Raw genomic sequence first — 56,863 nt, forward strand, 5'->3', positions numbered from 1 at the left:
CGTGAGCGCGGCGCCGGGCCCAACTGGAGTGATTGCATTTTAATGCAATCGAGACGGGCGGGAGGGCCCCGCCCGAAAGCTCAGTCTTCGGAGGCTGATTTTTTCGCGGTTTTCTTTGCGGGCGCCTTCTTGGCGGTGGCGTTCTTGGGCACGGCCTTCTTCTTGGCTGGCGCTTTCTTTTTGCTTGCCGTCTTTCCGGTCTTTTCGGTGATCAGGGCAACCGCCATTTCCATCGTGACGTCCTTGGCCTCGATGTCCTTGGCCAGTGTGGCATTGACCTTGCCCCATTTCACATAGGGGCCATAGCGCCCGTCCATCACGTTGACAGGTCCGCCTTCACTTGGATGCTCGCCCAGTTCCTTGAGTGGTTTGGCCGCGGCGGAAGACCGGCCCCGGCCCGGATTGGCGCGTTTTTCGGCCAGCATCTCAACCGCGCGGTTCATGCCGACCTCGAAAACGTCAAGCGTTTCCTTGAGGTTGACGTAGACGGGTTTTTCCTCGTCCGGGCGCTGATGCATGATGTAGGGGCCAAACCGACCAAGGTTTGACGACACCATGCCGCCATCCGGGTGTTGGCCGATCTCGCGCGGCAGGGTGAGCAGAGTGACCGCCTGTTCCAAAGTGACATCATTGGGGCCCCAGCCCGGCAGATAATCCTTGCCCTGTTTCGGGAGCGAGGAGCGTGGCGGTTTCTTGTTTTCCGGCGTGGCTTCGCCGCGCTGTACGTAAGGCCCGAAACGGCCGGACTTCAGGTGGATTTCGTCGCCGTCATCTTCGCCCAGGACCCGCTCGTACCCTTCGGCCCCTTCGCCGGAGATCGGCCGGGTGTAGTTGCATTCCGGGTAGTTGCCGCAGCCGACAAACCCGCCGGTGCGCGAGGTTTTCAGGTGTAGCTGACCGGCGCCGCATTTCGGGCATTGGCGCGGGTCGCCGCCGTCGTCGCGTGGCGGATAGAGCTGCGGCGCGAGCGCCTCGTCAAGCACATCGAGCACTTCGGAAATACGCAGATCCGAGGTTTCGGAAATCGCGGCTGAAAAATCGCGCCAGAAACTGTCGAGCAGTGCCTTGTAATCCTTTTCGCCGGCGCTGACATCGTCCAGTTGGTTCTCCAACGCGGCGGTAAAGTCATATTCCACGTAGCGTTTGAAGAAATTCAACAGGAAGATCGTCACGATCCGGCCCTTGTCCTCGGGGAACAGGCGGTTCTTGTCCTTGCGGACGTATTCGCGGTCCTGAATCGTGGTGATCACGCTGGCGTAGGTGGAGGGGCGGCCGATGCCCAGCTCTTCCATCCGTTTGACCAATGTGGCCTCGGTGTAGCGCGGCGGCGGCTGTGTGTGGTGCTGGAGCGCCAGGGTCGCGCCGTCGCCGGACAGCCGGGCGCCTTCGGGACCGGCCTTTTCGGCCTGCGCCGCGATGCTGGCGGCGAATTTCAGGTTTTCACCTTCCATGATTTGCGGCAGGCGGTTGTCGTCCTCGTCCACCACATCATCGCGCCCTTCCTCATAGACGCGCATGAAACCGTCAAACAGCACGACCTGGCCGGTGGCCCGCAGCACGACCTGCTTGTCGCTCGACCCGATATCGACCGTGGTCCGTTCCATCCGGGCACCGGCCATCTGGCAGGCCAGGGTGCGCTTCCAGATCAGATCATAAAGCTTGCGCTGATCCTCTTCGGAGACCTTGAGGCTCTTGGCGTCGCGGCTCATATCCGTCGGGCGGATACATTCGTGCGCTTCCTGCGCATTCTTGGCCTTGTTCTTGTAGATGCGCGGCTCGGAGGGGACGTATTCCTTGCCGTAGCGGGTCTCGATCTCTGCGCGCGCCTCCTGCACCGCCTCGGGCGCCATATCAATGCCGTCGGTCCGCATATAGGTGATCAGGCCAGCCTCATAGAGGCGCTGTGCAGTGTTCATGCACTGTCGCGCGCCCATGCCGAACTTACGGCTGGCTTCCTGTTGCAGGGTTGATGTCATGAACGGCGCCGAAGGGTTGCGCGCGGCGGGTTTCGCTTCGACCGAGAGCACCGACATCTTGCGGCTGGTGACAGCCTGCACCGCAAGCTCGGCAGAGGTGGCATTGCCCAGACTGAATTTATCGAGCTTTTCACCGCCCAGAACGGTCAGTCTTGCCTCAAAGCTCTGGCCACGCGGGGTCGCCAGATGGGCGCGGACCGACCAGTATTCCTGCGGTCTGAACGCCTCGATTTCCATCTCGCGTTCAACGATCAGGCGCAGACAGACGGATTGCACCCGCCCGGCGGAGCGGGCACCGGGGAGTTTGCGCCACAGCACCGGCGACAGGTTGAACCCGACCAGATAGTCGAGCGCGCGGCGGGCCAGATAGGCCTCGACCAGCGGCATGTCGACCTGACGCGGGTTGCGCATCGCCTCGGTCACGGCATCTTTGGTGATGGCGTTGAAGGTGACGCGGCTGACGGCGGTGTCCTTTTTAATCGAGCGCCGCTTGGTGAGCGCCTCTTGCAGGTGCCAGCTGATTGCCTCGCCTTCGCGATCGGGGTCGGTCGCGAGAATGAGAGCGTTGTCGTTCTTCAGGGCCTCGGCGATGGCGCGCACATGTTTCTTGCTGTCATTGCCGACCTCCCAGGTCATGGCAAAATCATCGTCCGGTTCCACCGATCCATTCTTGGCTGGCAGGTCCCGAACATGGCCATAGGATGCCAGAACAGTGTAGTCGGAGCCCAGATATTTGTTGATCGTTTTTGCTTTGGCCGGAGATTCAACGACGACGACTGGCATTAATATGGGCACCTTTTTATACGGGTTCAATCGGCTCTATGGCCGGGCAAAATGTGTCGCGCAAGGGGAGAATGTCAATCCATGCGAAGAAATCCGCGCTGAAAACGCCAGGCTGGCGGGGGCCTGCGTCCCTGTAAAAATTAGCGTTTTTTGATGATCACCCCGCCCGGACCACGGTCAATCGCGCCCGACAGTTCCAGATCCATCAGCACCGTCCGGACCTTGCGGGCCGGGCTGTCGAGGTCTTCGATCAGCTGCATTTCGGGGGTCGGCGCGGCGGCCAGCCGGTCGAGAATGATCTGATGGAGGGCTGCGGTCTGGCGCAGGTTTCGCCGCTCTGGTGGCGGCTCCGGGCGCTCCTGCTGTCGGGGGCGCGGCGGCGCTGGCGCCGACATCGGGGGCAGGGCGTCGATGACATCTTTGGCGTTGCGGACCAGAACCGCACCATCCCGGATCAAGAGATTCCCGCCACTGGCCCGCGCATCAAAGGGGTGACCGGGCACAGCCAGCACATCCCGTCCCAGGTCGAGGGCGTCGCGGGCGGTGATGAGGCTGCCGGATTTCACGGCGGCCTCTACCACCACGGTGGCCAGCCCAATTCCGGCGATAATGCGATTGCGGGGCGGAAAATGACGCGCTTGCGGCTGCAATCCCATTGGCTGTTCGGACAGCCGCAGGCCCTGGGCGGCAATCGCATGGGCAAGCTTGGTGTTTTCGGTGGGATAGATGACATCGACACCGCCACCCTGGACGGCGATGGTGCCACTGTGCAAGGCCCCCTCATGACTGGAGGCGTCGATCCCACGCGCCAGCCCGGAGACCACGACATAGCCGGAGTCGCCGAGATCCCGGGCAAGCGCATAGGCCATGCGCCGCCCCAGCGAGGAGGCGTTGCGGGCACCAACGATGGAGACCGCAGGGCGGGATAGCAGGGACGTATCCCCAATCGCCCAAAGCGCCGGGGGAGGATTGTGAAGCGAAGTCAGGAGCTCCGGGTAATCGGGATCCCCAAAACACAAAAGCCGCGCATTGGCGGCTTTTGCAGTTGTGAGCTCGGCGTCCAAAGCATCTTTTGAGTATGTTTCATACCCTTTTACGCCTGCAGTGGCTGCCACTTCGGGCAGCATGTCCAGCACGTTCTGCGCTGTCCCATATTCGGCGAGTAGCCGAAAGAAGGTCACTGTCCCGATTCCACGGGAGCGCAACAGGCGAAGCCAGGAATACCTTTGATCTTCCGTGGTGGGTGGGAGTGGGGGGTGAGTGGAAGAATATGCTTCTCCGGTCATGCCCTCGCCTCGCCTTGTTGCAAATATAGGTTTACGGCTTCAGGGGTTAACAGGTGGTGAAGATCGAAACAGTTTATAGCGATTTTTCACTACTTTTTACCTACCCTTTGATTTCACTTATAAAAAATAGAAATCAGACCGCTTGGCGACTGTCGAAACGCCGTCGCCAAGCGTCGTTTCGTGGTAAATATGCGGGCCGATATCTGGGAACTTTCGGCGGAATCGTCATCTTCGTTAAGCAGACGTAAGCCGCGCGTTAAAGTCTTGGATTGGGGCGCACGCCCTCCCGACTCGCTGGACCAGCGGGGAGGGCGTGCACGATTCGAACGTGTCAGGTGGCGGAGCCGCCGACGGTCAGGCCGCCCATCAGGACGCTGGGCTGGCCGACCCCCACAGGCACCCACTGCCCCTGTTTGCCGCAATTCCCCATCCCAGGGTCGAGCGCCATATCATTTCCAAGGCCGCGGATCTTTTGCAGCGCTGTCGCGCCATCTCCGATCAGGGTCGCGCCCTTGACCGGCGCACCGATTTTGCCGTTTTTGACCCGATAGGCCTCGGTGCAGGAAAACACGAATTTGCCATTGGTGATGTCGACCTGACCGCCGCCAAAGCCAACGGCCCAGATGCCGTCCTTGATATCTTTGACCAGATCCTCAGGCGCAGCTGTGCCGCCCAGCATATAGGTGTTGGTCATCCGGGGCATCGGCGCATGGGCAAAGCTCTGACGGCGACCGTTCCCGGTGGGGTCCACCCCCATCAGCCGCGCGTTCTGCCGATCCTGCATGAAGCCGACAAGAATGCCATCCTCGATCAGGGTGGTTTTCTGGCTCGGTGTGCCCTCATCATCGACCGTGATCGACCCCCGTCGATCCGTGATGGTGCCATCGTCCAGCACGGTGACACCGGGGGCTGCAATCCGTTGCCCCATCAGCCCGGCAAAAGCAGACGAGCCCTTGCGGTTGAAGTCCCCTTCCAGCCCGTGACCGATGGCCTCGTGCAGCAGGATACCGGGCCAGCCGGGGCCAAGTACCACGTCCATTTCGCCCGCCGGGGCGGGTTCGGCTTCCAGATTGACCAATGCGACACGCAGTGCCTCGCGCGCCTTGGCCTGCCAGTCCTCCGCTGCGATCAGCCCGTCCAGCCCGACGCGACCGCCACCACCGGCGGTTCCGTTTTCGCGCCGTCCGTTTTCTTCGACGATGACCGAGACGTTGACGCGGGTCATCGGTCGCACATCGCGCACCCGGACTCCATCGGCGCGCAGGATCTCGACCTCCTGGATCGAGGCGGCGAGTGTGGCGGACACCTGCACGACCCGAGAATCAAGCGCACGGGCGAAAGCGTCGATCTCGCGCAGCGTGTCCACCTTGACCGGAAATCCCTGGGCAGAAATCGGATCTATGTCACTATAAAGTTTCTGGTTGGTCGCCTGCGGGGCCGGGGCCATGGTGCCGCCACCATCCCCCACCGCGAGGCGCGCGGTCTCTGACGCGCGCTTCAGTGCGGAAATCGACATGGTGGTCGAATGCGCGTATCCGGCGACCTCGCCGCGCACGGCGCGCAGGCCAAATCCTTCGGCCGCGTCATAGCTGGCTGTACGCAAACGCCCGTCATCAAAGACGAGCGCCTCCGATTTTGTACGCTCGGCGAAGATTTCGCCGTCGTCGGCACCTTGCAAGGCAGCGCGCAGAACCGGCAGCGCCTCATCCTCGGGAAGCGTGGTCTCAAAGGGGCGAAACGCGGTGGTATCCATCAAATGGGCCTCGATTTTTTTGCTCTAAGTCAAGAAAGCGACGCAATGACGCGCGCAACCCTCTTTATAACCTCTCAAGAATATGATTTTTAACGGCACCAAAGACAACGGTCGCGGTACGATTTTCTCAATCGATTCCGACGACCGGTACATGCAACGATCAAGCGATCAGGAAACGACATGAAGAATGCTTTGACGCTTTCGGGCTTTATCGCCGCTCTCACGAGCCTTCCAGCAATGGCGCAAGAAGGACTGGAGACCATTGGCAAGCCGACCGACGGCTACCTTGGGTTTCAGCCGGCCGGCTCCGAACTGGCCGAAGGGATTCACCAGCTTGATCACATGCTGCTGATCATCATCACCGTAATCTGCCTGTTTGTGGCGGGGCTGATGCTCTATGCGATTGTGCGCTTCAATCGCCGGGCCAACCCGGAAGCGGCCAGCTTTACCCACCACACGCCGGTCGAGATCGCCTGGACCGTTGTTCCGATCCTGATCCTGATTGTCATCGGCTCCTTCTCGTTGCCGGAACTGTTCCGCCAACAGGAAATCCCCGAAGCGGATATCACCATCAAGGCGACGGGCTACCAGTGGTACTGGGGTTATGAATATGTCGATCACGATTTTGCCTTTGACAGCTACCTGATCGGCCACCCGGCCACGATCACCGAGGAAGACGAAGCGGCAGGGGTCGAGGCCTTCATCAACAGTGAAGAAATGGCGGCCAAGCTGGCGGCCGCAGGGTATAACGCCGACGAGTTCCTGCTGGCGACCAACACCGCAGTTGTTGTGCCGGTCAACAAGACCATCGTGATGCAGGTGACCGGCGCCGATGTGATCCATGCCTGGGCGATGCCTGCCTTCGGGGTGAAGCAGGATGCGGTGCCGGGCCGTCTGGCGGAGCTTTGGTTCAAGCCAACCAAGGAAGGCATCTATTTCGGTCAGTGTTCCGAACTGTGCGGCAAGGACCACGCCTATATGCCGATTACGGTCAAGGTCGTCAGCGAAGAGGCCTATGAAGAATGGCTGAACGGGGCGATCGAAGAATATGCGGGGCTTCCGCAGAGCTTTCAGGTCGCTGCCAACAACTAAATCGGGCATTGCCCGCGGGCTGTCTTGCTGACAGATACGCGGCCAGACGGTCCGACCCAGGTGGGATTGACCACCAGACCCAGACCGGCCGCGCTTTGTCTGCGCGGCCGTGTACGACGAAAGAAGAGCCCAGCCCATGAGTGATGCCAGCCTCAACGCAAGCCTGATCCGCGAAGACGACGCGTCTTTTGGCGACTACTTTGCCCTGTTGAAGCCACGGGTCATGTCGCTGGTGGTGTTTACTGCATTGGTGGGCCTGCTGGCCGCACCCACAGGGGTGCATCCGGTGATTGGGTTCTGTGCGATCCTGTTCATTGCAATCGGCGGCGGTGCGTCCGGCGCGTTGAACATGTGGTGGGACGCGGATATCGACCAGGTGATGAAGCGCACGAAGTCGCGCCCGATCCCGGCCGGCAAGGTCGACAAGGGGGAGGCACTGAGCCTTGGGCTTGCCCTGTCGGGCCTGTCGGTGATCATGCTGGCGCTCGCGACCAATATCTTTGCCGGAGCCTTTTTGGCATTCACCATCTTTTTCTACGTGGTGATCTATACCATGTGGCTGAAGCGGGCGACGCCGCAGAACATCGTGATTGGTGGCGCGGCCGGGGCCTTTCCTCCGGTCATCGGCTGGATCGCCGCGACGGGAACCATGTCGATTGAACCCTGGTTGATGTTTGCGCTGACCTTCTTGTGGACGCCGCCGCACTTCTGGGCGCTGGCGCTGTTCATGCGCAATGACTATGATCTGGCCGATGTGCCGATGCTGACGGTGACACATGGTCGCCGGGCAACCCGTAAACATATCCTTGTATATACTGTCATTCTCGCCGCTTTTGCCATTGCGACCGGGTTCACGGGCGTTGGCGGGCCGATCTACCTTGCGGTGGCGGTGGTGCTGAACTCGCTGTTTCTGAAAGGCGCCGTAGAGATCTGGCGTCGTGACGAAGACATCTGTGAAGCGGATAACTTCAAGGCGGAGCGGTCTTTCTTCAAGCTGTCTTTGCTCTACCTCTTCCTCCACTTCGGCGCGATCCTCGTCGAGGCGGTGTTGAAACCTTATGGAATGGGAGGCTGGTAAAACATGAGCCTGCGTAAGGAACATGAGCTGCATACGCGGCGCAAGGGGCGCAATATGGGCGTTGGCCTGCTGTTGGCTGGGTTTGTCGTTCTGGTTCTGGCGCTGACGGTGGTCAAGCTGACGTCGTCCAATTTCACCTTTCCGAAAATGGACAGCGAGGAGCAGAACTGATGGCGCTGAACGGACCCCAGAAAACGGTGGTTCAGCTGGTGGGCGTTGTTGTGCTCATGGGCGGTCTCGCCTGGGCATCGGTGCCGTTCTACGACTGGTTCTGCCGCGTCACCGGATTTGGCGGGGTGACACAGGTGGCCACCGGCGATTCTGCGACCGTCCTTGATCAGACCATCAAGGTGCGCTTCGACGCCTCCAAAGATCGCGGTATGCCGTGGGAGTTCAAACCCGTCGAACGGATCATGGAGTTGAAAATCGGCGAGACCGGGCTGGCCTTCTACGAGGCCTACAATCCGACGGACCGACCCGTCGCCGGGCAGGCGTCTTACAACGTTGCGCCCTATTCGGCAGGTTATTACTTTGAAAAGATACAGTGTTTCTGCTTTAACGAGCAGGTGCTGCAACCTGGGGAACGGGTAATGATGCCTGTAACCTTCTTCGTGGACCCCGAAATCACTAAGGATCCAGAAGCAAAATTTGTGCATACGATCACCTTGTCGTACACATTTCACGAGATCGATCTGCCAGAGGGTCTAGCCGCCCTCGATACCGGGGAGACATCCGGGGCAGAGATAGAACTGAACTAAGGCCGCTTTGGTGAGGGACACTTAAATGGCGCATGCTAAAAATCACGACTTTCACATTCTGCCGCCGTCGATCTGGCCGCTGCTGAGCGCATTTGGCGCGTTTGTCATGCTGTTCGGCGCAGTGCGCTGGATGCACGACAGCAGCTCCTGGCTCTTTTGGGCCGGTCTGGTCGCGGTGCTCTACTCCGCCTTCTGCTGGTGGTCCGAGACCATCGCCGAAAACAAAGCGGGCGACCACACGCCGGTCGTTCTGATCGGCCTGCGATATGGGTTCATCCTGTTCGTCATGTCCGAGGTGATGTTCTTTTTCGCCTGGTTCTGGTCCTTCTTCAAACACGCCATCTATCCGATGGAAAACTACATCGGGACCGAATACGTGGCGCCGGCCATCCACGCGGTCGACCCGTTCCATCTGCCGCTGATCAATACGCTGGTGCTGTTGCTGTCCGGCTGTGCGGTGACCTGGGCGCACCATGCGCTGGTGCATGAGAATGACCGCAAGAGCCTGATCAACGGTCTTGCAATCGGTATCGTCCTCGGCGTGTTCTTCACAGTGCTCCAAGGGTATGAATATGCAGAGCTGATCCTGCATGAAGGCTGGCAGTTCGGCGGCGACGAGTTCTTCTCCAACTTCTTCATGGCGACCGGTTTCCATGGGTTCCACGTGGTCCTTGGCACCATTTTCCTGACGGTTTGTCTGATCCGCGCGATGAAGGGGGATTTCACCCCGAAACAGCACGCCGGCTTTGAAATGGCGGCCTGGTACTGGCACTTCGTCGATGTGGTTTGGCTGTTCCTCTTTGTGGCTGTCTACATCTGGGGCACCGCCAGCCTGTAAGCCGACCCTCGGTGTATGGGTTACATGATTGCGGTTTTCCTTTCCGCTTTCAGGCCGTATTTAGCAGGCGCGCGGGGTCTCCTCGTGCGCCTCTTTCGTGAGAGGCTCGTGATTGGGGGCGGTGCGGGTGCCGGAACAGGAGTGGGTATTTGATTCGACGCGTGATCTTTCTTACCCTGGTCGGGGGGGTAGGCTTCGCGACGCTGCTGGCGCTGGGGATCTGGCAGATGCAGCGGCTTGCCTGGAAACAGTCGATTCTCGACACCATCGAAAGCCGCATTGCTGCCGCGCCGGTCGCCTTGCCAAACGCACCAAGCGCGTCGGCGGACAGCTATCGCGCGGTGACGGTCGCGGGCGAGATCGAACCCAAGGAGCTACATGTGTTCTGGGTGACCGAACGGGCAGGGGCAGGGTATCGCGTGATCTCGTCCTTCGTGACCCGTTCGGGGCGGCGCATTCTGCTGGACCGCGGGTTTATCCGCAGCGCTGACAAGGCGAGCGAGCGTCCGGCGGGTCCGGCCGAGATCACCGGCAATCTCCTCTGGCCACAGGAAGGCGACTGGACCACCCCGCCCCCCGAGGTCGACAGCAATATTCTGTATACACGCGATCTGGCCTATATGGCGGATCAGCTGAACACAGAACCGCTTCTTGTTGTGGCCCGCGAGGGCACCCGTGTGCCGACGCCATTGCCCGTCACGACCGAGGGTATTCCGAATAATCACCTGCAATATGCCATCACCTGGTTCTTGCTGGCCCTGATCTGGGCCGTCATGACCGTGACCTTTCTCTTGCGTACGCGCGCCAAAACCTGACAGGATCTGACGCCATGAAATATATCTCCACTCGCGGCCAGGCGCCGGAACTTTCATTCGAAGACGCCATGCTGACCGGCCTCGCCCGGGACGGGGGGCTTTATGTGCCTGCGCACATTCCGACGCTCAGCGCCGAGGAGATCGCCGGTTTTGCAGGTAAGCCCTATGAGGAGGTCGCGTTCCATGTGATGTGGCCCTATGTCTCCGGCTCGTTTTCCGAAGAAGAGTTCAAGGGGGCGATTGCCCGTGCCTATGCCGATTTCGGCCATGCCGCGCTGGCGCCGCTGAAACAGCTGGCGGGAAATCATTTCCTGTTGGAGCTGTTCCACGGTCCGACACTGGCGTTCAAGGATTTCGCAATGCAGCTGATCGGTCAGCTGTTTCAGACCGCGCTGAAACGCCGTGGGGACAGGGTGACCATTGTCGGCGCCACTTCTGGCGATACCGGCTCCGCGGCGATTGAAGCCTTTCGCGGGCTTGATGCGGTGGATGTTTTTATCCTTTACCCCCATGGTCGCGTCTCTGAGGTGCAGCGTCGCCAGATGACGACGCCAAATGAACCAAACGTGCATGCCTTGGCGGTGGATGGCGATTTCGACGATTGTCAGGCCGCCGTCAAAGACATGTTCAACGACTTTGATTTCCGCGACTCGGTCCACCTGGCCGGGGTGAATTCGATCAACTTTGCCCGGGTGCTGGCGCAGGTGGTCTATTATTTTACCGCCGCGGTGTCGCTTGGCGCACCTCACCGCAAGGTATCCTTCACGGTACCGACCGGGAATTTCGGGGACATTTTTGCAGGCTATATCGCGCGGCAAATGGGGCTGCCGATCGAACAGCTGGTGGTCGCCACCAACCAGAATGACATCCTGCACCGCTGTCTGTCTGGCGAGGGGTATTTCAAGGGCGAAACCATGCCCTCCATCTCGCCATCAATGGATATCCAGGTTTCGTCGAACTTTGAGCGGGCATTGTTCTATGCCTACGATCAGGATGGCGCCGCCGTGGCACAGCTGATGGACGAGTTGAAACAGGGCGGCGGCTTCAACGTCTCGCAGGGGGCGATGCAGGCCCTGGCCGAGATCTATACCTCTGGCCGCGCCTCCGAAGAGGAAACCCTGGCCACGATCAAATCCGAATTGGCGGCCTCGGGAGAATTGCTGTGCCCGCATGGGGCCGTTGGTGTCAAAGTGGCCAAGGAACATTTGCACGAAAGCGTCCCGATGGTGACCCTCGCCACGGCGCATCCGGCAAAATTCCCCGCCGCCGTCGAAGATGCCTCTGGCGTGTTTCCACCTCTTCCCCCGCGCATGGCAGATCTGTATGAAAGGTCGGAACGGGTGACCCGGATCACCAACGATCTGGGTGCCATCGAAGATCACATCAGAAAGCACACCAAGCCTTGACCATCAAACAAGCCCGCCTGCCAAACGGCTTTCGCATCGTCACTGAACATATGCCGGGGTTGCAATCGGCCTCTGTCGGTATCTGGGTTTCGGCGGGCGGCCGTCACGAACGTCTGGAGCAAAACGGCGTTGCACATTTCCTTGAACATATGGCGTTCAAGGGCACAAAGAAGCGCAGTGCCTTGCAGATCGCGGAGGCGATCGAGGATGTGGGCGGCTATATCAATGCCTACACCAGTCGCGAGGTCACGGCCTATTACGCCCGGGTGCTGAAAGACGACGTTGATCTGGCGCTGGATGTAATCGGGGATATCGTCCTGAACTCCGTTTTTGATGACCGCGAGATCGAAATCGAACGTGGGGTGATCCTGCAGGAAATCGGCCAGTCCCTGGACACGCCGGACGACATCATTTTCGACTGGCTGCAGGAAGAAAGCTATCGCGATCAGGCCATTGGCCGGTCTATCCTCGGTCCGGCGGAGCGGGTCCGCGGGTTTTCGAAAGAAGACCTGCGCCGTTTCGTCGGCGAACACTACGGCCCCGGCCAGATGATCCTTTCGGCAGCCGGAGCGGTCGATCACGACCGGTTGGTGAAGGCGGCAGAGGCCCTGTTCGGAGATCTGGTGCCGCAGCAACAGAGTGTGATGGATGTCGCCCGCTTCGTGGGCGGTGAGGTGCGCCGGGACAAGACGCTGGAGCAGGCGCATGTGGCGCTGGCATTTGAAAGTCCCAGCTACCGCGCCGATGACATCTACACTGCGCAGATCTACGCGGCTGCGCTGGGGGGGGGCATGTCGTCGCGGCTGTTCCAGGAAGTGCGGGAGAAACGCGGCCTCTGCTATACGATCTTCAGCCAGGCCGGTGCCTATGAGGACACCGGGATGCTGACGATCTATGCCGGCACCTCAGGCGATCAGGTCGCTGATCTGATTGGAATCACCGTCGATGAATTGAAACGCGCCGCCGATGACATGTCCGATGCAGAGGTCGAACGCGCCCGAGCCCAGATGAAGGCCGGCATGTTGATGGGGCTTGAAAGCCCCTCCAACCGCGCCGAGCGCTTGGCCCGGCTGGTGCAGATCTGGGACGAGGTGCCGAGCCTTGAATCCACCGTCGCCCGGATCGATGCTGTAACCACCGCCGAGGTGCGCGCGATGGCAGCCCGAATTGGCCGCGATGCCCCTGCCGCCCTGGCGCTTTATGGTCCTGTCTCCGCTGCGCCGGGTCTGGAGGAGATCGCAAGAAAGCGCGCCGCCTGATGCTTTTGGCGCGCCGGACACTGAAGTTGGAAACGGAGCGATTGACGCTTCGGCCGCCTGTGCATTCAGATTTTCGGTACTGGGCTTTCCTGCGCCAAAAAAGCCGCGAGCATCTGGTGTCGTGGGAACCAGCCTGGTCGGCGGATCACCTGACACGCAAATCGTTTACCAACCGGGTGTATTGGGCGAAACGTTCCATTGCCCAAGGCACGGCGCTGCCGTTGTTCCTGATCCGGCGCGAGGACGAGCAGTTGGTCGGGGCGATCACGCTTGACAATATCCGGCGCGGACCTGCCATGGCAGGCACGATTGGCTATTGGACCGGAACCCAGTTTGCCCGCAAGGGATACATGCGGGAGGCCATCGGAACCGTCGTGCACCATGCGTTTACCCGGCTCGACCTCAGTCGGATCGAGGCGGCCTGCCTGCCGGAAAATGCGGCCTCGCGGGGGCTGCTTGAACGATCCGGGTTCAAATATGAAGGCGTGGCGCAATCCTATCTGCAGATCAACGGGCGCTGGCGCACCCATGTGCTGTACTCTGCGTTGCGCAACGATCGCCGGGGCAAGACCATGGCCGGACAAGTCTAGGGTCGCAGACGTCTGGGCCGACCCTGACAGGCGATGTCAAAAACTTATCCAAGTGGGTTTTTTTCCGTGACCTTCCGGCGGTCAGACCTAAATCAGCTTCATGCGAGTGATCTTTGGGTGTGTTTTTACGGTCATGCTGACCGTAGTGGCTGGCGCGAGCTCCGCACAGGAGCACCGCGCCAGTCACTGTATCGCCCTTGCCGAAACCGCGCCCGGACTGGAGTACCTTCACAAGGCCAGTTGGAGTGACCCGCTGCCGGACACATACTCCGTACGTCTTCACTATATCGCGCATGCCTCTTTCCTGATCCAGACGGCGGGTGGACTGAATGCTGTGACCGACTATACCGGTTTCATCGGGTCTACGCCGCTGATGCCCGATGTGGTGACGATGAACCATGCCCATAGCACCCATTGGACGGAGTTTCCCGACCCGGCGATCCCGCATGTGCTGGAGGGCTGGGGAGCGTTTGGCGAAGGTGTCAGCCACCATCTTGATCTGGGCGAAATGCTCGTTCGCAATGTTTCGACCGACATCCGGTCCGGCAATGGCGTTGAACGGTATGGCAATTCGATATTCGTCTTTGAGGTGGCAGGCCTGTGTATCGGCCATCTGGGCCATTTGCACCATATGCCCACGCCGGAACAGTTTGCGGCGCTTGGGCGGTTGGATGTCGTGATGGCGGCCGTGGATGGCGGCTCGACGCTGCCTTTGCCTGATATGGTACAGGTTCTGTCCCGTTTGCAGTCGTCTGTCGTGATACCGATGCATTGGTTCGGCGACTTTACACTGGAACGGTTTCTGACCGAGATCGGCGAGACCTTTGCCATCATCCGGGTGGACGGGCCCGAAATGACCGTCTCCCTGCGCAGCCTGCCGGACCGTCCCACCGTTTTTGTGTTGCAACCCGCTTATCTGCGGGCGGATCAATAGCAGGCTTGCCATCGGCCCCGAGATTGTCGATGCAAGGCATATGACCAGCCTCAGACCTGCCGATCCCGCCTTTCTCGATGCACTTGCCGCGCGTTTGCCGGCCGATAGCCTGCGTCCAGCCGAAGAGCGCCACCTTGAGGAACCGCGCGCCCGGTCTCGTGGGCAGGCCGCTGCGGTTGCTTTGCCCCGAAGCGTTGGGGAGGTCGCCGAAGTGGTGCGCGCGGCCCATGCAGCCCATGTCGGGGTCGTCCCCTATGGCGGCGGCACGGGCTTGGTGGGCGGCCAGGTCATGCCGGACGGTCCCGCGCCGATCCTGCTGTCACTGGAGCGTATGCGCGCCATTCGCGAGGTCTTTCCGGACGAAAATGTGCTCCTTGCCGAAGCGGGCGTGACGCTCGCCGATGTCCAGGCGGCAGCTCATGCGGCCGACCGGCTGTTTCCGCTCTCCCTCGCGTCAGAGGGAACCGCGCGGATTGGTGGCAATCTGTCGACCAATGCTGGCGGTGTGAATGTCCTTCGGTATGGCAACGCCCGCGACCTCTGCCTTGGGCTGGAGGCGGTGCTGCCGACGGGCGAGATCTGGCATGGTCTGACTCGCCTGCGCAAGGACAACACAGGCTATGATTTGCGCAACTTGTTGATCGGCGCCGAAGGCACGTTGGGCGTGATCACGGCTGCGGCGCTAAAGCTGTCACCGATCCCGCGCCACGTTGGCACGGCGCTTTTTTCGGTCGAATCTCCGGCTGCCGCGATCCAGTTGCTTGCCCTCGCGCGGGAGGCGGTTGCCGAGGGGGTCAGCGCCTTCGAGCTCATTCATCGTCAGGGTTTGGATTTCCTGGCCGAGACCCTTCCTGACCTGCGTCAACCCTTTGATGAAACGCCGGAATGGTGCGTTCTTATTGATCTCGGGCTTGGTGCGGGGCAGGCGCCAGAGGAGGTACTGACCGATCTTTTTGGCCGCGCGCTGGACGCTGGCATTTCCCGCGATGGTGTCATCGCGCAATCGGAAGCGCAGCGTCAGGCGCTTTGGTCGGTGCGAGAATTCATCCCCGAAGCCAATCGCCGTATCGGAAGCGTTTCCAGCCACGACATCTCGGTGCCAATTTCCCGCATTCCCGCCTTTATCTCGGCCGGTTGGGCGGCGATGTCCAGGCTGGATTCCAGTTTGCGGATCAATTGCTTTGGCCATCTTGGGGATGGGAACCTGCACTACAATGTGTTCCCAGCCAAAGGCCGCAAGCGGGCCGACTACGACGCTCTGCGCGGCGATGTCAAACGTATCATCCACGATCTGGTTGCGGATTACGGTGGTTCCATCAGTGCCGAACATGGCATCGGCAGGTTCAAGGTCGATGATCTGGAGCGCTATGGCGATCCGGTCAAACTGGCGGCGATGCGGGCCATTAAGCAGGCCCTTGATCCGCATGGCATCATGAACCCTGGCGCGGTTCTGGCCTCTGCGTAGAGATCGCAAAGACATCGACAGCAAAAAGGGGAGCCGTGAGGCTCCCCATGGTATTCGGGGCGGCAACAAAATGCGACGTGCGCAGATCAGTTCTGCGGCATGATCACCTTGTCGATCACGTGAATGATGCCGTTTTCCGCCTCGATATCGGCCTGGATCACATTGGCATCGTTCACCATCGCGCTGCCGTTGATGCTGACGGTGACATCAGACCCCTGAACCGTGGTCGATTTTGTCCCGTCGACCAGGTCGGAGGACATCATTTTGCCAGGCACAACGTGATAGCTGAGGATGCTGACAAGCTGCGCCTTGTTTTCCGGTTTCAACAACTCTTCCAGGGTGCCGTCAGGCAGTGCTTCGAAAGCAGCGTCGGTGGGGGCAAACACGGTGAACGGGCCGTCGCTTTTCAGCGTTTCGGCCAATTCCGCGGCGCTGACTGCGGCGACAAGCGTATCAAAATCGTCGTTTCCCGACGCGATCTCGACGATGTCCTGAGTGGCGCCGGCTGCGAAGGCGGCAGAAGTCAGGGCGAGGCCAGCAACGGCACCAAGTGCGAATTTGCGGAACATGTGAGAATCTCCTCTTAATCGAACCTTTGACACCGCGATTGCGGCATCTGAGGAGACAACGCGGCAAACGCGATTTTGGATCTGGCAAAAATGCGTCATTTGCGATTTGACAAAAAGGAAAGGCCGCCTAAGCCGGCGGCCCTTGAAATTCCCAATCACGTTTTTGCGATCAGACGTGTTCCGTCGTGATCGCGCGGAGGCCTGAACCGGGCGATCAGAGACCGTCGAACTCGCACAGGACATGCACATCCATGCCGAGATCCTCGAGATGTTTGCGCCCGCCCAGCTCCGGCAGGTCAATGATAAAGGCGCAGGAAATGATCTCCCCGCCGAGTTTCTCGATCAGCTTGATGCCCGCGCCTGCGGTGCCACCTGTGGCGAGAAGATCATCGACCAGAAGGATCTTTTCACCGGGCTGGATCGCATCCTTGTGCAACTCGACGATGGCCTCGCCATACTCCAGCTTGTATTCTTGGCTGATGGTGGCGCCGGGCAGTTTGCCCTTTTTGCGAACGGGCACAAATCCGGTGCCAAGCTGATGCGCAATCGCGCCGCCGAGGATAAAACCGCGCGCTTCAAGACCGACAACTTTGTCGATGCGTTGTCCCGCATAGGGGTGCAGCATCTGGTCGACCGCCATGCGGAAGCCGCGCGGATCGGCAAACAACGTCGTCACGTCGCGGAACATGATCCCTTCGTGCGGGAAATCGACGATGGTACGGATATAGTCTTTGACGGTTTTCGACTTGCTCATGGCATCGGGTCTCTGGCTTGGCTTCCTATGACAGCGATCGTCCGGCCCATTGGGTCCCCAAGGAGCCGGACCATCGCGGTTTGACCGAAGCACACCGATCTTGCAAGCGTCAACGTTGTTTGAAGAAGTCAAATTGGCAGCGCCGCTGCCGGTGGCCCGTTATTTCCGCAGCGCCAGATAGCTGCGATAGAGGCTGGATGGCAACCAGGCCAGATGGGGCCGCAGCCAGTCATGTCGGCGGACAGTCAGCAGATTTCGAGCAACGTGAAGGTTCATGATTGAACTCTCCTTTATGTTTACAAATACTGGCAGCAACAGATGCAGCGAAGGGCCGCATATGCAATGTATATACATTGCATATGCGAAAAACAACTCTGAAGCGAAACGAGTTCCGTGAACAAAAAGTCAAAAACCAAGACGCCCAAGAAGGACAGTCAGTTGGTTCTCCGTCTCGACAAGGCGGAGCGGGATGAGTTTGTCGCGCTTTGCAAAAAGCTCGACACCTCGGCCGCACGCGAAATCCGCCAATTCATGCGAGAGTTCGTGAAGAAGAACGACTAGCGCCGCAGCACCGGGTCAGCCCAGCACCCGGCCGGCCACTGCATCCAGTTTCGCCAGAAGCGCGGGGTCGCGTTTGTCGGGGGCCGTCATGATGGCGAACTCCAGGGCCCGGTCGCAGCCATGCGGGCAGGCTGCACGCTCGGCGCCCAGCCGTGCAGGCAGACCTTTGACCAATGCGCGCCCCTTTTCGGAGTTGCCCTGCAGGGTCGCGATGATCTCGGTGATATCAACCGCTCCATGCGCGGGGTGCCAGCTGTCAAAGTCGGTGACCATGGCGACGGATGCGTAGCAGAGCTCGGCCTCGCGGGCCAGTTTTGCCTCTGGCATGTTGGTCATGCCGATGACGTCGCAGCCCCAGACATCGCGGTACATTTTTGATTCCGCCATCGAGGAGAACTGCGGCCCCTCCATCGCGAGGTAAGTGCCGCCGCGATGGACGGTGATCCCCGCTGCTTTGGCGGCGGATTCGCAGGCATCGCCCAGACGTGGGCAGGTGGGGTGGGCCACCGATACATGGGCCACGCAGCCCGAAGAGAAAAAACTTTTTTCGCGGGCAAAGGTGCGATCGATGAATTGATCCACGATCACGAAGTCGCCGGGGGCCATGTTTTCGCGGAATGAACCGCAGGCCGAAACGGAAATCACATCTGTCACGCCGATCCGTTTCAGCGCGTCGATATTAGCGCGATAGGGGACGTCTGTCGGGCTATGCACATGGCCACGTCCGTGCCGGGGGAGAAAGGCCATTTTGACGCCATCAAAGCGCCCGGTGAGGATCTGGTCGGAGGGGGTGCCCCAGGGGCTGGTGACGCTGGACCATTGGGCGCCCTCCAGACCGTCGATATCATAGATGCCGGATCCGCCGATGACGGCAATCATTGTCTCTGTCATGTCGAACTCTCCTGCGGATGTTTGTCGATCTATGACCGAGCGGAGCGCAATTTGGCAAGCCGTGGATGCCGCCGACAGGAATATTTGCCAGCAGCGGCAGCAGGAGGGGACGTCCGGCGCGGGTCGGCGGTACAGGGCAGGCCGACTGGAGGTTTTGCGGGGGGAACAGAAGGTCAGTCCTGCTGACATATGCGTCACCGCCGCGCCGCAGATCCCCGGCACCACATGTGGCGGGCCCGCGTCCCTTGTGTCGCAGGGGGATTGGCGCTAACAGGCGCTCAGCGGATCCCCCTCAGTCGACCACAGGTGAATTGTCATGACGCGCGGCGTGCTCGGCCTTCTGGCCAAGAATATCTCTCCTCCGAACCTTTCTATCATGCAGGACGAAGGCTTCAGTGTTGGCCGTCTGCGAACCGAGCTTCTGTCTGGGTTGACAGTGGCCCTGGCCTTGGTGCCGGAAGCCGTTGCCTTTGCGTTTGTTGCCGGGGTGCATCCGCTTGTGGGTCTCTATGCGGCGTTTATCGTCGGCCTGATCACGGCGGTCTTCGGGGGGCGGCCGGGGATGATTTCCGGCGCGACCGGGGCGTTGGCCGTGGTGATGGTGGCGCTGGTGGCCGAACATGGGGTGGAGTATCTTTTTGCCACCGTGGTACTGATGGGCATTCTGCAAGTGATTGCCGGGGCAATGCATTGGGGTAAATTTATCCGATTGGTGCCACATCCGGTGATGCTGGGGTTCGTCAACGGGTTGGCCATTGTGATTTTCCTGGCCCAGCTGACGCAGTTCAAGGTGCCGGGCACAGTGGAAAACACCGGGCATGGGGCAGGCGGCGGTGCCTGGCTGTCCGGCGGACAGCTGGCCACCATGCTGGGGCTTGTGGCATTGACCATGGCGATCATCTGGGTGATGCCGCGGGTGACCAAGATCATCCCGGCGCCGCTCGCGGGGATCGGTATCACGGCTGCGATCGTGATTGCCTTTGGACTTGATGTGCCGCGGGTCGGCGATCTGGCCTCGATCGAGGGCGGGCTGCCATTGTTTCATCTGCCCATGGTGCCGTTGAACTGGGAGACGTTGCAGATCATCCTGCCCTATGCGGTGATCCTCGCCGCAATCGGTTTGATCGAGAGCCTTCTGACACTGAACCTTGTGGGTGAAATTACCGGCAAGCGTGGCGGTGCGAGCCAGGAATGCATCGCCCAGGGCGGCGCCAATATCGTCACCGGTTTCTTTGGTGGCATGGGGGGCTGTGCCATGATCGGCCAGTCGATGATCAACGTCAATTCCGGTGGTCGCACGCGGATCGCGGGCATTGCGGCGGCGTTGTTCCTGCTGATCTTTATCGTCGCAGCATCCCCGCTGATCGAGCAGATCCCGCTGGCGGCACTGGTCGGGGTGATGTTCATGGTGGTGATCGGCACCTTTGCCTGGAACAGCTTCAAGATCATGACCAAGGTGCCGTTGACAGACGCCTTTGTTATCGTCCTGGTGACCGTTGTCACTGTGATGACCGACCTTGCGATTGCGGTTGTAGTGGGGGTGATCGTTTCCGCCCTGGCCTATGCCTGGAACAACGCCCGCCGCATCCATGCCATCACTCGCGACAGTGTGCGCGAGCAGGGCGCGAAGGTCTATGAGATCCAGGGGCCGCTTTTCTTCGGATCGACAGACGGTTTTATCGAACTGTTCGACGTCGAAGGTGACCCGGACGCTGTGATCGTGGATTTTGCTGCATCGCGTGTGGTGGACCAGTCTGCGCTACAGGCGATTGAAACCATGGCGGGTAAATATCAGGCCGCCGGTAAATCCATTCAGTTGCGCCATCTCAGCCGGGATTGCCACGAGCTTTTGTCGAAGGCAGGCCATCTGATGGTCGACAGCGACGACGACCCGGAATACGGGCTGGCGGTAGATTATTCCGTTAAGACCGGCATTCTGGGAAGCCACTAAGGCCTGAGAAACCGGGGATTATTCGGTCGCGGTCCCTGCGGGGACCGCGGCTTTTTTATTTTGCAGCGGCGGCGGGTTGCCTGGCCCTCGGCCCGGCGTCAATCAGGTGCAAGGCTGTCCAGCATATCAAGGTCGCCGGAGACGAGCGCAGGTTCTGCGCGGCTGATCAGTTCGACCGGCCAATCCCACCATTTGAGCGCGAGAAGACGCGCGATCTGCGGTTTGGAGAACCGGTGCCGCACAATCGACGCCGGATTTCCGGTGACGATGGCGTAAGGGGGGACCGTGCCGCGCACCACTGCGCCTGCTCCGATCACCGCGCCGTCGCCAATCCGCGCGCCGGGCAGGATCATTGCGCCGTAGCCGATCCAGACATCGTGTCCGATTATCGTATCCCGAGTGTCCGGCTGAAACCCCGCCATCTGAGCGGGGTCAAAGACCGGAAAGGGATAGCAGCTCAGTCCCTCCTGGGCATGGTTCGCCGACGCAGTGATGAATTTGACCCCATGGGCAATCTGACAGAAACGACCAATCTTGAGCCGTTCGCGGGCGCCGGGAAACAGGTAGGGGGCCAGATGGGCGGCCCAATCCTGCGGCGGGGCAAAGTCGGACGCGTAGGTGTAGTCGCCAACGTTGAAATTCGGATTCTCGACAACACGCGCCAACATGACCGTGCCGGTATGGGGGGAGCCATCGGGCAGAATGATCGGGTGACGCGCGCTTGGATCGGGCAGGGGCATTGCGAATCGCTCTATTCGTCGGGTCGGGAGAGGGAGAACAGGTCGCTGATCCTAGCATAATCGCGGTAGCCAAGACGGGACAGCGGCTGGTAACGCGTGACGTCAAAAACCCCGTCCACCAGGCAATCATCGCGCAGATGCACGCCGACCACCTCGCCAAAGGCCACTTTGTTTGCCTCGCCGGGCAGGTCGATGATGCGTGTCAGCTTGCACTCCAGCGCGGCAGGTACACCTGCCACGCGGCTGCAGGCGATGGTTTCGCAGTCGATTGCCTGCAACCCCGCATGGGCAAACTCGTCCGTTTCCCTGGGCAAGATGGCAGAGGTTTTGTTCATGGCATCCCGCATCGCGTATTCCACGATGTTGACGCAGAACACGCCTGTGTCGCGGATATTGCTCATGCTATCCTTGGTGCCGTCCTGGTCCGCTTTGGTCGAGGTGGAGGCAAACATCACCTGTGGCGGTACATAGGCGACGGCATTGAAGAAGGAATAGGGGGCAAGATTGTTGACCCCATCCGCGGATCGGGTTGAGATCCAGCCGATCGGGCGCGGGGTGACAACTGCGTTGAAAGGATTGTGCGGCAGGCCGTGGCCATCCTCGGGGCGGTAGAACATTGCATGTCTCCAAATGTTTGCCCAAGACTTACGCGCGTGCTAGGGCGAAATCCACCCCCGCGTCCCGATGGCTTTTGACCTCTGGCGCGATGGCGCATTTGACGGAGCCTGAGACACGTGATCACTATCGCGTCCGAGACGCCAGACGATTCCTGGGAGGTCGAAGCCCTCTATGACCTGTGTTTCGCGCCGGGACGGACTGCCCTGTCCTCTTATCGGTTGCGCGACGACGTGGCGCCGGTGCGCGCCCTCAGCCAATTGGCCCGAGACGGGGATGGCATCCTCGCCGGGGCAATTCGGTTCTGGCCTGTGCATGTCGGAACGGCGGCCGCCCTGCTGCTGGGGCCCGTCGCCGTCCACCCGACGCGACAGGGCGAAGGGATCGGGGCCTCGTTGATCCGGGACAGCCTCTGGAAGGCGGACCATAGCCATTGGGAACGCGTGATCCTTGTCGGCGATGCCCCGTACTACCAACGTTTCGGGTTTCAGCGGCTGGAGGGGGGCGAGATGCCGCCCCCCACGAACCCGGATCGGGTGCTGGGATTGGAGCTGCAGCCCGGTGCCTGGGACCGGGTGCAGGGCCAGGTGCGGCGCTGGACCGGCGTCGCTCAAGGATAGCGGTGATCCGCGCCCGTGGGCGTCACCTCGGCCTGTGATCTTGAAATTCTCGTCCAGGCTGCCGATGTTTTCTTTAACCGGGGGAGGTCGATTATGGGTGAACTGCTGGAACAGTCTGCGCGGAACCTGACAGCGGTCGAGGTGGAGGCTGAGCTGGACGCGATCGCGCGGCGCTATCGGGCTGCCGGGCATTTTGGCATTCGCCTCCTGAATGCGCTGGGCGGCCAGGCCGAAGGAATGATGCGCCGCCTGCCGGCCCCACTACGTGGTGGCGTCGAGCATGCGGTGCTGCTTGCGTTGCATCTTGCCGTGCGGGGGGCCGCGCAAAGCCGCCGTGTTGTTGCCGATCAGCCTGCACAGACCAACCGTTGGGTCAGCGCGACCATGGGCATGGTGGGCGGCGCCGCCGGGTTTCCGGGCGCTCTGGTCGAGCTGCCCGCGACAACGACTTTCCTTCTGCGCAGTATTCAGGGGGTTGCGTCTGAATACGGCTTTGACCCGTCGAACCCGAATGTCCGCTTTGATGCGGTCGAGGTCTTTGCCGCTGCGGGCCCACTGCGCCATGACGACGGGGCCGATACCGGGTTCTTGACCCTCAGGCTGGGCTTGTCTGGCGCCGGGCTGTCGCAGCTGGTTGCCGCTGTCGCACCGCGCCTTGCCGTGGCGCTTGGCCCGAAACTGGCAGCGCAGATGGTGCCGGTTCTGGGGGCGGCGGCAGGGGGCGGTATCAACTACGTCTATGCCGGCTACTATCAGGAAATGGCACATGTGCATTTTGCCCTGCGACGTCTCGCTCTGGATGCGGATGCGCCCTATCCGCAGATGGTCGAGCGGTTGCAAAAGCGGCTTTTGCGGTGAATTTCTGTACTGGAAGTTGCATCTGACACAGGACCCACATCAAAATCTGGTAGACGCGGTCAGACGAGGGGGCGCGAATTAACGGGTGACTTGGCCGCAGGATAGCCTACCATTCCGTGACAGGCGAATGCGGATCGGCCAGAGGGTGGCCCGCGCGAGGTGGAAAACGACCAGACCGGCGATGCAACCGGCGGCGACACAGAGAACGGAGGTCGCATGGGGCAGCCTATTGATGCGAGGCAGACCGCGAAGGCGATCGAAGAGGCCAATCAACAGGTCGGCGCATTGTGCTACCGTGTGTCGGACAAGGGTCGGCTTAGGGTACTGATGGTGACCTCCCGGCGCACTGGTCGCTGGATCATTCCCAAGGGCTGGCCAATGGTGGGGAAAACCGCGTCTGAGGCCGCAGCCCAGGAAGCCTGGGAAGAGGCCGGCGTGCGCGGTGTCGCAGAGGAAACCAGTATCGGCGCCTTCACCTATACCAAGTTGCGTGGACCAGGCGACGGCTGCCTGCTGTGCCGGGTCACGGTGTTTCCCTTGGCGGTGCAGCACCTGGCGGATCGGTTCCCTGAGAAGAACCAGCGCGACCGAAGCTGGATGTCCCCCGCCGAGGCGGCAAAACAGGTGGCTGAAAAGGGGCTTGCGGAGCTGCTGAAAGCCTTTGCGCCCGAGCCGCGCTAGCCCTGCATTGTGCGATGCACGCCTTGCACGGACTTGCAAACTCCGTGACAGAGTATTTAATGATCCGCTCTGAGGACGGGACACGAAATGATACGGTATTCTCTGAAATGTACAGATGGCCATGGGTTCGAAAGCTGGTTCCAATCCGCTGAGGCCTACGACAAGCTGCTCAGGGTTGGAATGGTTGCCTGCACGGAGTGCGGCTCGACACAGGTTGAAAAGGCATTGATGGCACCGCGCGTCCGGCCGGGACGAACAACCGAGACAGCGGCAGGCGACAGCGGGGAGCCAGGCCAGGAGGTGTCCAATGCCAAGCCGGAGACCGCTTCGGCGCCGCTGCGTACCCCGGCAACGCCACAGGAAAAAGCCATCGCAGCGATGCGCAAACAGGTCGAAGCGAATTCGGACTACGTGGGCGCGGATTTTGCCAAACAGGCCCGGGATATGTATCTGGGCGATGCACCCGCACGGTCGATTCACGGCGAAGCAAAAATCGAAGAGGCGAAGGCGCTGATCGAGGATGGGGTGCCGGTTTTGCCGCTGCCATTTGCTGTCAGCCGGAAGGTGAACTGATCAACGGCTCGACGCAAACAGATCAAAAGGGAGAAGCCTCCGATGCATGTCGTGGTGACGGGCAGCAGCCGCGGAATAGGGCGTGAGCTGAAGACACGATTGGCCGCGCGCGGGGACCGGGTTACGGGTACTTCACGCGACCATTCCTCGGGCACCCGACTGGATGTCAGCGACCCTGGGCAGCAGGCGCGGTTCGCAGCGCAGATCAAGGGCGACGCGGTTGATCTGCTGGTGTGCAATGCTGGGGTCTATCTGGACAAGGCGATGAAGCTTGAGGATTACTCGGCGGAGCTTTGGAACAAGACACTGACGGTGAATGTCTCGGGCGTGTTTCTGACCGTGCAGGCGATGTTGCCGAACCTGCGTCTGGCAGAGACGCCGCGGATCGCGATTATCTCTTCGCAAATGGCAAGCAACGCCCGCGCGCCGGGCGGATCCTACGCCTATCGCGCATCAAAGGCAGCGGTACTCAACCTTGGCCGAAACCTTGCCACCGACCTTGCGCAGGAGCGGATCGCGGTGGGTATCTATCATCCGGGCTGGGTGCGCACCGATATGGGCGGGAGCTCTGGCGAGATCTCGGTCGAGGAAAGCGCGATAGGTCTGATGCACGAATTCGACATGCTCTCGATGGAGACCACGGGTTGTTTTCACAGCTGGGACGGGCGCGTTCAGCCCTATTGAGGTCGGCCACCAAAGGCAGCTCCATATGTGCCGCGACCACCTAAATAGTGTGGCAGCGTGACGAAAAGAAACCGGGCACATGGCCCGGTTTCTTTGGTTCTATCTTATGCTCTCGTGCCGGTCGGCGTCATTCCCAGCAGCTGACCAGGGTCGTGAGACCGGTTGCTTCTTTCTGGAGCAGCGAAACCGGCAAGTCACTGGAGGAGGCCGCTTCGGTGCTGGGGAGGCCGACACCGGCCTTGTCCAATGCCATCCGGATCACCTCCCCCTTGAGCGCGAAACGCACGCCATCGGGCAGCACCGGCCCGTCGGTCCGCAGCGGCAGCAGCATGCCGTGGACGGTGCCTTGCTTGTCGAGGAGCGGACCGCCCGCGTCGCCGGGCTGTGCTGTCAGCTCCAACCGTGCGAGATGCGCCTCACCCTGCAGCCCTTTGAGGTCATCGAGGCTGCCCCAGGTCAGGCTTGGCGCGCCAAGGATGCCGCCATAGGAATAACCGGAGACGGCCAGGACGCTACGCAATCTCGGTGCCACCGAGGCAAGCGGCGCTGTGGCCATCGGCGCCAGCGGGACTGAAGGTTTCAACACCGCGACGCCCGCATCGGCATCCGCCAGCAGCACCTCGGCGCTGACGTCGCGATCAATCGTGATCCGGCCGCAGCTGTTGACCACCGCCGCAGTGGTGACAACGATTCCGTCGCTGGAGGCAAAAAAGCCCGAGTGCGACAGCTTGGGTTTGCGGATTTCAAGCCCGGACACCAAGTCGATGGATTGGGTGTCTTCGGTGCCGGTTGCAGGGTCCAGCACACCGGGCTGCCGGGTAAAACTCTCTTGCATGCGGCTGAGAACCCGGCTGCGTCGTGCCTCGTCCCCGGTCGGCCAGATCAGCGTGAACCCCTTGATCTCGCCATTTTCCAGCCGCGCCTCGGTATAAGAGACGATCCGGCTGTTGCGTCCTTCAAGGCTGAATTGATCGCCGGAACGCTCGCGCGGGCCCTCCAGCGGCACGACTTCCAGAGTCTGCATGATATCGTAAAGACCATAGAGCGTGCGACGGTCCCCCGGTTGCGAGATCAGCAGAACCTCTACGCCAAGCGACCCCGAAGACTCGAAATGAGCAAAGGGCGGTTCGTAGCGGCTGAAAGCAACTTCGCCCAGCGGCAGATCAACCCGAATACCGGCGCGGGTGTCTGTGTAGGGCGCGACACCGGTGGAGATCAGCGGCGCATTGTATTCGTCCATCAAGGCCTTGCGCTGCGCAGTGGTCAGAACGCCGGTCGGCTCAAAGCCATTGGCGCTTTGCCAATCGGACATCGAGGCGCGGGTGCCGCGGCCAAATGCGCCATCAATGGCTGAAGTGTAAAATCCGGAGGCCTTGAGCGCGACCTGCAGATCCATGCGTTCTTCGCGGGTCAGGGCCTGTTCGCTGCGGCGGGCTTCGGCGGGGGTTTCGTCCGGAAGGGAGGAAACAGGCGCCGTGTCCTCGGTCACTGCGGCGACTTGGGTATTGTCCTCCGGGGCCGGAGACTGGACCGGCGCTGGGGCGAGGGTCTCCGTTTCGGGGCCAACCGGATAGAACCGCGTGTTCAGATTGCTCGAAAAGGTGATGAAACTGTCGCGCGGGATCTGGCCCTCGGCGCGATAGACCCGCAGCACCTGCTCGGCATCGGAGCGCGTGTAGGGACCAAGCACAATACCGTACCACCCCCCACCAAGCGCATAGCCCGACACGTCGGGCAGGAGGGTTGACAATGTGCGGGCTTCGTCTTGTGCCTCAAGGAGCGAGGGACGGGCCGCCACTTGGATCCAGACGCCATCGGCATCGGATTGCTGCGCTTGGGACACGCCCGGTAGCGCTGCCAGAAAGACGGATAATGCCCAGAACACCGAGGCAATCAGGTTCTTCATGTCTAAACCTCTGTACGAAGAAACAGTTTTTGTTCGCCGCGCAGGTAACCACTTCGTGACCTTAAAGGGAACGCCGTTGAACTGCACAATGGCGTGTGGAGTGTAAATGTTTCTCTGCCTGATGGGGGTGGAAAGGCAAATGCCCGTGGCGCATGGGTCACGGAGCCGTTGACCCCGGCGGGGGGCTTGCATAGGAAGGCCTTCGTACTTTCCACCGCCCGGACCGGCTGCCTAGGGCCGCTGGGGGCGGGTGATCCGAGGTTCCCGAAGGGATTTGAGATGACCGAAACCACCGCTCCGCGTTCGTTCCAGGAAATCATCCTGCGATTGCAGACCTATTGGGCCGCCAAGGGCTGCGCCATTCTGCAACCCTACGATATGGAGGTGGGGGCCGGTACGTTCCATCCCGGAACCACCCTGCGGTCGCTGGGGTCCAAGGCCTGGGCGGCCGCATACGTTCAGCCGTCGCGCCGCCCCACTGACGGCCGGTATGGTGAGAACCCGAACCGCCTGCAGCACTATTATCAGTATCAGGTCCTGATCAAGCCAAGCCCGCCGGATCTGCAGGCGCTGTATCTTGGCAGTCTTCAGGCCATCGGTATCGACATGGACCTGCACGATATCCGTTTTGTCGAGGATGACTGGGAAAGCCCCACGCTGGGCGCCTGGGGCCTCGGTTGGGAGGTCTGGTGCGACGGGATGGAAGTCAGCCAGTTCACTTATTTCCAGCAGGTGGGCGGGCATGACTGCCACCCTGTGTCTGGCGAGCTGACCTATGGTCTGGAGCGTCTGGCGATGTATGTGCTTGGCGTGGATCATGTGATGGACATGCCCTTCAACGATCCGCAGTCGCCCAGCCCGCTGACCTATGGTGACATCTTCAAGCAGACCGAAGAAGAATATGCCCGCTGGAATTTCGATGTGGCCAATACCGACGTGCTGTTGCGCCACTTTGAAGAGGCCGAGGCCGAATGCGCCGCGATTCTGGCGCAAGAGCCGCTCGACCCCAAGACCGGCAAGCGGATCATCATGGCCCATCCGGCCTATGACCAATGCATCAAGGCCAGCCACATCTTCAACTTGCTGGATGCACGTGGGGTGATCTCGGTGACGGAACGTCAGGCCTATATCGGGCGGGTGCGGGCGCTGGCAAAGCAATGTGCCGACGCGTTTGTACAGACCGAAGCGGGCGGATTTAACGCCGAGAGCGCAGCATGAGTGATGCGAAGGAGCATCTGAAATGACGGGTAAAATACTGTCGATCATTTTGATCGTGTCGGGTCTCGCGGCGGGCCTCGCGATGTACTACCTGCAGGTCTATGGCTATTATGACGACGTTACTGCGCGACCGGGCCAGGATGTAATGCTGCTGCCGATTGGCGGCGAGACTCCTGAACCCATTGCCTATGGCGATTTTACGGCGATTGATGCCGATAGCTCGCCCATTCGGTACCGTGCCTGTTTCACCACGCCGCGCAAACCGGCCGAACTGGCACAGCTCTATCAACTGTCCGAGGTCCGCGCGCCGCGCAATGCCCCGGGTTGGTTCGACTGCTTCGACGCCGCACGCCTGGGCGCGGCGCTGCGCGACGGGGCCGCGATGGCCTTCCTCGCCGAAGCTAACATCGAATTTGGCGTTGACCGGATCGTCGCCGTTACCGAAGACGGCCGTGGCTACATCTGGCACGAACTGAACAACTGCGGCGAGAAGGCCTATGACGGCACGATTGTCGGCGATGAATGCCCGCCCCGCCCGGACGCCGGGCAATGAGGCCCGCCCCTTTTTTCGCCGTCGCGACACGGCAGATCCGAACCGTTGAGGACATGTAATGGCTGATCTTCTGATCGAACTCTTTTCCGAGGAAATTCCAGCGCGCATGCAGGCGCGTGCGGGCGAGGACCTGAAAAAGCGGATGACCGACGGTCTGGTCGAAGCGGGGCTGACCTATGCTGGCGCGCATGCGCTATCGACCCCGCGCCGCCTGACCCTCGCGATCGAGGGGCTCTTGGATCACTCCCCCACCGTGCGTGAAGAGCGCAAAGGCCCCAAGGTCGGCGCGCCGGATAAGGCGATCGAGGGCTTCTTGCGTGGCGCAGGTCTGAGTCGTGACCAGCTTGAGGAACGCGAAACACCCAAAGGTGCCGTGTATTTCGCGCTGATCGAAAAGCCGGGCCGCCCTGCGGCAGAGATCATCGCCGAAGTGCTGGAGGACACGATCCGCAACTTCCCCTGGCCGAAATCCATGCGCTGGGGTGCGGGATCTTTGCGCTGGGTGCGTCCGCTGCATTCTGTCCTGTGTCTTCTGTCCACCGATGACGGCAGCGAGGTGGTGCCGCTGGATATCGACGGCATCAAGGCCGGCGACAGCACCTGCGGCCATCGCTTCATGGCGCCGGCCCGCGTCTCCGTCACCGGATTTGATGACTACGCCGCCAAGCTGAAGCGCGCCTTTGTGGTGCTGGACCCGACCGAGCGGCAGGAGGCGATCTTGCAGGACGCCACCAATCAGGCCTTTGCTTCCGGGCTTGAGGTTGTGGATGATCGAGGGCTGCTGGCCGAAGTTGCCGGTCTTGTGGAATGGCCGGTGGTCCTGATGGGGTCCATCGACGCGGAATTCCTCGACCTGCCACCCGAGGTGCTGCAGACCTCGATGAAGGAACATCAGAAGTTCTTTTCCGTCAGGAACCCCAAATCGGGCCGGATCGAGAAATTCATCACCGTCGCCAACCGCGAAACGGCGGACAATGGCGCTACCATTCTGGCGGGCAATCAAAAGGTGCTGAGCGCGCGTCTGGCGGATGCCAAGTTCTTCTGGGAGAACGACCTGCGTATTGCGAAATCCGAGGTCGGGATGGAGGGCTGGTTGCAGAGCCTTGGCAATGTGACCTTCCACAACAAGCTTGGCACCCAAGCGGCACGGATCGACCGGATCGCGGCGCTGGCGCGCGAAATCGCCCCGGTTGTGGGCGCGGATGCGGAGCTGGCGCAACAGGCGGCCAAGGTCGCCAAGGCGGACCTGTCCTCCGAGATGGTCTATGAGTTCCCCGAACTTCAGGGCCTGATGGGGCGCTACTACGCCGAGGCCGCAGGCCTGCCGCAAGAGGTCGCCAATGCCTGCCAGCAGCATTATTCGCCGCTCGGCCCCGGCGATGACGTCCCATCGGAGCCTGTTTCGGTCGCCGTGGCGCTGGCCGACAAGATCGACACGCTCACGGGGTTCTGGGCGATTGATGAGAAGCCGACAGGGTCGAAAGACCCCTACGCCCTGCGCCGCGCTGCGCTCGGTGTGATCCGGCTGGTGCTGGAGAACGATGTGCGGGTTTCTCTGCGTGATGTCCTGTCGAAAGGCTATGACGGTGCTGATCTGGAAAACCTCCTCTCCTTCTTCCACGACCGCCTCAAGGTCTTCCTGCGTGATCAGGGTGTTCGTCACGATGTGATCGACGCCTGTATCGCGATGGACGGCAATGATGATCTGACGCTCCTGGTGAAACGCGCCCGGGCGCTGGAGGATTTTATGAAATCCGAGGATGGCGAGAACCTGCTGCAGGGGTTCAAGCGCGCCAACAACATTCTGGCGCAGGCCGAAGAGAACGATGGCGTCGAATATTCCTATGGGGCGGACAAGAAGTTCATCGAGGACGCAGCAGAGGCGGCTCTGTTTGATGCGCTTGCAGCGGGCGAGGGGGCGATCTCTTCGGCCATCGAGGCCGAAGATTTCGCGGCCGCCATGGGCGGCATGGCCGCTCTGCGCGCGCCGTTGGATGCCTTTTTCGAAGCGGTGCAGGTGAATTCCGACAACCAGGTGGTGCGCCGCAACCGGCTCAACCTGTTGAGTCAGATTCGCAAAGTATGCGGTCAGGTCGCTGACTTCTCCCGTATCGAGGGCTGACACGCCCCTGTGATGCCTCGCTGCGAGCAGCCCTCACCCCGCTCGGGTGGGGGCTGTTTTTGCAAAGCGCCGTACGGTTCTCCTTGCGGGAGCGAATGCCATCCCTATGGTGATTTCAGGGGGGAGTGCTGCAGTGCAGAATGATACAAGGGACGAGCGCATGGACCAAACGCCCAAAGCTGTGTTGATCACGCCAGGAGCGCCGGTTTCGACCAAGACCCATGGCGGGCGCGCAAAATGCCTGCAGCGATTGGTTCGCCTTGATCTGCCGGTGCCGCAGACTGTGGCGCTGTCCTTTGATGCGGTGCACAAGATCGCCGAGGGCGATATGGTTGATGTGCATGCCATCCTGTCGGAATTGCGCCCGGATGCGCTGGTCTGCGTGCGGCCCTCTTCGGAAGACCCGGATTGGGGCGGACCCGGTGCGGTCCTCAACATCGGCATGAACGACGCACGATATGTGGATCTGAGCGAAACACTGGGGCGCGAGGCGGCGGCGGCGCTTTATTTGCGGTTCGTGCAATCTTATGCGGTGCATGTGGCGCGGCTTGATCCGGATGTGTTCGAGGATGTCGAGGACGGCGGCCCGGATGCGTTGAGCGAGATGCTGCAGGCCTATGAGGCGGAGGCCGACGAACCCTTTCCGCAGGATCCGGGCGAACAGCTGGCGGCGGTGCTGCGGTCCATGGCGCGGGCCTGGGAGGGCACGTCGGCCCGGTTGTTGCGGGCCGCCAAAGGCGCGCCCGAAGATGCCGGCCTGGGTCTGGTGGTGCAGGAGATGGTGCCGGGGCTTGGCCAGGGCGAATGCGGGTCGGGTGTGCTGCAGCTGGTCAGTTCGCAAACCGGGATGCCGCAACTGACGGGACGCTATCTGAGCCAAAGCCAGGGACGGGATGCGCTTGGCAGTGATGCGGCGGCGATCTATCTGGAGCATGACGACCGCGGCCCCTCGCTGGAGGAGCTGGCACCAGAGGCGTTTCAGCAGATCAAGGCCAATGCGGCGCTGATGCGTCAACGATTGCGCGAGGAGATGCAGGTCGAATTCGTCATCGAAAGCGGCCGGGTGCATATTCTGGATGGGGTGCGCGTGGCGCGATCCGCCCGCGCCGCGCTGCGGATTGCGGTGCGATTGGCCGAGGATGGCATTATCAGCATCGAAGAAGCACTGATGCGGGTGGATGCCCATTCGATGAATGAGCTGATGCACCGGCAGGTGGCCCCGGGCGCGCAGCGCGATGTGATCGGGACCGGCATCGCGGCAAGCCCGGGCGCGGCCACCGGGCGTCTTGTCTTTACCGCAACGGACGCCCAGGTGAGCAAATCGCGCGGCGAGCCTTGCATCCTTGCGCGTCGCGAAACCTCTCCCGAGGATGTGCGGGGCATGCACGCGGCGGCGGCCGTCTTGACGGAGAAGGGCGGCATGACCAGCCATGCGGCGGTGATTGGCCGGGGATTGGGGCTGCCTTGTATCGTTGGCGCGTCGTCCTTGCGGTTCGACAGTCGCCGCAGGCAACTGACCGCACGTGACGGACGGGTGTTCAAGGCAGGCGACCGGGTCACGATCGACGGGACCTCGGGGCAGATCCTGGCCGGCGAGCCGGAGATGATGGAGGCCGCGCAGGACGATGTGTTCCAAACCCTGATGGGCTGGGCGGACGACGCCCGCGACATCGACATTCGCGCCAATGCCGACACGCCGGCCGATGCACAGACGGCCCGTAATTTCAACGCCCAAGGCATCGGCCTGTGCCGGACCGAGCATATGTTCTTTGATCCTGGTCGGTTGACGGTGATGCGGGAAATGATCTTTGCCGAGACGCCATCAGGGCGCGCGGCGGTTCTGGCGCGGCTGCTTCCGATGCAGCGCAAGGATTTCCGCGAATTGTTTCGGATCATGGAAGGATTGCCGGTTTGCATCCGCCTGTTTGACCCGCCGCTGCACGAATTCCTGCCAACCACCAATGCCGGGCAGCGAGAGCTGTCGGAGGCGCTTGGTCTGCCGGTCAGTGATGTGACGCGTCGGGTCGAGGAAATGGGCGAGTACAACCCGATGCTGGGCCTTCGGGGGGTGCGGCTGGGGGTCACCGTGCCGGAAATCTATGACATGCAGGCGCGGGCGATTTTTGAAGCGACCCTTGAGGCGTCGCATGACGGGGACCCGGTCGTGCCAGAGATCATGATCCCGCTGGTCTCTGCAAAACGCGAGGTCGAACTGGTGAAAACGCGGGTCGATGCCGTTGCTGCAGCGGTCAAGTCCGAACGCGGCCGTGATTTCACCTATCGGCTCGGGGTCATGGTGGAGACGCCAAGGGCAGCGCTGCGCGCGGATGAGATCGCCGTCCATACGGCTTTCATGAGCTTTGGAACCAACGATCTGACACAGATGACCTATGGCCTGTCACGAGATGACGCGGGGCGGTTCATGTCTGTCTACGTTCAGCAGGGCGTCTTTCCCGAAGACCCGTTCCACGTATTGGATGTGGATGGCGTCGGCGAGTTGCTGCAGCTTGGCGCGCAACGGGGGCGGATGACCCGCCCGGATATTACGCTTTCGATCTGTGGAGAGCACGGCGGCAACCCCGAATCGATTGCATTCTGTCGCGCAGCAGGGTTCGACTATGTTTCCTGTTCGCCCTATCGGGTCCCGGTCGCCCGGTTGGCCGCAGCCCAATTGGCCATTGCGGACAAGACCGGTCAAAAACTGCCGAGATCCCTAAAAAACTAGGGAATTTGCGGTTTTTCGGCGCAGAAACGTGCGAGGTGGCGATGCGCCAATCGCGCGGTCATATCGGCTATACTTTCGTTGGGCTGGACGCAACGACGCAATTCCGTTACCTCGTGCCGTCGCCGGAGGTCGGATTGCCGCCTCGGGCTGTTGGACCTGGGGTGGCTTGAATGAAACGAATTCTCTTATGCGCTGCGATTTTTGCGGCAACCTGTGTGGGTGGCGTGGCGACTGCCGATGTAGGCTTGGATGCTCTTTTCAAACAGGAACAAACGACGCTGCAGGCCGCGCCCAAAGACCGGATGCAACGGTTTTTGGGAGGCAAGCGTCAGAACCGCGACACGTCCCTGACCAAAATCCAGTTCACCCGCGCCTTTCTTGACACCCGCCCTGGCGCAAGCGGGGGGAGCGAATTCGAGTGTCTGGCAGAAGCGCTCTACTTCGAGGCGCGCGGCGAGACCGTTAAAGGCCAGTTTGCGGTTGCCGAGGTGATCCTGAACCGGGTCAAAAGCGCGCAGTTTCCCGATACTGTGTGTGGTGTCATCAATCAGGGCACCGGGCGCCGCTACCAATGCCAGTTCACCTATACCTGCGATGGCCGCGAAGAGGTGATCCGCGAGCCGGGTGCCTTTGAACGGGTTGCCAAGGTCGCGCGTCTGATCCTGGACGGGGTCAATCCCAAGCTGACCCAGGGCGCCACCTATTATCATACCACAGCTGTAAAACCGCGTTGGTCGCGCAGCTTTACCAAGACCGCGCGTATCGGTGTTCATTTGTTTTACCGCGACGAACGCTACCGGACGGCCTCCAAGTAAACGGCTGGCCGGAACGCGGGCGTTGCCTTGACGCCGTTTTCTGGCTCTGGCACGGCGGCGGCGTGCCTGATAGTTGGCTTCAACGGGCATACACCTGTGGCACCTGATACAGACGCCCTATGTTTCAAAGCCAGCCAAAGGCCATGCCCATGAGTTCCGATATCCATCTCGCCTTCGCGCATCCTTCCGAACGCTCCGCCGCCACCGCTCGCCCTGGTCCACTCGACCGGATTTCTCTGCGCGACCATATTGTCGAGGTGGAAATCGGGGCGTTTCAGCAGGAACGCGGCACGACACAGCGGGTGTGTTTCAACGTCGTGGTCGAAATCGCGCCCCTGCCGGCAGATCTTGATGACGACGTTGATCGCATTTTGTCCTATGACCGCGTCACCGAGGCCATCGCCTTTGAGCTGGCACGCGAACGGCTGGCGCTTCTGGAGACGCTCGCCGAACGTGTGGCAGAGCGTATCTTGCTGGAACCACAGGCCATGCGCGCCTTTGTACGGATCGAAAAACTCGACCGGGGTCCGGGCGCGCTTGGGGTCGAGATCGTTCGGTCGGCGGGGCAGGTCACGCAGGGCGCTGGACCGGATAGCAAACCGCACCCCCGCCTGATGTTTCTGTCAAACGCGGCGATCGACAGCGAGAATTTCAAAGCCTGGATCGATCAGATGGAATGTCGCAAGCGGCCGCTCATCCTCTGCGTTGGCGCACATGAGCTGGCGGTCCCACAAACCGGCCACAAATGGACCCAGCGTCGCATCGACCTGTTGGCAATTGAACAAAATGCATGGCGTTTGGCGGCGAAAGACGACCGATGCGTGGTGGTCGAGACGCGAACCGAGCTGGACTGGGCGATGAAGAACGGGCAGATTTGTGTCTGGGCCCCCTCGAAGATCGTGCTGGATGCGGTGGAAGGCCCGACCGAGCCGCCCTCGAATGCGGTTGCACTCGCGGCTTGGTTCGCCTCTACTTTCGAGGCCGAAGAAATGATTGTGATTGGCGCGGAATTGCCGACAGATCCTGGTGTCCGACTGCGCGCCCATGCTGAGGAGCAAAAGACCCTGTGAGTTATTACCGCCCTTTGGTTCGTCACGGTGACGCGCGCCCCGAGGGCGCCATTCACCTCGCCGGAAGTGCCCTCTGGTTCACCGAAGTGGAAATACTGGATCGCTCCGCGCCACCACGCATCGCGCCAGCCGGGTTGCTGCCAGAAGACATCCGGTTGCGGTTGATGAGCCGACGTGCGGCGATTGCCGGTCTCGATATGACCCAGCCGCAGATAATGGGCATCCTCAACGTGACGCCTGACAGTTTTTCGGATGGCGGCCAACATGACGAACTTGCCGCAGCCCAATCCGCAGCGGTGCGGATGCTGGCGGATGGCGCATCGATCATTGATGTCGGCGGTGAGAGCACCCGCCCCGGCGCAGATGTGGTTGAAGAGATGGCAGAGATCGCCCGTACGGCCCCGGTCATCGCTGCAATCCGCGAGGTGAGTGCAGCGCCGATTTCCATTGATACCCGAAAAGCAACGGTTGCAATGGAAGCACTGGATGCCGGGGCCTCCTTGATCAACGATGTCTCGGGCTTCACCTTCGATGCAGCACTGGCGCCGCTGGCGGCGCAGGCGGGCGTCCCGGTCTGCGTGATGCATGCCCAGGGTGACCCTAAAACGATGCAGGAAAACCCTCAGTACGATAATGTCGTGCTGGACGTTTACGACAGTCTTGCGGCGCAGGTGGATCAGCTTGAGGCAACCGGCGTCCTGCGCGAACAGATCGTTGTCGACCCCGGCATCGGGTTCGGCAAAAGCCAGGCCCACAACCTGGCCCTGCTGCGCAATCTCAGCCTGTTTCATGGTCTTGGGTGCCCAATACTCCTGGGGGTCTCTCGCAAGCGGTTCATTGGCACAATCGGCAAAGAGCCGCGGGCGGATCGGCGCATGGCGGGCTCGATTGCCGTTGGACTTGCAGGCTTCGCCCAAGGCGTGCAAATGCTACGGGTACATGATGTGGCGGAAACGGCGCAGGCGCTGCGCTTGTGGCAAGCCACGCGATAACAAGATTTCGGCAGATGTCGGCGGCCTGCAGGCCGGACGGCAGACGGACCGGGCAGAGGAGCAGTGGCATGCGCAAACTCTTTGGGACAGACGGTGTACGTGGCAAGGCCAACCTGCACCCGATGACGGCAGATATGGCCTTGCGGATTGGCGCTGCTGTCGGGCGTTATTTTCGCCGCGAAAGCAATACGGCGCATCGCGTGGTGATCGGCAAGGATACACGGTTGTCCGGCTATATGTTCGAGAATGCGCTGACGGCCGGGCTGACCTCAACAGGCATGAATGTTCTGCTGCTTGGGCCGGTCCCGTCGCCGGCCGTCGGGCTGATGACCCGCTCGATGCGCGCTGACCTCGGTGTCATGATCTCGGCAAGTCACAATCCGGCCGAGGACAATGGGATCAAGTTCTTCGGGCCTGATGGGTTCAAACTGTCGGACGAGGTCGAGGTGGAGTTGGAAGCGCTGATCGAGGCCGGCGTCGAACCGGCGCAGGCTGGCAACATCGGTCGGGCCAAACGGATTGACGATGCGCGGTTCCGATATGGCGAACGGGTCAAAAGCTCCTTGCCGCGCGATATGCGTCTGGACGGCCTCAAGGTGGTCATCGACTGCGCGAATGGCGCGGCGCACCGCGCTGCACCGGAAATCCTTTGGGAGCTTGGCGCAGAGGTGATCCCCATGGGCGTGTCGCCAGACGGCAAGAACATCAACAAGGGCTGCGGCTCCACCCAACCGGCAGCTGCGGCTGAAACCGTGGTGGCCCATGGCGCCCATGTCGGGATTTGTCTGGATGGCGATGCGGATCGCGTGGTGGTGATCGACGAGAATGGCACCATCGCGGACGGGGACCAGCTGATGGCACTGCTGGCGGCAACCTGGTCTGAGGATGGTCGCCTGACAGGACAGGCTTTGGTCGCGACCGTTATGTCAAACCTCGGATTGGAACGTTTTCTGAACGCCCGGGATATCGGGCTGGAGCGGACGGGTGTCGGTGACCGCTACGTGGTCGAGCGTATGCGCGAAGGTGGGTTCAACCTTGGGGGCGAACAGTCCGGTCACATCGTGATGACGGATTTTGCCACGACAGGCGATGGTTTGATGGCGGGATTGCATTTTCTGGCGGAAATGATCCGGCAGGGGAAAAAGGCCTCTGAACTGGCGCGGCAGTTTCAACCGGTGCCCCAATTGTTGAAGAACGTCCGATTTGAGCAGGGGCAGCTTCCATTGGAGGCTTCCCAGGTCCAGGATGCGATTTCCCTCGCCGAGCGTCAGCTGAGCGGGCAGGGGCGGCTGTTGATCCGCAAGTCGGGCACGGAGCCGTTGATTCGGGTGATGGCCGAATGCGAGGATATGGCGCTTTTGAACCGGACGGTGGACGATGTGGTCGCAGCGGTGGAATCTGTTACGGCCTGAGTGTCCCCGGTTGACTGGCGGCATGAGGCGCCCCGGCTGGCCCGGTGCCTGCAGGTGACAGCTGCGTAGGACAAACGCGCGGTGCGGAATTGCGCCGCTGTGCGTTGCCTATGCAGCAGTCAGGTGAAGCCAAACAGACGTTTCAGCGCGCCATATTGGCTCAACGCTACCCCGGCAAGGATCAAGCCAAGTGCTGAGATCAGCGAATTGGGCAGAGCCTCGCCCAGAACCAGCGCCCCAAGCAAAACGGCACACAGGGGAACGAGGTAATTCGTTAGGCTCATGAACGTCGGGCCCGCGCCCCGGATCACCAGAACACGCAGAAGGTTCGCGCCTGCGGTGGGGATCAGGCCGAGGATTGCCAACCATATCCAGGTTTCGTGTGAAATTGTCGGCGGCGGTCCCTCAACGACCAGTGCGACCGGCAAGATCACTGACGTGCCGATCAGCAGCAGCACGGTCGCCAGCCCAACGGGATCGACCTCTGGCAATCTGCGAACGAGAACCGAAGAGACCGCGTAGCATGCGGCAGCGGCAAGGCAGGCGAGGCGACCGGCCCATTCCAGTTCGGCTCCGTTGCTGACAAAGGCCTGCCCCCCAATCAAAACGGCAACGCCGAAGAAGCCGATGACAATGCCCAGCAGGCGGCGAAGGGTCAGAGGTTCGTTCGCGAAAAAATGGGCCAGCGGCAGGACCATCAGCGGAACCGCCGACATGCTGACACCGGCAAAGCCGGAGGTGACATGCTGGAGCCCCCAGCTGATCAGGATAAAGGGCAGGGTGGAGCTGAGGACACCCACCAGAATGACCACCGGCCAGTTAGGACGGCCGCTAAACAGCCGAAATCCCCGAAAGGCCCAGATGGCACAGAGCAGCAGGGATGCAAATCCAATGCGTCCGGCTGCAAGCCAGACCGGGGTGATCCCCTGAAGGGCAAGTTCGACCACCATAAAGGTCCCGCCCCAGGTGATGCCGAGGGCCGCAACCATCGCCCAGTAACGTGGTGGAATTTCCGGCATTGCGCGCTCCTTCTTGCACGGGCGGACAAAAACGCGCGCGCGTTAAAAGGTCAATCTCAATCCCTGCGGTGTGGGGCGAAACGACAGTCGAAACAGAAAGTAAAGGCGCCCCGATCTGGCCGGGACGCCTTGTCAACTCCAGGTGCTGCACCGGACGGATCACCGTAGCGATCCGAAAATCGGCGAGACCTTAGTTTTTGGACTTGTCGACCATTTTGCCAGCAGAGATCCAAGGCATCATTTCGCGCAGCTTGGCGCCGGTTGCCTCGATCATGTGCTCGTCGTTGGCACGACGGGAGGCTTTGATGGTCGGCTGACCAACGGCGTTCTCCAGCATGAAGTCGCGGACGAACTTGCCCTGCTGGATGTCGGCGAGGACTTCCTTCATGCGGGCTTTGGTTTCGTCATACTTCAGGATACGCGGGCCGGTGACGTATTGGCCGTATTCCGCCGTGTTGGAGATGGAGTAATCCATGTTGGCGATGCCGCCTTCATAGATCAGGTCCACGATCAGCTTCACTTCGTGCAGGCATTCGAAATAAGCCATTTCCGGTGCGTAGCCAGCTTCGACCAGGGTCTCGAAACCGCAGCGGATCAGTTCAACCAGGCCGCCACACAGAACCGCTTGTTCGCCGAACAGGTCGGTTTCGCATTCTTCGCGGAAGTTGGTTTCGATGATGCCGGAGCGGCCGCCACCGATGGCAGAGCAATAGGACAGGCCGGTTTCCAGCGCGGTGCCGGAGGCGTCGTTTTCAACGGCAACAAGGCAGGGCACGCCGCCGCCTTTGGTGTATTCGCCGCGCACGGTGTGACCGGGGCCTTTGGGCGCCATCATGATGACGTCGACGCCTTCTTTCGGCTCAATCAGGCCAAAATGCACGTTCAGGCCGTGGGCAAATGCGATCGCCGCACCGGGTTTGATATTGTCGTGAACGTATTTCTTGTAGGTTTCGGCCTGCAGTTCGTCGGGCATGGTGAACATGATCACGTCACACCAGGCTGCCGCTTCTGCGATCCCCATGACCTGAAGGCCTTCGCCCTCGGCCTTCTTTGCAGAAGGGGAGCCTTCACGCAGGGCAACGACGAGGTTCTTGGCGCCGGAATCACGCAGGTTCAGCGCATGCGCGTGACCTTGAGAGCCATAGCCGAGAATGGCGACTTTCTTTTCCTTGATGAGGTTCACATCGCAGTCGCGATCATAATACACACGCATTGGAGCATTCCTTTGGCAGATTTCGTTCTGGAGGCGATCATAGGCATCCCAGAGCTGAGCGCGAGAGGATTGTCGTTGAAAATCCACTGAATTTCGCGATGGTCATTCGCGATTTCCAAGATTAATGTCAGATCTATGCTTGACGATCTCGATAGACGCATATTGCGAAACCTGCAGGGCGCGCCTGCTCAATCCTTACCGGATTTGGCGGACCACCTTGGCCTCACCGTTTCACGGTTGTCCCGGCGCTTGGAAAAGCTGCGTGAGAATGGTGTTGTCAAAGGCACGCGTGCCGTCATCGACTGGGTCGCGCTGGGCTACGCGGTCGAGGTGTCGCTCCGGGTTACGCTGGACAAAACCAATCCGCGCGCCTTTGACGAATTCATCCCTGCGGCGCGAGAAATCCCAGAGGTGCTTGAAATACAGACCTTTCTTGGTCAGGTGGATGTCCGGCTAAGCGTCATCGCGCGGGATATGCCGCACTATCAGGCGATCTACCGCGAACGGATCCTGCAATTGCCGAACATCGCCGATATCGAGGCGCTGATGCATGTGGCCAAGATCAAGACCAGCATGGGGCTGCCGCTGTGATCAATCTTGATGACATCGACCTGTCGCTGTTGAAGGCGCTGTCGCAGGATGCCACCCAGACGGCGGGCGCATTGGGCCGCGCCTTTGGCCTCAGCCAACCTGCGACCTGGCGACGGATCAAACGACTGGAGGAGGCAGGCATCCTGTCCCACCGGGTCCTTGACCTCGACACTGAAAAGCTGGGCTTCGGCGTCACTGTCTTTCTTGGTATCAAGCTTGCCACAAAGGGGCGCGTCAGCCTGGATGATTTTGAACGCGCCGTTTCTGCCATTCCAGAAGTGCAGACTGTGGAACATGTGCTGGGACTATATGATTACCGCCTGCGGGTGGTGGCCCGCGACATTGCCGATTTCGAACGGGTCCTGCGCCGCCGGATCATGACACTGCCGGGGGTGGGAAACGTGGATGCCAATGTTCTGTTGTCCGAGGAGCGCCGCCCCGGCCCCCTTGGCTGACGGCGCATACGGCTTGAGCCCCGGGCAGCTCTCTGCCAAGACTAGGGCCGACCTTGGGCATTGGGCCCGACAGAATTGGAGAACAGCGCATGGCTTTGCTCGACACCGTGGACCCCGAGGGGCTAGACGAATTTTCCGTGGTTTTCACCGACCGCTCGCTCAATCATATGTCGAAGTCCTTTCAGGCGGTGATGCTGGACATCAATGCGATGCTGAAAGAGGTCTACAACGCGGATGGCTGCGCCCTGATCCCCGGCGGTGGCACCTATGCGATGGAGGCGGTGGCGCGTCAGTTTGCCCGTGGGCAGGATGCGCTGGTGGTCCGCAATGGCTGGTTCTCCTATCGGTGGAGCCAGATCTTCGAGGCTGGTAGCCTGACCCGATCCGCAACCGTGATGAAGGCCCGACAAACCGGAAACACGCCTGTTTCGCCCTTTGCGCCGGCCCCGATCGAAGAGGTCGTGGCCGCCATTCACGACCAGAAACCCGGCATTGTTCTGGCCCCCCATGTGGAAACGGCTGCGGGCGTGATCCTGCCGGACGACTACATCACGGCGTTGGCCCGTGCGGCGCAGGAGGTAGGCGCGCTGATGGTGCTTGATTGCATCGCGTCGGGCTGTGCCTGGGTCGACATGAAAGCGACAGGTGTCGATGTGTTGATTTCGGCCCCCCAAAAGGGCTGGAGCGCGTCACCGAGTGCAGGTCTGGTGATGCTGTCCGAGCGGGCCCTGGCGCGACTGGAGGAGACCACGTCTGACAGCTTTGCGCTGGATCTGAAGAAATGGCGCGCGATTATGCAGGCCTATGAGGATGGCGGGCACGCCTATCACGCCACCATGCCGACAGATGCGCTGCGGGCGTTCCGTGATACGATGGCCGAAACCCGCGCCCATGGCTTTAACCGCTTGCGCGAGGCGCAATGGAAACTGGGCAACGGAGTGCGTGAAATGCTGGCGGGCAAAGGGGTGACCTCTGTTGCTGCCGATGGGTTTGGCGCGCCGGGGGTCGTCGTCAGCTATACTGCGGATCCGGACATCCAGAACGGCAAGAAATTCGCAGCCCTGGGTCTGCAAATCGCAGCCGGGGTGCCGCTGGCCGTGGATGAACCCGAAGGGTTCAAGACGTTCCGGATTGGTCTTTTTGGTCTCGATAAACTTTATGATGTCGATGTGACACTGGCCCGGCTGAAGATCGCTGTTGATCAGCTACTCTGACCGGTCTAGCGCAAAACGCTGAACGCATCGACGGGCTTGTCCGAAGGGGCCGGCCCGTTTCGACTATCGCACCCCAAGGCCCATTTGCATCAGCACGTGTCGCACCTGGGGCAGAGCATAGAGCGCGTTGAGCCCCTGAGCGCGCAGATCGCGCAGCGGGCGCGCCTCCGTCATGGAAGCGCGATTCAACAGATCAATACCGTTCACCCGGAGGGTGATGTCGCGCTGGCGGGTTCGTGCATAGGCATCAAGCATGGTCTGATCCCCCAGGCCGTCAGGTCGTGCCAGCGCCAGATCCAGCAATGCGCGCAGATCCGCGAGCGACATATTCAGCCCCTGCGCCCCGATGGGGGGAACCACATGCGCCGCTTCCGCCATCAGGGCGATGCGCTCTGCCGTCAATCTATCGGCCTGTTGCGTGATGATCGGCCACAGGGTCCGGCGGGATGCCAGCGTAAGCGGCCCCAGCATGGCGCAGGATCGTTCGGTCATCTCGGCCTCGAACGCCGCATCGGTCAGGGCGGCGAGACGGTCGGCGTTGGCGCTGGTCTCCATCCAGACCACAGCGGAGGAGGCGCGGCCCTCGTGATCGGGCAGCGGCACCAGGGTGAAGGGGCCGCCGGTGCGGTGGATCTCGGTCGAGACATTGTGGTGGGGCAGGTCGTGCGACACTGCAAAGGCCAGCGCTTTTTGGCCATAGCGGGTCGTCTTGACGCCGATCCCCGCAGCTTCGCGCATGGGCGAGTTCCGCCCATCGCAGGCCAGAACCAATTTGCAAGAGACCCGGCTGCCATCGCTGAGGGTCACCCGGGCGCCGCCTGTGCGTGTGAACAGGCGCGTCGTGCCAATACCGGGCCGAAACGCCACCTGAGGCAACTGTTCGATCCGGGTCAAAAGCACACGGCGCAATAGCCAGTTCGGCAGGTTCCAACCAAACGGCAGATCTGAAACTTCGGCCGCGTCGAATTCCCGGATCACGCGGGGCTCCGGGACCGGTCCGCCTGCGTCGACAATCCGCATGACCTGCAGCGGCGCAGCTTGGTCGGCCAGATCCGCCCAGAGACCGGCCTCCTCCAGCAGCGCCTTTGCCGGTTGCAGAAACGCCGTTGTCCGCAGATCGGCCCCCGCCGCATCGCGTGCCGTTATCGGGGCGCTGGGGTCGACACAGATTACGGAGAACCCATGGGTCGCAAAAACCGTTGCTGCGGTCAGCCCGGCAATGCCACCGCCGGAAATCAGAATGTCACAGGTCTCGCTCATTTCGGCTGCCTCTTCTTCGGGTCCCCAATGTGACATAGGGCGCGGGGCGGGGGAAAGACAAGCGATGTGCGTTCGGCTCTGCCGCAAAGGGACGTCACCCGCGCGACAGGAGGAGCAGGAGCGTGCACGCCACCGGCACCAGACACAGCGCGGGCAGATAAAGGCCGGGGAGGCCGAACAGCATCACCAGAATGCCCCAGAGACAGACAAAGGTCGCCAAGGCGTAATAGATATTCTCCGGCGCCCCATAGCAGACTTCCTTGAGGATCCGGCCCAGAATGGGCAGGCGGAAGGCGATGCGTTCAAGGGGTCCCAGGCGTTGGGGCAGGGTGTAGGCGGTCATGGAAAACTCCGAACCTGTCGATCACTGACAAGGGATATAGGAGTGGCGCGCCACCGCCGACAGGCGCTATTTGTCGCTGCGACAGCCTACCGCAGCTGGCCGAGGAATTCTGTCAGGTCCACGGTGTGGTGGTGAATGTGATCGCCCTGATGCGCCTCTGGTGCGACATGCACGGTCCGCATACCCATCGCATGGGGCGCAGCAAGGTTGCGGGGGTCGTCTTCGAACATGGCGGCACATGTGGTGTCGATATCTGCCAGGGCGAAAACACGTTCAAAGGCGCTGCGCTCTGGCTTCGGGCGGTAGTTGGCATGTTCGACGCCGTAGATCCCTTCGAACAATCCGGACAGGCCACGCGCTGCCAGCACCCGCTCTGCATAGGGGGCGGAGCCATTGGTATAGACAATCTTGCGGCCGGGCAGGGCGCGGATGTGGGCAGCCAGCAACGGGTCAGGTTCCAGATGGTCGAGCGTTACATCGTGCACGGCGAGCAGGAACGGGTCGGGATCAATGCCATGATGGGTCATCAGACCGGCGAGTGTGGTGCCATGATTGCGCCAATAGTCCCCACGCAACGTATTCGCGGCGTCGCTTTTGATGCCGAGCGTTTCGACCATATAGGCGATCATCTTGGCCTCGATCTGATCGAAAAGCCGAGCAGACGGAGGATAAAGCGTGTTGTCGAGGTCGAACACCCAATGCGCGACATGTGAGAAAGACTGTTTGACCATGGGAAGAGGTCTAGGGGCCAGAATGCGGATTCGCAATGGTGGAAACATGCGTTGCGGGGGTGCACTTGATCGGGGAGGGGGCAGCGCGTAGACAGATGCGATGCAAGGGAGGGCGTCGCGCCGATGAGCCAGTCAAAAAGCAACACGCAGAAAGACGCCTATGGGCTGATCCTCGATGCGATTGACGTTGGCGTGTTCAAGCCTGGCGATCGCCTGGTGGAGAGCGATCTGGCGGACCGTTTCGGGGTCTCCAGAACGCCGATCCGCGAGGCGCTGCAGCGGTTGGAAACGCAAAGTCTGCTGGAACGCGACGGGCGGTCTCTGATTGTGGCCTCGCTGGATCACAACCAGATGGCAGAGCTCTACATGGTTCGGCGCGAACTCGAAGGGCTGGCGGCGTCACTGGCAGCCCGACATGCGACCAATGAAGAAGTCCAGGTCTTGCGCGATATGGTGGCGTCGGATGATGCCTTGGTGGATCAGCCAGTCGAACTGGCCAAAGCCAACCGCCGGTTTCATCAACAGATCCACCTGGCGTCTCACAATCGCTATCTGGTGCAGCAGCTTGATCTTGTGCATCGTTCGATGGCCCTGATGGCCACCACGTCGCTTGCAGCGGAGGGGCGCGGGCGCATTGCCCAGGAAGAACACAAGGCCATCGTGGCGGCCATTGCGCAGCGCGATGAAGAGGCGGCGGGCGTGGCGCTGAAGGATCATATCTCAGTCGCCTTTACCACCCGTCTGAAACAGGATGCAGGCGCGCGCGGTGGCTGAGGCACAGCGGCCCGTCTAACTGTCGGCGGCGCCACCATGTTCGCCATGCGCGGTCTTGTCCCAGAAAAACGGCGCGGCAAAGACCTCCCAAAGGGCCTTGTAGGCGGCAAAACACCCCATGACGAAATAGAGCGGCATCAATGGGGCCCAAAGCGCCAACCACGCACGACCGGAGGCGCGGGCACCGAAAATCCAGATGCAGAGATTGAGGGCTTCGAAAAAGATCAGGCTGGTGGTCGCGGCAAGCAGCAGCGGCTGTGGCAACAGGTGGTCGCTAGGGTGTGACAGGCCGAGGGCCACCAGCCAAAGGCTCCACAAGACGGGGGCCAGCAGGAATTGCCCCAGTGTCCCCAGAAAAAACGCCTGAAAGCCTAGGAACTTACGCCAACCGAGGTCCGACAGGAGCTGACCCGGGGACCGCATGTGAACCATATAGGTCATCATGAAGCCCTTGAGCCAGCGAGAGCGTTGTTTGATCCATGGGATCACGCGGCTGTTTGCCTCTTCATGCGTGGCGGTAGGGAGCATCTCCGTGCGAAACCCGGCCCGGGCCAGACGAACGCCGAGATCGGCATCTTCGGTGACGTTATGCGCATCCCAGGCGCCCAGCTGTTCAAGCGCATCACGGCGGATGAACAGGGTGGTGCCGCCCAGCGGGACAACGAGGCCCAAACGTGCAATGCCTTGCAGGAGCACCCGGAACCAGCCGGCGTATTCCAGCGTAAAACACCGTGAGATCCAGTTGCAGGACGGGTTGTAGAAATCCAGAACCCCCTGCAGGCAGGCCACATCCGACGGGGCGCGCTCAAAGGCATCCGCGACGATATCAAGCTGCTTGGCTTCGGGCGCGTCTTCGGCATCCCAGATCCCGATGATCTCGCCCCGGCAGTAATTCAGCGCATAATTCATCGCGCGTGGCTTTGTCGTCAGGGGACCATCGCCTGGAACCTCGACAACGCGAAACCAATCGGGCAGGTCAGCGCATTCGACCGCGGCGCGGGTCATGTCATCGTGTTCTTCCAGAACCAGCAAAACCTCCATCTTGTCCCGAGGGTAGGTCAGCCGGCAGAGCCGACGCAGCAGATGGCGCCCGATTTCGGATTCTCGGTAGAGCGGGACAACCATCGAGATCAGCGGCGCGCTGTGGCCCAACCTGTCGCGCCTGGCTGGCGTTGCCGATCCGCTGCGCACTGCAGCCAGCAGTCCTGAAACACGAAGCGATGTGAACAAAAGCAGGGACACCAGGGCCACTGTGACAAGCGTGGACAGCATTGCCCCCGGCGCAAGCAGCGCGGCGAGGATCGCAACCGCCGCAATGCAGACCGCCGGGGCGCGGGCGCGGTGGCAGTCAAAGCTGCGGCAACTCAAATGGCGCGGCACGCTTCGGGCGGCGGATTGGGTCATTTGGGCACTGAAATACTCTGTCAGGCTGGCTTCAATCGCCTTTTCAGGCGCGGGCACTGTTATTAGATCCTCGAACCGGTCAGAGAGAGCCGCCAGAACGGGTTCAGTCTGGCGCGGGTCGGCCATCAGCATCATCACCGTCCGTCCCAGCATGTCGATGGGGACGGCCTGGTGGCGCAGCCAGAAGCTGGCAGGGCGCAACGACAGGATCTCCGCATTGGGGCTGTGGGCCGCTGCGATTCGGTCACCGCTGCCTTGCAGGGTGCCCAACCGGGCGAGATTGTTCAGGTGATCGTGATGCAGATCGGTGACGTTGGCCGACTGATCCAGAGGCACATCACGTAGAAACCGGCTCGCAGGCGCACGGGCCGGGCGGCGAAACAAGACACGACTGTGCCTGTGGATATCCACCTGATCCTGGCCCATAGCTGACGGCTAGCAGTTTGAGACAGTTGAACAAAGTTAATCGCGCATAATTCACTGTCCCGGACCTGTTGGAAACAGGCCTGTACGGGACCCTGCCCGAGGGTCGCGATCGTCGGGCAGGGGGGCAACATTGCGGTTGCGGGTTTTATCCTCTGCGGGCGGCCATGGCTTCGGCAAACCTCTCAAAGAGGTAGTAACTGTCCTGCGGTCCCGGGCTGGCTTCCGGGTGGTGCTGAACGGAGTAGACCGGACGCTCGGTCATGCGGATACCGCAGTTGGAGCCGTCGAACAGCGACACATGGGTTTCTTCTACGCCAGCAGGCAGCGATTGCGCATCGACCGCAAACCCGTGGTTCATCGAGGTGATTTCAACCTTACCGGTGCTGTTATCCTTGACCGGGTGGTTGGCCCCGTGGTGGCCGTGGTTCATCTTTATCGTCTTGGCGCCAAGCGCCAGCGCCAGCATCTGGTGCCCAAGGCAGATCCCAAAGACCGGCAGGTCGGTCTTGTCCAGGATGTCCCGGATCATCGGCACCGCATAGCTGCCGGTCGCCGCCGGGTCGCCGGGGCCATTGGACAGAAAGACACCGTCGGGGTCGTGGGCCAGCACCTCTTCCGAGGTTGCGGTCGCAGGCAGCACCGTGACATCACACCCGGCGGAGGCCAGGCAGCGCAAGATGTTGCGCTTGGCGCCGTAGTCGATCGCGACAACCTTGTGTGTGGCAGTTTCTTGACGGGTGTACCCCTCGGGCCAGGCCCACCGCATTTCATCCCAGCGATAGCTCTGGGCGCATGTGACATCCTTGGCAAGGTCCATGCCTTCCAGTCCGGGCCAGGCCCGCGCCTGCGCGACCAGTGCCTCGATGTTGAAATCACCGTCGGGATTATGCTCCAGCGCGACATGCGGCGCGCCCTGTTGGCGAATGGCCCGGGTCAGCCGCCGGGTATCAATGCCGCCAATGGCAATGCGCCCGGTGCGGGTCAGCCAGGACTTCAGCTCTTCGGTCGTGCGCCAGTTGGACGCCAGCGTCGGGTCCCATTTTACGACCATGCCCGCAGCAACCGGATCGGCAGTTTCGTCGTCTTCGGGTGTGACGCCGGTGTTGCCGATATGGGGGAAGGTGAAGGTGACGATCTGCCCGGCATAGGACGGATCGGTCATGATCTCCTGATAGCCTGTCATTGCAGTGTTGAAGCAAAGCTCTGCCACGCATCGTCCGGTTGCGCCAAAGCCGTGTCCGTAAAACACGGTCCCGTCAGCAAGGGCCAGACAAGCGGTAGGTTTCGGCGAAACGGTATCGACCATGACTCAGACTCTCCATGCGGGCAAAATTCGCGCATCAATAGGGGCCGTGTGGTCTGGGGTCAAGCGCTGAACAGGCGGCACAGCACGGGTTTATGCCCGCAGAGGCGGTTGTTCAGGACATCTTGAAAATCCTGTTGGATTTGATTAATACTGCGCGTTCTTGTTCCACATGGACGAAGAGAGCACATGGATACGCGAGACCGGGTCAACCAGGCCCTCAAGCAGGCAATGAAGGACAAGGCGACAGACCGCCTGTGTACTTTGCGCCTGATCAATGCCGCTATCAAGGACCGCGAAATCGCGGCACGGGGTGACGGCGAAGAGGGTGGTATCGAGGACGAAGATATCCTGGCCATCCTCGGCAAGATGACCAAACAGAGGAATGAAAGCGCCCGCGCCTACGAAGAAGGCGGGCGGCTTGATCTGGCAGAACGCGAGATGAACGAGATCGCCATCATCGAGGAGTTCCTGCCCAAACAACTTTCGCATGACGAAATCAGCACCGCGGTGAAACACGCCGTTGATGAAACCGGGGCTGAATCGATTCGCGACATGGGCAAGGTGATGGGAGCCTTGAAGGCAAAATACACCGGCCAGATGGATTTCGGCAAAGTCGGACCAATGGTCAAGGATCAGCTCTGCTCCGCTGGCGGCTGCTAGGGGACAGAGGCGCCAGAACGGCGTGTTGCCCGGTTGTCACCTGGCAAATTCGATAGGACAGCGACCCCGGCCCTCTGGTAGCGGCCGGGGTTTTTCGTTGTGGGGCCTCAATCTGCCCCCTCAACCCGCTGCCGCAGGGCGATGCGAAGGTCGTCGTAGAGCGCCTTGCGCTCCGGTTCGCTCAGAAAGGCGCCGATCTCCACCTCGCGGCCAGCGCCACGCAGGGTGACATAGTGGGGCACCGGCCCGTGATCACGATGCAGCACAACCTGCGCCCAATGCCGGTTGCAGCGCCACGTCTGTTCGCCGCCAGCCGCGTCCGTGCGGATCAGTTCGGCCAGCTCGGGCCCAAGGCGGAGCACCTCGATCACCTGCGACTGTCGCCGGTGGCGATCCAGCGCATATTTCATGCCGAAAATCGCCAGCGCCAAAAAAGGGATCAGACCCCAGAACAGGGTTGATCCCAGGACCGGCAGCAGCGGCAGCGAAATCAAGGCCGCCGTTGCCCCGAGAAAACCGACATAGCCTTCGGGCGTGAGCGATTGATGCGGCCACACGTGCAGCTCGCCATTTTGATCGCTTGGGGGGCATGTCCAATCATACGGCATGGGGTGAGTTTAGTCGGCGGGCGAAAGGTGTCGAGGGGGACGCCGTCGGAAATCCGGCAAAATACCTCTGCGGTGCTGCGACAAAAAATCGCCCCGGAGCGGTAAGCTTCGGGGCGATTCGGTTTGGTTCGATCTGGTCGCGTTAGTGCGCGTGACCTTTGTCCCAGTCTTCCTGTTTCGGCAGGATTTCAAAGGTATGCTCTGGCGGCGGAGAGGGCAGGGTCCACTCCAGCGTGTCGGCATATTCGTTCCAGTAGTTGTTCTGGGTGATGCGCGCGCCCCGCAAGAGCGAGTAGATCACCACACCGAAGAACAGGATGAAGGATGCAAAGGACAGGAACGCGCCATAGGACGAGATCTTGTTCCAGTAGGCAAAGCCTTCAGGATAGTCGATGTAGCGACGCGGCATGCCCTGACGTCCGAGGAAGTGCTGCGGGAAGAAAGTGATGTTTGCGCCGATGAAGAACATCCAGAAATGGATCTGCGCGCCCAGCTCGTTGTACTGACGGCCGGTCATCTTACCGAAGTAGAAGTAGATCCCGGAGAAGATCGCGAACACGGCACCCAAGCTCATGACGTAGTGGAAGTGGGCCACAACGTAATAGGTGTCATGATAGGCGCGGTCGACGGCAGCCTGGGACAGCACCACACCCGTGACACCGCCGACGGTGAACAGGAACAGGAAGCCGAAGGCGAACATCATCGGGGCCTTGAACTCGATGGAGCCGCCCCACATGGTTGCGATCCAGGAGAACACCTTCACCCCGGTCGGCACCGCAATCACCATGGTCGCCAGCATGAAGTAGGCCTGTTGGTTGAGGCTCATGCCGACGGTATACATGTGGTGCGCCCAGACGACGAAGCCCAGAACACCAATCGCAATGATTGCCCAGACCATCGGCAGGTAGCCAAAGACCGGCTTGCGCGAGAAGGTGGCGATAACGTGGCTGATGATGCCAAAGCCCGGCAGGATCACAATGTAGACTTCCGGGTGTCCAAAGAACCACAGAATGTGCTGGTAGAGGATCGGATCGCCGCCACCTGCGGGGTCAAAGAACGTGAACCCGAAGTTGCGGTCCATCAGCAGCATGGTGATGGCGCCTGCCAGAACCGGCAGCGACAGCAGGATCAACCAGGACGTGACAAAGATCGACCAGGAAAACAGCGGCACCTTGAACAGGGTCATGCCGGGGGCACGCATGTTCAGGAAGGTGGTGATCATGTTGATCGCGCCGAGGATCGAGGAGGCACCGGAGACGTGCACGGCGAAGATCGCCAGATCCATCGAGTAGCCGCCTTCCTGCACCGAAAGCGGCGGGTAAAGCACCCAGCCCACGCCGGAACCCAGCTGACCATTGCCGCCGGGAGAGATAACGGAACACACCGCCAGGGACGTTCCAGCAACATAGAGCCAGAAGCTCAGGTTGTTCATCCGCGGGAAGGCCATGTCCGGCGCGCCGATTTGCAACGGCATGAAGTAGTTGCCAAAGCCGCCAAACAGCGCCGGAATGACAACAAAGAACATCATCAGGATACCATGACCCGTAATGAGAACGTTCCAGAGGTGACCGTTCGGAGTACAGGTCGCGGAGGAGTCCGCGAACATGCGCGCCCCTTCCAAACACATGTGCTGTACGCCGGGTTCCATCAGTTCGATCCGCATGAAGACGGTGAACGCGACGGATATGAAACCTGCTAGCGCCGAAACGATCAGGTAAAGGATACCGATATCCTTGTGGTTCGTGCTCATGAACCAGCGCTGGAAGAAGCTGCGCTCGTCCTCGTGGCCGTGACCTTGAATGGCTGCGTCTGCCATTTGGGTGCCTCCTGTTTATACTCCGCAGTGACCGCACGAGGGATTCCCGGCGGTCCTGGTCTCGCACCGGTTTTAGAGCGCCATTCCATGCCCTTCAATGGCCGAGTTCGTTCTGTATCAAGAATAATTGTCGCGCCCTCTTGCGTTTTTCGCTGATCTTACCGTTGCTGTCGGGCGCGACGTGCAGAAACGGCGTCTTGCTTGACCGGGCCGGTTCCGCCTGCAAAACCACTGCAAGTTGCCCCAAAATGGAGAGTCTCGACCATGAGCGCCTATGATCCCGACAACATCTTTGCCAAAATTCTGCGGGGAGAGATCCCTTCGACACGTGTCTATGAGGATGACGAGACTCTGGCATTCATGGACATTATGCCGCGGGCGGATGGCCACCTTCTGGTCATTCCCAAGACGCCTTGCCGTAATGTGCTGGATGCCAGCCCGGCGCAATTGGAGGCGGTGATCCGCAGCGTTCAGACACTGGCGAAGGCGGCAAAAGCGGCCTTTGATGCCGATGGGGTCACCATTCAGCAGTTCAATGAGGCCGCAGGCGGGCAGGAAGTGTTCCACCTGCATTTCCATATCCTGCCGCGCCACGAAGGCGTTGCCTTGCGGGCACCGGGCCAGATGGGCGACATGGATGACATTGCTGCCCACGCTGAGAAAATTCGCGCCGCTCTCTGAGGGCCGCCGCCATCAGCCCGTGTTGCCCGCCGCGCGGCAGCACGGGCCTTCACAATCAGGCATCGTCCCTCGGTTCGGGGCGATTACGCGACGGTGCAGGTCGGGGCGCTCTCGGGTGCAAAAGCCACATCAAACGTGCGTTTCAAAGCCACATCCACATCCGCCAGCGTGACCGGCAGCCCCAGATCGACCAGGCTGGTGACCCCGTGTTCGGTGATGCCACAGGGCACGATCCCGTCAAAATGACTGAGGTCCGGTTCCACGTTGATGGAGATGCCGTGAAAACTCACCCATTTCCGCAGGCGGATGCCAATTGCTGCGATTTTATCTTCCTGAAGGGCGCCAGTGGCCGACAACGGCTTGTCCGGGCGCTCCACCCAGACGCCCACACGACCGTCCCGGACATGGCCGGTGACGTTGAATTCTTCCAGCGCCAGGATCACCCAACGTTCCAGTTGCCGCACGAAGCAGCGCACATCCTTGCCACGCTTGGCGACATCAAGCATCACATAGATGACGCGCTGTCCGGGGCCGTGATAGGTGTATTGTCCCCCCCGTTTGGTAGCATGGACTGGGAAGCGGTCGGGGTCCGTCAGGTCTTCGCGCCGCGCAGACGTGCCGGCCGTATATAGCGGTGGATGTTCGAGCAGCCAGATGCATTCCTCGGCCGCGCCGCCTGCGATATCTTCGGCCCGAGACTCCATAAAAACCGTTGCATCTTCATAAGTTGTCAAGCCGTTTGAAACGATCCACTGCACCATTTGATAATACTCCTGTCGCTAGGCTCACATTCTAGGAAAACCTGACTCGCCTAGAGACGGTGCAATGAGGTATTCTGAATATGAAGTTCTTTTCATATGTTGCCTGAGGGGTATAGTTCAATGACATCAAAATCAATTCGGGCCCTTTTGGCCGCATCACTTTTGACGACGACAGCAGCGGCGCCGGTTGCGGCTGACAATCTCGGCGCGGCGCTTGTGGGGGGGCTGATCGGCGGCGCGATCCTGAACGAGGTGCACAAGAACAAACGCCGCACCACCGTGACCGCAAACAGCGGAACACGGATCCGAAACCGGGAAACCCAGACCGCGTTGAATTATTTCGGATTTCCTGCGGGCACGCCCGATGGTGTTTTTGGCAGTCGCTCCCGCGCTGCCGCCGCGCAATATCAGGTTTTCATGGGGTATCCCTCTACAGGTAATCTGACGCAATATGAGCGCGATTTCCTGGTTTCCTCCTACTCGCGCGCCCAAGTCGGCGGTCCGCAGGTCATCAAGGCCATGCAAAACCCCGCAGGGGTCCGAACGGTGCTGCATATCTGGCGGGACGAGGCAAACGGGACTCGCAGCGCGTCAAGCGGCTACGGCTATGCCGGTCTGCCGATTGAGGTCTCAAACGCTATTGACGAGATCGCAGCCAGTGCAGAGCCGACTGCAGAACAACTGCTGCAGCGCTCCGGCTTCATGCAGCTGGCAGATATGAACGGCGACGGTAAAAATGACTATATGATTGATACTTCGGTATCGGGCAGCTCCTTTTGGTGCGGCGCATCGCATTGTTCTGTCATGGTTTTCGTTTCCACCCCGCAGGGGTACCAGCGCAATGATTTCATGGCACGCGACGTGACAACGGCCGATTTTTCCTGCCACCAGTCGGTTTGTCGTCTGAGCGAGGCACCGACGACCCTGGCGGCAGCGCCACCGGCGCCGCCGGTCGCCGCCCCGGTGCCGGTGGCTGCACCGACTGCACCGGTCATGGCGTCTGGGCAAGCCACCTCCGGCGGGGCTCTTGGCGGCATCCAGCTGTTTGAGGCCCCGGCGGCGGCACCCCCCTCTTTGACCAGCCACTGCAGCAAGATCAGCCTCCTGACCAATACCAATGGCGGGTTCGTTACCGCTGCAAGCATGACCGACCCGGATCTTGCACTGGGCGAGCAGTTTTGTCTGGCGCGGTCCTATGCCATCAATCGTGGCGAAACCGCTGTGGCCGGCATACAGGGCGTTTCGCAATCCCAGGTGGACGCGCAATGCGACCAGTTCGGCCCGGCGGTGCGGCCGTTCCTTGCCAACCTTGGCACAACGGACCCTGCCGTGGTCATCGGCGACGTCCAGAAATTTATCCTGCAATCCAATATGTCCGTCGATCAGTTGAAAACCACAGCGAGCATTTGCCTGTTCTCCGGGTATCGTCGCGACAGCATGGATGTGGCCCTGGGGGCCGCACTCCTGTTGGTTGGGCTGGGCGAACAGCCCTATGCCGAACTTGTCGGTCACCATATGGCGCTTGGCTTTGGCGCGCCGGTCAAGCTGAACCGCGCGCAGGGCTGGTATAGCCTTGCCACCAATGCCCTCGACAGTGGGGCAGAGCCGGTGTTCGCCCCCGGTCAGCCGGAGCGGGTGGCGCTGATCAAGGCGGCGTCAAATGGACTGACCGGGTCCAATATCCCGGCGCCCGTGCAAGCATCCACCGGCGGGGCAGCGCTGCCTGTCTTTGGTAGTTCTGACTGAGATTAGCACCTGTTATCAGTGCGTTGAAAAGCCCCCGGAACAAGTCTGGGGGCTTTTCCAATTTTATCCGCCAAAAGTTGGAAAAAACCACTTTTGTCCCTTCACAAGGTCACGGGCGTGGTCTATACGCCCCTTCACCAAGTCATAGACAGTGCGGTCGTGGCGGAATTGGTAGACGCGCAGCGTTGAGGTCGCTGTGGGGTAACACCCGTGGAAGTTCGAGTCTTCTCGACCGCACCAACTTGTGAGCCTAAGGCTTTGGTTTCCTTCGATATTATTCGATTGTAGGAAGCTAGAGTGGCACACATCAAACACACAATTCGGCGGAACGATACCTTCTACTATAATAGAAGGACTCCCAAGGGTTCCGTTCACAACTATGGTCAAAGCATTCGTCTCAGTCTGGGGGCTTGCCCCGAGCGTGTTGCAATCATTGCTGAGCGTTTGACCCGCATCTTGGATCAAGCTTTCGTTTCCGGGCAAAAGTTGAACTTGGAAATGACTCTACACCAGATCCCGTCTAAGAGACGGGGAGTAGCTCAAGGCGCCAAATCCGCCGCTCCGTCATCCCGAGCACAGGCTATGCCCGACCTTCGTCCTGCTTCGCGGTAACGTAGCTGCGCTGGTCAGGAACTCAGAGCTCGGATGCTCAAGCGTGCTTCGTGTTGAAGGATGAACTCGCGCAATTCGTCGACGGGGATGGGTTTGCAGAAGGCGTAGCCCTGAAGCGTGTGGCACCCTATGTCGCGCAGGATGCGTGCGTGTTCCATAGTTTCCACGCCTTCAGCAATAATCTGCAGATCCATAAGTTCAGCCATGCCGATGATATGCTTCAGGATCCCATGTGCCAGCGGGTCGACCGTGATCGGGCGGATCAATTGCTGATCAATCTTCATCGCGTCGGGGCGCAGTTGCATCAGGCCAACAACCGATGCATGTCCGGAACCGAAGTCGTCGATTTCAACCAAAACTCCGGCCTCCCGCAGGCGATCCAGGCCAAAGTGGAACATTTCGCTCTGTTCTTCGACCAGAACGGATTCAAGCACCTCAAAGACGATCCGTGGCCCGTCATGGCGATGCCGGCAGATCTGTTCATAGACTTGATCATTCCTGATCCGCTCGACCGTTACGTTGACGGACAGTTTCGGGATTTCGATCCCGAGTGGCCTGAGACTGTCGATCTGTTCCAGCGCTTTGGCGAAAATCAGGTTGTCGATATCCTCGACCAGAGACAATTGTTCGGCGACCGGCAGAAACTCCGCGGGCATCAGGATGCCCAGCTGGGGGGAGTGCCATCGCGCCAGCGTCTCCACGCCGACCACCTCATGAGTGCGCGCGTCGAACTGCGGTTGGAAGTAGGGTTCAAACTCTGATCGGGCGACCGCGCGCCGCAACTCTCGGGCGAGGGTGCGGCGGGCCTGGACCGCGCGGTGAAGCTCGGGGGAATAGAGATGGGTCCGATTGCGCCCGGTTACTTTGGCCTCGTAGAGCGCGGCATCGGCACCGATGATC

At 60.9% G+C, this 56,863-nt stretch carries 53 protein-coding genes and 1 tRNA gene (1 of these 54 cut by a window edge); 34 read left to right on the forward strand and 20 right to left on the reverse strand.

The features are described 5' to 3' along the window. Positions 1–80 precede the first annotated feature (80 nt). From topA to tldD, 3 genes are all read right to left on the reverse strand, one after another. On the reverse strand, positions 81–2,759 hold the full coding sequence (topA, locus tag TRIHO_RS05615) for a type I DNA topoisomerase (RefSeq protein ID WP_068241106.1): 2,679 nt from the start codon (positions 2,757–2,759) through the stop codon (positions 81–83). Between the two features lie 140 nt (positions 2,760–2,899). Beyond that, positions 2,900–4,045 carry a DNA-processing protein DprA gene (gene dprA, locus TRIHO_RS05620; RefSeq protein ID WP_068241108.1) on the reverse strand — a complete coding sequence of 382 codons (1,146 nt, stop codon included), beginning with the start codon at positions 4,043–4,045 and terminating at the stop codon, positions 2,900–2,902. A gap of 331 nt (positions 4,046–4,376) precedes the next feature. Further along, a complete protein-coding gene (tldD, locus tag TRIHO_RS05625) occupies positions 4,377–5,798 on the reverse strand; it encodes a metalloprotease TldD (RefSeq protein WP_068241110.1) in 1,422 nt (473 codons plus the stop codon). A gap of 180 nt (positions 5,799–5,978) precedes the next feature. On the opposite strand from tldD, the gene coxB reads away from it, so the two are divergent. The 11 genes from coxB (at position 5,979) to TRIHO_RS05680 (ending at position 16,033) form a co-directional block, all read left to right on the forward strand. Beyond that, positions 5,979–6,890 (forward strand): cytochrome c oxidase subunit II, encoded by a 912-nt coding sequence (gene coxB, locus TRIHO_RS05630; RefSeq protein ID WP_068241112.1) that lies wholly within the window; start codon positions 5,979–5,981, stop codon positions 6,888–6,890. Positions 6,891–7,026: 136 nt separating this feature from the next. After that, complete coding sequence (cyoE, locus tag TRIHO_RS05635; protein ID WP_068241114.1) at positions 7,027–7,968, forward strand: heme o synthase; 942 nt, start codon at positions 7,027–7,029, stop codon at positions 7,966–7,968. Positions 7,969–7,971: 3 nt separating this feature from the next. Beyond that, on the forward strand, positions 7,972–8,139 hold the full coding sequence (locus TRIHO_RS05640) for a cytochrome C oxidase assembly protein (RefSeq protein ID WP_068241116.1): 168 nt from the start codon (positions 7,972–7,974) through the stop codon (positions 8,137–8,139). Further along, positions 8,139–8,726, forward strand: coding sequence for a cytochrome c oxidase assembly protein (locus TRIHO_RS05645; RefSeq protein ID WP_068241118.1), 588 nt, complete (start codon positions 8,139–8,141; stop codon positions 8,724–8,726). The genes TRIHO_RS05640 and TRIHO_RS05645 overlap by 1 nt, the downstream gene beginning before the upstream one ends. A gap of 25 nt (positions 8,727–8,751) precedes the next feature. Further along, positions 8,752–9,564 carry a cytochrome c oxidase subunit 3 gene (locus tag TRIHO_RS05650; RefSeq protein WP_068241120.1) on the forward strand — a complete coding sequence of 271 codons (813 nt, stop codon included), beginning with the start codon at positions 8,752–8,754 and terminating at the stop codon, positions 9,562–9,564. A gap of 152 nt (positions 9,565–9,716) precedes the next feature. After that, positions 9,717–10,379: an SURF1 family protein gene (locus tag TRIHO_RS05655; protein WP_068241264.1), complete on the forward strand. Its 663-nt coding sequence runs from the start codon at positions 9,717–9,719 to the stop codon at positions 10,377–10,379. 14 nt (positions 10,380–10,393) lie between these two features. After that, positions 10,394–11,785 (forward strand): threonine synthase, encoded by a 1,392-nt coding sequence (gene thrC / locus TRIHO_RS05660; protein WP_068241122.1) that lies wholly within the window; start codon positions 10,394–10,396, stop codon positions 11,783–11,785. Then, the gene (locus tag TRIHO_RS05665; protein WP_068241123.1) at positions 11,782–13,044 is read left to right on the forward strand and encodes a M16 family metallopeptidase; all 1,263 of its coding nucleotides are present in this window, start codon (positions 11,782–11,784) and stop codon (positions 13,042–13,044) included. Before thrC ends, TRIHO_RS05665 begins: the two co-directional genes overlap by 4 nt. Then, positions 13,044–13,634, forward strand: a complete 591-nt coding sequence (locus TRIHO_RS05670) for a GNAT family N-acetyltransferase (protein WP_068241125.1) — start codon at positions 13,044–13,046, stop codon at positions 13,632–13,634. Before TRIHO_RS05665 ends, TRIHO_RS05670 begins: the two co-directional genes overlap by 1 nt. 100 nt (positions 13,635–13,734) lie before the next feature. After that, positions 13,735–14,568, forward strand: coding sequence for an MBL fold metallo-hydrolase (locus tag TRIHO_RS05675; protein WP_068241127.1), 834 nt, complete (start codon positions 13,735–13,737; stop codon positions 14,566–14,568). Positions 14,569–14,608: 40 nt separating this feature from the next. Beyond that, entirely contained in the window at positions 14,609–16,033 is a 1,425-nt protein-coding gene (locus TRIHO_RS05680; protein ID WP_068241129.1) for an FAD-binding oxidoreductase, read from the forward strand. Positions 16,034–16,119: 86 nt separating this feature from the next. Here the strand turns inward: TRIHO_RS05680 and TRIHO_RS05685 are convergent, their stop codons facing one another. Together TRIHO_RS05685 and TRIHO_RS05690 are read right to left on the reverse strand one after the other, a co-directional pair. Further along, a complete protein-coding gene (locus TRIHO_RS05685) occupies positions 16,120–16,602 on the reverse strand; it encodes a fasciclin domain-containing protein (RefSeq protein ID WP_068241131.1) in 483 nt (160 codons plus the stop codon). 214 nt (positions 16,603–16,816) lie between these two features. Further along, positions 16,817–17,356, reverse strand: coding sequence for an adenine phosphoribosyltransferase (locus tag TRIHO_RS05690; protein WP_068241133.1), 540 nt, complete (start codon positions 17,354–17,356; stop codon positions 16,817–16,819). Between the two features lie 393 nt (positions 17,357–17,749). Between TRIHO_RS05690 and TRIHO_RS23825 the strand changes: the two genes are divergently transcribed. Beyond that, positions 17,750–17,917, forward strand: coding sequence for a hypothetical protein (locus TRIHO_RS23825; RefSeq protein WP_165595891.1), 168 nt, complete (start codon positions 17,750–17,752; stop codon positions 17,915–17,917). Positions 17,918–17,932: 15 nt separating this feature from the next. Here the strand turns inward: TRIHO_RS23825 and TRIHO_RS05695 are convergent, their stop codons facing one another. Next, positions 17,933–18,808, reverse strand: coding sequence for an S-methyl-5'-thioadenosine phosphorylase (locus TRIHO_RS05695; RefSeq protein ID WP_068241135.1), 876 nt, complete (start codon positions 18,806–18,808; stop codon positions 17,933–17,935). Positions 18,809–19,124: 316 nt separating this feature from the next. On the opposite strand from TRIHO_RS05695, the gene TRIHO_RS05705 reads away from it, so the two are divergent. Continuing rightward, positions 19,125–20,759, forward strand: coding sequence for a SulP family inorganic anion transporter (locus TRIHO_RS05705; protein WP_068241139.1), 1,635 nt, complete (start codon positions 19,125–19,127; stop codon positions 20,757–20,759). A gap of 98 nt (positions 20,760–20,857) precedes the next feature. On the opposite strand, the gene TRIHO_RS05710 is transcribed toward TRIHO_RS05705, so the two are convergent. Together TRIHO_RS05710 and TRIHO_RS05715 are read right to left on the reverse strand one after the other, a co-directional pair. Next, complete coding sequence (locus tag TRIHO_RS05710) at positions 20,858–21,499, reverse strand: CatB-related O-acetyltransferase (protein WP_068241141.1); 642 nt, start codon at positions 21,497–21,499, stop codon at positions 20,858–20,860. Between the two features lie 11 nt (positions 21,500–21,510). Further along, positions 21,511–22,116, reverse strand: a complete 606-nt coding sequence (locus TRIHO_RS05715; RefSeq protein ID WP_068241143.1) for a flavin reductase family protein — start codon at positions 22,114–22,116, stop codon at positions 21,511–21,513. A gap of 117 nt (positions 22,117–22,233) precedes the next feature. Between TRIHO_RS05715 and TRIHO_RS05720 the strand changes: the two genes are divergently transcribed. The 5 genes from TRIHO_RS05720 to TRIHO_RS05740 all read left to right on the forward strand — a co-directional run bounded on the left by TRIHO_RS05720 (position 22,234) and on the right by TRIHO_RS05740 (position 25,530). Beyond that, positions 22,234–22,734, forward strand: coding sequence for a GNAT family N-acetyltransferase (locus TRIHO_RS05720; protein ID WP_068241145.1), 501 nt, complete (start codon positions 22,234–22,236; stop codon positions 22,732–22,734). Between the two features lie 93 nt (positions 22,735–22,827). Then, complete coding sequence (locus TRIHO_RS05725; protein WP_068241147.1) at positions 22,828–23,592, forward strand: EcsC family protein; 765 nt, start codon at positions 22,828–22,830, stop codon at positions 23,590–23,592. Between the two features lie 216 nt (positions 23,593–23,808). Continuing rightward, positions 23,809–24,273: an NUDIX hydrolase gene (locus TRIHO_RS05730; RefSeq protein ID WP_068241266.1), complete on the forward strand. Its 465-nt coding sequence runs from the start codon at positions 23,809–23,811 to the stop codon at positions 24,271–24,273. Between the two features lie 87 nt (positions 24,274–24,360). Then, a complete protein-coding gene (locus TRIHO_RS05735; protein WP_068241149.1) occupies positions 24,361–24,846 on the forward strand; it encodes a DUF1178 family protein in 486 nt (161 codons plus the stop codon). 42 nt (positions 24,847–24,888) lie between these two features. Then, complete coding sequence (locus tag TRIHO_RS05740) at positions 24,889–25,530, forward strand: SDR family NAD(P)-dependent oxidoreductase (protein WP_068241150.1); 642 nt, start codon at positions 24,889–24,891, stop codon at positions 25,528–25,530. A 127-nt stretch (positions 25,531–25,657) separates the two neighbouring features. Here TRIHO_RS05740 and TRIHO_RS05745 read toward each other — a convergent pair whose 3' ends face one another. Further along, positions 25,658–27,436, reverse strand: coding sequence for a trypsin-like peptidase domain-containing protein (locus tag TRIHO_RS05745; protein WP_068241152.1), 1,779 nt, complete (start codon positions 27,434–27,436; stop codon positions 25,658–25,660). Positions 27,437–27,715: 279 nt separating this feature from the next. On the opposite strand from TRIHO_RS05745, the gene TRIHO_RS05750 reads away from it, so the two are divergent. The 8 genes from TRIHO_RS05750 to glmM all read left to right on the forward strand — a co-directional run bounded on the left by TRIHO_RS05750 (position 27,716) and on the right by glmM (position 38,343). Beyond that, positions 27,716–28,654 carry a glycine--tRNA ligase subunit alpha gene (locus TRIHO_RS05750; protein WP_068241154.1) on the forward strand — a complete coding sequence of 313 codons (939 nt, stop codon included), beginning with the start codon at positions 27,716–27,718 and terminating at the stop codon, positions 28,652–28,654. Between the two features lie 22 nt (positions 28,655–28,676). Next, positions 28,677–29,207, forward strand: coding sequence for a DUF6446 family protein (locus tag TRIHO_RS05755; RefSeq protein ID WP_068241156.1), 531 nt, complete (start codon positions 28,677–28,679; stop codon positions 29,205–29,207). 58 nt (positions 29,208–29,265) lie between these two features. Then, positions 29,266–31,329: a glycine--tRNA ligase subunit beta gene (gene glyS, locus TRIHO_RS05760; protein ID WP_068241159.1), complete on the forward strand. Its 2,064-nt coding sequence runs from the start codon at positions 29,266–29,268 to the stop codon at positions 31,327–31,329. 160 nt (positions 31,330–31,489) lie between these two features. Next, positions 31,490–34,054, forward strand: coding sequence for a putative PEP-binding protein (locus TRIHO_RS05765; protein WP_068241161.1), 2,565 nt, complete (start codon positions 31,490–31,492; stop codon positions 34,052–34,054). A 170-nt stretch (positions 34,055–34,224) separates the two neighbouring features. Beyond that, complete coding sequence (locus TRIHO_RS05770; RefSeq protein WP_068241163.1) at positions 34,225–34,869, forward strand: cell wall hydrolase; 645 nt, start codon at positions 34,225–34,227, stop codon at positions 34,867–34,869. Positions 34,870–35,018: 149 nt separating this feature from the next. Next, positions 35,019–35,939 carry a dihydroneopterin aldolase gene (locus TRIHO_RS05775; RefSeq protein ID WP_068241165.1) on the forward strand — a complete coding sequence of 307 codons (921 nt, stop codon included), beginning with the start codon at positions 35,019–35,021 and terminating at the stop codon, positions 35,937–35,939. After that, entirely contained in the window at positions 35,936–36,931 is a 996-nt protein-coding gene (gene folP, locus TRIHO_RS05780) for a dihydropteroate synthase (protein WP_068241167.1), read from the forward strand. Before TRIHO_RS05775 ends, folP begins: the two co-directional genes overlap by 4 nt. Positions 36,932–36,999: 68 nt before the next feature. Beyond that, on the forward strand, positions 37,000–38,343 hold the full coding sequence (gene glmM, locus TRIHO_RS05785; protein WP_068241169.1) for a phosphoglucosamine mutase: 1,344 nt from the start codon (positions 37,000–37,002) through the stop codon (positions 38,341–38,343). Between the two features lie 119 nt (positions 38,344–38,462). On the opposite strand, the gene TRIHO_RS05790 is transcribed toward glmM, so the two are convergent. Together TRIHO_RS05790 and ilvC are read right to left on the reverse strand one after the other, a co-directional pair. Continuing rightward, complete coding sequence (locus TRIHO_RS05790) at positions 38,463–39,362, reverse strand: DMT family transporter (protein ID WP_068241171.1); 900 nt, start codon at positions 39,360–39,362, stop codon at positions 38,463–38,465. 190 nt (positions 39,363–39,552) lie between these two features. Then, entirely contained in the window at positions 39,553–40,575 is a 1,023-nt protein-coding gene (gene ilvC, locus TRIHO_RS05795) for a ketol-acid reductoisomerase (protein ID WP_068241173.1), read from the reverse strand. Positions 40,576–40,710: 135 nt separating this feature from the next. Here ilvC and TRIHO_RS05800 point away from each other — a divergent pair, with 135 nt between their 5' ends. The 3 genes from TRIHO_RS05800 to TRIHO_RS05810 all read left to right on the forward strand — a co-directional run bounded on the left by TRIHO_RS05800 (position 40,711) and on the right by TRIHO_RS05810 (position 42,835). Next, on the forward strand, positions 40,711–41,166 hold the full coding sequence (locus tag TRIHO_RS05800) for an Lrp/AsnC family transcriptional regulator (RefSeq protein ID WP_068241175.1): 456 nt from the start codon (positions 40,711–40,713) through the stop codon (positions 41,164–41,166). After that, a complete protein-coding gene (locus TRIHO_RS05805) occupies positions 41,163–41,621 on the forward strand; it encodes an Lrp/AsnC family transcriptional regulator (protein WP_068241177.1) in 459 nt (152 codons plus the stop codon). Before TRIHO_RS05800 ends, TRIHO_RS05805 begins: the two co-directional genes overlap by 4 nt. 89 nt (positions 41,622–41,710) lie before the next feature. Continuing rightward, the gene (locus TRIHO_RS05810) at positions 41,711–42,835 is read left to right on the forward strand and encodes an aminotransferase class V-fold PLP-dependent enzyme (RefSeq protein WP_068241179.1); all 1,125 of its coding nucleotides are present in this window, start codon (positions 41,711–41,713) and stop codon (positions 42,833–42,835) included. 63 nt (positions 42,836–42,898) lie between these two features. On the opposite strand, the gene TRIHO_RS05815 is transcribed toward TRIHO_RS05810, so the two are convergent. The 3 genes from TRIHO_RS05815 to TRIHO_RS05825 all read right to left on the reverse strand — a co-directional run bounded on the left by TRIHO_RS05815 (position 42,899) and on the right by TRIHO_RS05825 (position 45,169). Further along, positions 42,899–44,095, reverse strand: coding sequence for a UbiH/UbiF family hydroxylase (locus TRIHO_RS05815; RefSeq protein ID WP_068241181.1), 1,197 nt, complete (start codon positions 44,093–44,095; stop codon positions 42,899–42,901). Positions 44,096–44,189: 94 nt separating this feature from the next. Continuing rightward, positions 44,190–44,438 carry a hypothetical protein gene (locus TRIHO_RS05820; protein ID WP_068241183.1) on the reverse strand — a complete coding sequence of 83 codons (249 nt, stop codon included), beginning with the start codon at positions 44,436–44,438 and terminating at the stop codon, positions 44,190–44,192. Between the two features lie 86 nt (positions 44,439–44,524). Further along, positions 44,525–45,169, reverse strand: a complete 645-nt coding sequence (locus TRIHO_RS05825; protein ID WP_068241185.1) for a pyrimidine 5'-nucleotidase — start codon at positions 45,167–45,169, stop codon at positions 44,525–44,527. A gap of 123 nt (positions 45,170–45,292) precedes the next feature. Between TRIHO_RS05825 and TRIHO_RS05830 the strand changes: the two genes are divergently transcribed. Beyond that, complete coding sequence (locus TRIHO_RS05830; protein WP_068241187.1) at positions 45,293–45,943, forward strand: GntR family transcriptional regulator; 651 nt, start codon at positions 45,293–45,295, stop codon at positions 45,941–45,943. A gap of 15 nt (positions 45,944–45,958) precedes the next feature. On the opposite strand, the gene TRIHO_RS05835 is transcribed toward TRIHO_RS05830, so the two are convergent. Together TRIHO_RS05835 and carA are read right to left on the reverse strand one after the other, a co-directional pair. Then, positions 45,959–47,773, reverse strand: a complete 1,815-nt coding sequence (locus tag TRIHO_RS05835; RefSeq protein WP_068241190.1) for a glycosyltransferase — start codon at positions 47,771–47,773, stop codon at positions 45,959–45,961. Between the two features lie 145 nt (positions 47,774–47,918). Beyond that, positions 47,919–49,079, reverse strand: coding sequence for a glutamine-hydrolyzing carbamoyl-phosphate synthase small subunit (gene carA, locus TRIHO_RS05840; protein ID WP_068241192.1), 1,161 nt, complete (start codon positions 49,077–49,079; stop codon positions 47,919–47,921). 186 nt (positions 49,080–49,265) lie between these two features. Here carA and TRIHO_RS05845 point away from each other — a divergent pair, with 186 nt between their 5' ends. Continuing rightward, on the forward strand, positions 49,266–49,739 hold the full coding sequence (locus TRIHO_RS05845) for a GatB/YqeY domain-containing protein (RefSeq protein WP_068241194.1): 474 nt from the start codon (positions 49,266–49,268) through the stop codon (positions 49,737–49,739). A 107-nt stretch (positions 49,740–49,846) separates the two neighbouring features. Here the strand turns inward: TRIHO_RS05845 and TRIHO_RS05850 are convergent, their stop codons facing one another. Together TRIHO_RS05850 and TRIHO_RS05855 are read right to left on the reverse strand one after the other, a co-directional pair. After that, complete coding sequence (locus TRIHO_RS05850; protein ID WP_068241196.1) at positions 49,847–50,347, reverse strand: DUF2244 domain-containing protein; 501 nt, start codon at positions 50,345–50,347, stop codon at positions 49,847–49,849. A 142-nt stretch (positions 50,348–50,489) separates the two neighbouring features. Continuing rightward, positions 50,490–52,163: a cytochrome c oxidase subunit I gene (locus tag TRIHO_RS05855; RefSeq protein WP_068241198.1), complete on the reverse strand. Its 1,674-nt coding sequence runs from the start codon at positions 52,161–52,163 to the stop codon at positions 50,490–50,492. Between the two features lie 264 nt (positions 52,164–52,427). On the opposite strand from TRIHO_RS05855, the gene TRIHO_RS05860 reads away from it, so the two are divergent. After that, positions 52,428–52,844 carry an HIT family protein gene (locus TRIHO_RS05860; protein ID WP_068241200.1) on the forward strand — a complete coding sequence of 139 codons (417 nt, stop codon included), beginning with the start codon at positions 52,428–52,430 and terminating at the stop codon, positions 52,842–52,844. Between the two features lie 83 nt (positions 52,845–52,927). On the opposite strand, the gene lipB is transcribed toward TRIHO_RS05860, so the two are convergent. Then, complete coding sequence (lipB, locus tag TRIHO_RS05865; RefSeq protein ID WP_068241202.1) at positions 52,928–53,605, reverse strand: lipoyl(octanoyl) transferase LipB; 678 nt, start codon at positions 53,603–53,605, stop codon at positions 52,928–52,930. A 120-nt stretch (positions 53,606–53,725) separates the two neighbouring features. On the opposite strand from lipB, the gene TRIHO_RS05870 reads away from it, so the two are divergent. Together TRIHO_RS05870 and TRIHO_RS05875 are read left to right on the forward strand one after the other, a co-directional pair. Next, the gene (locus tag TRIHO_RS05870) at positions 53,726–55,351 is read left to right on the forward strand and encodes a peptidoglycan-binding domain-containing protein (protein ID WP_068241204.1); all 1,626 of its coding nucleotides are present in this window, start codon (positions 53,726–53,728) and stop codon (positions 55,349–55,351) included. A 153-nt stretch (positions 55,352–55,504) separates the two neighbouring features. After that, positions 55,505–55,591 (forward strand) — tRNA-Leu (locus TRIHO_RS05875). Positions 55,592–55,977: 386 nt separating this feature from the next. Here the strand turns inward: TRIHO_RS05875 and TRIHO_RS05880 are convergent. Then, positions 55,978–56,863: the 3' portion of a putative bifunctional diguanylate cyclase/phosphodiesterase gene (locus TRIHO_RS05880; protein WP_068241206.1), read on the reverse strand. Its footprint extends 1,628 nt past the window's final position; the window shows 886 of its 2,514 coding nt (coding positions 1,629–2,514); its start codon lies beyond the right edge, outside the window; it ends in the stop codon at positions 55,978–55,980.

The organism is Tritonibacter horizontis, assembly GCF_001518015.1.
GTDB lineage: Bacteria > Pseudomonadota > Alphaproteobacteria > Rhodobacterales > Rhodobacteraceae > Epibacterium > Epibacterium horizontis.

Excerpts from the sequence above, each read along its gene's own strand:
- topA (WP_068241106.1), bottom strand. The coding sequence starts at position 2,759 with ATGCCAGTCGTCGTCGTTGAATCTCCGGCCAAAGCAAAAACGATCAAC.
- dprA (WP_068241108.1), bottom strand. The coding sequence starts at position 4,045 with ATGACCGGAGAAGCATATTCTTCCACTCACCCCCCACTCCCACCCACC.
- tldD (WP_068241110.1), bottom strand. The coding sequence starts at position 5,798 with ATGGATACCACCGCGTTTCGCCCCTTTGAGACCACGCTTCCCGAGGAT.
- coxB (WP_068241112.1), top strand. The coding sequence starts at position 5,979 with ATGAAGAATGCTTTGACGCTTTCGGGCTTTATCGCCGCTCTCACGAGC.
- cyoE (WP_068241114.1), top strand. The coding sequence starts at position 7,027 with ATGAGTGATGCCAGCCTCAACGCAAGCCTGATCCGCGAAGACGACGCG.
- TRIHO_RS05640 (WP_068241116.1), top strand. The coding sequence starts at position 7,972 with ATGAGCCTGCGTAAGGAACATGAGCTGCATACGCGGCGCAAGGGGCGC.
- TRIHO_RS05645 (WP_068241118.1), top strand. The coding sequence starts at position 8,139 with ATGGCGCTGAACGGACCCCAGAAAACGGTGGTTCAGCTGGTGGGCGTT.
- TRIHO_RS05650 (WP_068241120.1), top strand. The coding sequence starts at position 8,752 with ATGGCGCATGCTAAAAATCACGACTTTCACATTCTGCCGCCGTCGATC.
- thrC (WP_068241122.1), top strand. The coding sequence starts at position 10,394 with ATGAAATATATCTCCACTCGCGGCCAGGCGCCGGAACTTTCATTCGAA.
- TRIHO_RS05670 (WP_068241125.1), top strand. The coding sequence starts at position 13,044 with ATGCTTTTGGCGCGCCGGACACTGAAGTTGGAAACGGAGCGATTGACG.
- TRIHO_RS05675 (WP_068241127.1), top strand. The coding sequence starts at position 13,735 with ATGCGAGTGATCTTTGGGTGTGTTTTTACGGTCATGCTGACCGTAGTG.
- TRIHO_RS05680 (WP_068241129.1), top strand. The coding sequence starts at position 14,609 with ATGACCAGCCTCAGACCTGCCGATCCCGCCTTTCTCGATGCACTTGCC.
- TRIHO_RS05685 (WP_068241131.1), bottom strand. The coding sequence starts at position 16,602 with ATGTTCCGCAAATTCGCACTTGGTGCCGTTGCTGGCCTCGCCCTGACT.
- TRIHO_RS05690 (WP_068241133.1), bottom strand. The coding sequence starts at position 17,356 with ATGAGCAAGTCGAAAACCGTCAAAGACTATATCCGTACCATCGTCGAT.
- TRIHO_RS05695 (WP_068241135.1), bottom strand. The coding sequence starts at position 18,808 with ATGACAGAGACAATGATTGCCGTCATCGGCGGATCCGGCATCTATGAT.
- TRIHO_RS05705 (WP_068241139.1), top strand. The coding sequence starts at position 19,125 with ATGACGCGCGGCGTGCTCGGCCTTCTGGCCAAGAATATCTCTCCTCCG.
- TRIHO_RS05710 (WP_068241141.1), bottom strand. The coding sequence starts at position 21,499 with ATGCCCCTGCCCGATCCAAGCGCGCGTCACCCGATCATTCTGCCCGAT.
- TRIHO_RS05715 (WP_068241143.1), bottom strand. The coding sequence starts at position 22,116 with ATGTTCTACCGCCCCGAGGATGGCCACGGCCTGCCGCACAATCCTTTC.
- TRIHO_RS05725 (WP_068241147.1), top strand. The coding sequence starts at position 22,828 with ATGGGTGAACTGCTGGAACAGTCTGCGCGGAACCTGACAGCGGTCGAG.
- TRIHO_RS05730 (WP_068241266.1), top strand. The coding sequence starts at position 23,809 with ATGGGGCAGCCTATTGATGCGAGGCAGACCGCGAAGGCGATCGAAGAG.
- TRIHO_RS05735 (WP_068241149.1), top strand. The coding sequence starts at position 24,361 with ATGATACGGTATTCTCTGAAATGTACAGATGGCCATGGGTTCGAAAGC.
- TRIHO_RS05740 (WP_068241150.1), top strand. The coding sequence starts at position 24,889 with ATGCATGTCGTGGTGACGGGCAGCAGCCGCGGAATAGGGCGTGAGCTG.
- TRIHO_RS05745 (WP_068241152.1), bottom strand. The coding sequence starts at position 27,436 with ATGAAGAACCTGATTGCCTCGGTGTTCTGGGCATTATCCGTCTTTCTG.
- TRIHO_RS05750 (WP_068241154.1), top strand. The coding sequence starts at position 27,716 with ATGACCGAAACCACCGCTCCGCGTTCGTTCCAGGAAATCATCCTGCGA.
- TRIHO_RS05755 (WP_068241156.1), top strand. The coding sequence starts at position 28,677 with ATGACGGGTAAAATACTGTCGATCATTTTGATCGTGTCGGGTCTCGCG.
- glyS (WP_068241159.1), top strand. The coding sequence starts at position 29,266 with ATGGCTGATCTTCTGATCGAACTCTTTTCCGAGGAAATTCCAGCGCGC.
- TRIHO_RS05765 (WP_068241161.1), top strand. The coding sequence starts at position 31,490 with ATGGACCAAACGCCCAAAGCTGTGTTGATCACGCCAGGAGCGCCGGTT.
- TRIHO_RS05770 (WP_068241163.1), top strand. The coding sequence starts at position 34,225 with ATGAAACGAATTCTCTTATGCGCTGCGATTTTTGCGGCAACCTGTGTG.
- TRIHO_RS05775 (WP_068241165.1), top strand. The coding sequence starts at position 35,019 with ATGAGTTCCGATATCCATCTCGCCTTCGCGCATCCTTCCGAACGCTCC.
- glmM (WP_068241169.1), top strand. The coding sequence starts at position 37,000 with ATGCGCAAACTCTTTGGGACAGACGGTGTACGTGGCAAGGCCAACCTG.
- TRIHO_RS05790 (WP_068241171.1), bottom strand. The coding sequence starts at position 39,362 with ATGCCGGAAATTCCACCACGTTACTGGGCGATGGTTGCGGCCCTCGGC.
- ilvC (WP_068241173.1), bottom strand. The coding sequence starts at position 40,575 with ATGCGTGTGTATTATGATCGCGACTGCGATGTGAACCTCATCAAGGAA.
- TRIHO_RS05800 (WP_068241175.1), top strand. The coding sequence starts at position 40,711 with ATGCTTGACGATCTCGATAGACGCATATTGCGAAACCTGCAGGGCGCG.
- TRIHO_RS05810 (WP_068241179.1), top strand. The coding sequence starts at position 41,711 with ATGGCTTTGCTCGACACCGTGGACCCCGAGGGGCTAGACGAATTTTCC.
- TRIHO_RS05815 (WP_068241181.1), bottom strand. The coding sequence starts at position 44,095 with ATGAGCGAGACCTGTGACATTCTGATTTCCGGCGGTGGCATTGCCGGG.
- TRIHO_RS05820 (WP_068241183.1), bottom strand. The coding sequence starts at position 44,438 with ATGACCGCCTACACCCTGCCCCAACGCCTGGGACCCCTTGAACGCATC.
- TRIHO_RS05825 (WP_068241185.1), bottom strand. The coding sequence starts at position 45,169 with ATGGTCAAACAGTCTTTCTCACATGTCGCGCATTGGGTGTTCGACCTC.
- TRIHO_RS05830 (WP_068241187.1), top strand. The coding sequence starts at position 45,293 with ATGAGCCAGTCAAAAAGCAACACGCAGAAAGACGCCTATGGGCTGATC.
- TRIHO_RS05835 (WP_068241190.1), bottom strand. The coding sequence starts at position 47,773 with ATGGGCCAGGATCAGGTGGATATCCACAGGCACAGTCGTGTCTTGTTT.
- carA (WP_068241192.1), bottom strand. The coding sequence starts at position 49,079 with ATGGTCGATACCGTTTCGCCGAAACCTACCGCTTGTCTGGCCCTTGCT.
- TRIHO_RS05845 (WP_068241194.1), top strand. The coding sequence starts at position 49,266 with ATGGATACGCGAGACCGGGTCAACCAGGCCCTCAAGCAGGCAATGAAG.
- TRIHO_RS05850 (WP_068241196.1), bottom strand. The coding sequence starts at position 50,347 with ATGCCGTATGATTGGACATGCCCCCCAAGCGATCAAAATGGCGAGCTG.
- TRIHO_RS05855 (WP_068241198.1), bottom strand. The coding sequence starts at position 52,163 with ATGGCAGACGCAGCCATTCAAGGTCACGGCCACGAGGACGAGCGCAGC.
- TRIHO_RS05860 (WP_068241200.1), top strand. The coding sequence starts at position 52,428 with ATGAGCGCCTATGATCCCGACAACATCTTTGCCAAAATTCTGCGGGGA.
- lipB (WP_068241202.1), bottom strand. The coding sequence starts at position 53,605 with ATGGTGCAGTGGATCGTTTCAAACGGCTTGACAACTTATGAAGATGCA.
- TRIHO_RS05870 (WP_068241204.1), top strand. The coding sequence starts at position 53,726 with ATGACATCAAAATCAATTCGGGCCCTTTTGGCCGCATCACTTTTGACG.